General features: G+C 56.7%; 50 protein-coding genes and 1 pseudogene (2 of these 51 cut by a window edge). 29 read left to right on the forward strand and 22 right to left on the reverse strand.

Annotated features, from left to right (window positions below; translation table 11 throughout):
- Together Tel_15795 and Tel_15800 are read right to left on the reverse strand one after the other, a co-directional pair.
- A protein-coding gene (locus Tel_15795) for a hypothetical protein (protein ID ALP54493.1) crosses the window boundary here: on the reverse strand, positions 1-2,178 show its 5' portion. 288 nt of this gene lie to the left of the window's left edge; the window shows 2,178 of its 2,466 coding nt (coding positions 1-2,178); the start codon lies at positions 2,176-2,178; the stop codon falls past the left edge of the window.
- An 83-nt stretch (positions 2,179-2,261) separates the two neighbouring features.
- A complete protein-coding gene (locus tag Tel_15800) occupies positions 2,262-2,975 on the reverse strand; it encodes a two-component system response regulator (GenBank protein ID ALP54494.1) in 714 nt (237 codons plus the stop codon).
- A 305-nt stretch (positions 2,976-3,280) separates the two neighbouring features.
- Between Tel_15800 and Tel_15805 the strand changes: the two genes are divergently transcribed.
- Positions 3,281-3,913, forward strand: coding sequence for a hypothetical protein (locus tag Tel_15805; GenBank protein ID ALP54495.1), 633 nt, complete (start codon positions 3,281-3,283; stop codon positions 3,911-3,913).
- On the opposite strand, the gene Tel_15810 is transcribed toward Tel_15805, so the two are convergent.
- Both Tel_15810 and Tel_15815 read right to left on the reverse strand, forming a co-directional pair.
- Positions 3,910-4,887 carry a choline kinase gene (locus Tel_15810; GenBank protein ID ALP54496.1) on the reverse strand — a complete coding sequence of 326 codons (978 nt, stop codon included), beginning with the start codon at positions 4,885-4,887 and terminating at the stop codon, positions 3,910-3,912. The two genes, Tel_15805 and Tel_15810, sit on opposite strands and share 4 nt — an antisense overlap.
- Positions 4,888-4,927: 40 nt before the next feature.
- Positions 4,928-6,034, reverse strand: a complete 1,107-nt coding sequence (locus Tel_15815; GenBank protein ID ALP54497.1) for a glucose dehydrogenase — start codon at positions 6,032-6,034, stop codon at positions 4,928-4,930.
- An 88-nt stretch (positions 6,035-6,122) separates the two neighbouring features.
- On the opposite strand from Tel_15815, the gene Tel_15820 reads away from it, so the two are divergent.
- Complete coding sequence (locus tag Tel_15820; GenBank protein ALP54498.1) at positions 6,123-6,797, forward strand: hypothetical protein; 675 nt, start codon at positions 6,123-6,125, stop codon at positions 6,795-6,797.
- Here the strand turns inward: Tel_15820 and Tel_15825 are convergent.
- Positions 6,782-7,885 carry a type IV pili twitching motility protein PilT gene (locus Tel_15825; GenBank protein ALP54499.1) on the reverse strand — a complete coding sequence of 368 codons (1,104 nt, stop codon included), beginning with the start codon at positions 7,883-7,885 and terminating at the stop codon, positions 6,782-6,784. The genes Tel_15820 and Tel_15825 overlap by 16 nt on opposite strands.
- A gap of 150 nt (positions 7,886-8,035) precedes the next feature.
- Here Tel_15825 and Tel_15830 point away from each other — a divergent pair, with 150 nt between their 5' ends.
- Positions 8,036-8,938: a LysR family transcriptional regulator gene (locus Tel_15830; GenBank protein ID ALP54500.1), complete on the forward strand. Its 903-nt coding sequence runs from the start codon at positions 8,036-8,038 to the stop codon at positions 8,936-8,938.
- 245 nt (positions 8,939-9,183) lie between these two features.
- Here Tel_15830 and Tel_15835 read toward each other — a convergent pair whose 3' ends face one another.
- Positions 9,184-9,621, reverse strand: a complete 438-nt coding sequence (locus tag Tel_15835) for a hypothetical protein (protein ALP54501.1) — start codon at positions 9,619-9,621, stop codon at positions 9,184-9,186.
- Between the two features lie 137 nt (positions 9,622-9,758).
- Here Tel_15835 and Tel_15840 point away from each other — a divergent pair, with 137 nt between their 5' ends.
- From Tel_15840 to Tel_15860, 5 genes are all read left to right on the forward strand, one after another.
- Positions 9,759-11,570: a hypothetical protein gene (locus Tel_15840; GenBank protein ID ALP54502.1), complete on the forward strand. Its 1,812-nt coding sequence runs from the start codon at positions 9,759-9,761 to the stop codon at positions 11,568-11,570.
- Positions 11,570-12,541 (forward strand): hypothetical protein, encoded by a 972-nt coding sequence (locus tag Tel_15845; protein ALP54503.1) that lies wholly within the window; start codon positions 11,570-11,572, stop codon positions 12,539-12,541. Before Tel_15840 ends, Tel_15845 begins: the two co-directional genes overlap by 1 nt.
- 13 nt (positions 12,542-12,554) lie before the next feature.
- Positions 12,555-13,106: a hypothetical protein gene (locus Tel_15850; protein ID ALP54504.1), complete on the forward strand. Its 552-nt coding sequence runs from the start codon at positions 12,555-12,557 to the stop codon at positions 13,104-13,106.
- Positions 13,107-13,291: 185 nt separating this feature from the next.
- Positions 13,292-13,546, forward strand: coding sequence for a hypothetical protein (locus tag Tel_15855; protein ALP54505.1), 255 nt, complete (start codon positions 13,292-13,294; stop codon positions 13,544-13,546).
- A complete protein-coding gene (locus Tel_15860; protein ALP54506.1) occupies positions 13,543-14,040 on the forward strand; it encodes a hypothetical protein in 498 nt (165 codons plus the stop codon). Before Tel_15855 ends, Tel_15860 begins: the two co-directional genes overlap by 4 nt.
- Positions 14,041-14,118: 78 nt before the next feature.
- On the opposite strand, the gene Tel_15865 is transcribed toward Tel_15860, so the two are convergent.
- The 3 genes from Tel_15865 to Tel_15875 form a co-directional block, all read right to left on the reverse strand.
- A complete protein-coding gene (locus Tel_15865) occupies positions 14,119-14,745 on the reverse strand; it encodes a hypothetical protein (protein ID ALP54507.1) in 627 nt (208 codons plus the stop codon).
- 490 nt (positions 14,746-15,235) lie between these two features.
- Positions 15,236-16,447 (reverse strand): hypothetical protein, encoded by a 1,212-nt coding sequence (locus Tel_15870; GenBank protein ALP54508.1) that lies wholly within the window; start codon positions 16,445-16,447, stop codon positions 15,236-15,238.
- A 359-nt stretch (positions 16,448-16,806) separates the two neighbouring features.
- Positions 16,807-19,233: a hypothetical protein gene (locus Tel_15875; protein ALP54509.1), complete on the reverse strand. Its 2,427-nt coding sequence runs from the start codon at positions 19,231-19,233 to the stop codon at positions 16,807-16,809.
- Between the two features lie 350 nt (positions 19,234-19,583).
- Here Tel_15875 and Tel_15880 point away from each other — a divergent pair.
- Together Tel_15880 and Tel_15885 are read left to right on the forward strand one after the other, a co-directional pair.
- Positions 19,584-19,836 (forward strand): annotated as a pseudogene (locus Tel_15880) (hypothetical protein).
- A gap of 250 nt (positions 19,837-20,086) precedes the next feature.
- Positions 20,087-20,350, forward strand: a complete 264-nt coding sequence (locus tag Tel_15885) for a hypothetical protein (protein ALP54510.1) — start codon at positions 20,087-20,089, stop codon at positions 20,348-20,350.
- A 41-nt stretch (positions 20,351-20,391) separates the two neighbouring features.
- On the opposite strand, the gene Tel_15890 is transcribed toward Tel_15885, so the two are convergent.
- Positions 20,392-22,437 carry a hypothetical protein gene (locus tag Tel_15890; protein ALP54511.1) on the reverse strand — a complete coding sequence of 682 codons (2,046 nt, stop codon included), beginning with the start codon at positions 22,435-22,437 and terminating at the stop codon, positions 20,392-20,394.
- Positions 22,438-23,193: 756 nt separating this feature from the next.
- Between Tel_15890 and Tel_15895 the strand changes: the two genes are divergently transcribed.
- Together Tel_15895 and Tel_15900 are read left to right on the forward strand one after the other, a co-directional pair.
- Positions 23,194-23,859 carry a glutamine amidotransferase gene (locus Tel_15895; GenBank protein ID ALP54512.1) on the forward strand — a complete coding sequence of 222 codons (666 nt, stop codon included), beginning with the start codon at positions 23,194-23,196 and terminating at the stop codon, positions 23,857-23,859.
- A gap of 57 nt (positions 23,860-23,916) precedes the next feature.
- Complete coding sequence (locus tag Tel_15900) at positions 23,917-24,441, forward strand: hypothetical protein (protein ALP54513.1); 525 nt, start codon at positions 23,917-23,919, stop codon at positions 24,439-24,441.
- A 54-nt stretch (positions 24,442-24,495) separates the two neighbouring features.
- Here Tel_15900 and Tel_15905 read toward each other — a convergent pair whose 3' ends face one another.
- Positions 24,496-25,008, reverse strand: a complete 513-nt coding sequence (locus Tel_15905) for a GCN5 family acetyltransferase (GenBank protein ID ALP54514.1) — start codon at positions 25,006-25,008, stop codon at positions 24,496-24,498.
- 340 nt (positions 25,009-25,348) lie between these two features.
- Between Tel_15905 and Tel_15910 the strand changes: the two genes are divergently transcribed.
- The 6 genes from Tel_15910 to Tel_15935 all read left to right on the forward strand — a co-directional run bounded on the left by Tel_15910 (position 25,349) and on the right by Tel_15935 (position 33,584).
- Positions 25,349-26,599: a mechanosensitive ion channel protein MscS gene (locus tag Tel_15910; GenBank protein ALP54899.1), complete on the forward strand. Its 1,251-nt coding sequence runs from the start codon at positions 25,349-25,351 to the stop codon at positions 26,597-26,599.
- Positions 26,600-26,973: 374 nt separating this feature from the next.
- Positions 26,974-28,284, forward strand: a complete 1,311-nt coding sequence (locus Tel_15915) for a hypothetical protein (GenBank protein ALP54515.1) — start codon at positions 26,974-26,976, stop codon at positions 28,282-28,284.
- Positions 28,285-29,439, forward strand: a complete 1,155-nt coding sequence (locus Tel_15920) for a cytochrome C peroxidase (protein ID ALP54516.1) — start codon at positions 28,285-28,287, stop codon at positions 29,437-29,439.
- 11 nt (positions 29,440-29,450) lie between these two features.
- The gene (locus Tel_15925) at positions 29,451-30,164 is read left to right on the forward strand and encodes a hypothetical protein (protein ALP54517.1); all 714 of its coding nucleotides are present in this window, start codon (positions 29,451-29,453) and stop codon (positions 30,162-30,164) included.
- Between the two features lie 357 nt (positions 30,165-30,521).
- On the forward strand, positions 30,522-31,907 hold the full coding sequence (locus tag Tel_15930; protein ALP54518.1) for a transposase: 1,386 nt from the start codon (positions 30,522-30,524) through the stop codon (positions 31,905-31,907).
- A 525-nt stretch (positions 31,908-32,432) separates the two neighbouring features.
- Positions 32,433-33,584, forward strand: coding sequence for a transposase (locus Tel_15935; protein ALP54519.1), 1,152 nt, complete (start codon positions 32,433-32,435; stop codon positions 33,582-33,584).
- Positions 33,585-33,865: 281 nt separating this feature from the next.
- On the opposite strand, the gene Tel_15940 is transcribed toward Tel_15935, so the two are convergent.
- The gene (locus Tel_15940) at positions 33,866-35,596 is read right to left on the reverse strand and encodes a hypothetical protein (protein ALP54520.1); all 1,731 of its coding nucleotides are present in this window, start codon (positions 35,594-35,596) and stop codon (positions 33,866-33,868) included.
- 240 nt (positions 35,597-35,836) lie between these two features.
- Here Tel_15940 and Tel_15945 point away from each other — a divergent pair, with 240 nt between their 5' ends.
- Positions 35,837-37,222, forward strand: a complete 1,386-nt coding sequence (locus Tel_15945; GenBank protein ALP54521.1) for a transposase — start codon at positions 35,837-35,839, stop codon at positions 37,220-37,222.
- Between the two features lie 120 nt (positions 37,223-37,342).
- A complete protein-coding gene (locus tag Tel_15950) occupies positions 37,343-38,494 on the forward strand; it encodes a transposase (GenBank protein ID ALP54522.1) in 1,152 nt (383 codons plus the stop codon).
- 107 nt (positions 38,495-38,601) lie between these two features.
- On the opposite strand, the gene Tel_15955 is transcribed toward Tel_15950, so the two are convergent.
- From Tel_15955 to Tel_15985, 7 genes are all read right to left on the reverse strand, one after another.
- On the reverse strand, positions 38,602-39,165 hold the full coding sequence (locus Tel_15955; protein ID ALP54523.1) for a hypothetical protein: 564 nt from the start codon (positions 39,163-39,165) through the stop codon (positions 38,602-38,604).
- Entirely contained in the window at positions 39,162-39,794 is a 633-nt protein-coding gene (locus Tel_15960; GenBank protein ID ALP54524.1) for a hypothetical protein, read from the reverse strand. Before Tel_15960 ends, Tel_15955 begins: the two co-directional genes overlap by 4 nt.
- 324 nt (positions 39,795-40,118) lie before the next feature.
- A complete protein-coding gene (locus Tel_15965; protein ID ALP54525.1) occupies positions 40,119-41,279 on the reverse strand; it encodes a transposase in 1,161 nt (386 codons plus the stop codon).
- Positions 41,272-42,120: an integrase gene (locus Tel_15970; GenBank protein ID ALP54526.1), complete on the reverse strand. Its 849-nt coding sequence runs from the start codon at positions 42,118-42,120 to the stop codon at positions 41,272-41,274. The genes Tel_15965 and Tel_15970 overlap by 8 nt, the downstream gene beginning before the upstream one ends.
- 400 nt (positions 42,121-42,520) lie before the next feature.
- On the reverse strand, positions 42,521-42,745 hold the full coding sequence (locus Tel_15975; GenBank protein ALP54527.1) for a hypothetical protein: 225 nt from the start codon (positions 42,743-42,745) through the stop codon (positions 42,521-42,523).
- An 80-nt stretch (positions 42,746-42,825) separates the two neighbouring features.
- Positions 42,826-43,530: an NrdJb gene (locus Tel_15980; GenBank protein ID ALP54528.1), complete on the reverse strand. Its 705-nt coding sequence runs from the start codon at positions 43,528-43,530 to the stop codon at positions 42,826-42,828.
- A gap of 27 nt (positions 43,531-43,557) precedes the next feature.
- Positions 43,558-46,842 carry a ribonucleoside-diphosphate reductase gene (locus tag Tel_15985; protein ALP54529.1) on the reverse strand — a complete coding sequence of 1,095 codons (3,285 nt, stop codon included), beginning with the start codon at positions 46,840-46,842 and terminating at the stop codon, positions 43,558-43,560.
- Positions 46,843-47,044: 202 nt separating this feature from the next.
- Here Tel_15985 and Tel_15990 point away from each other — a divergent pair, with 202 nt between their 5' ends.
- Complete coding sequence (locus Tel_15990; protein ID ALP54530.1) at positions 47,045-47,314, forward strand: hypothetical protein; 270 nt, start codon at positions 47,045-47,047, stop codon at positions 47,312-47,314.
- A complete protein-coding gene (locus tag Tel_15995) occupies positions 47,314-48,687 on the forward strand; it encodes a serine endoprotease DegQ (protein ID ALP54531.1) in 1,374 nt (457 codons plus the stop codon). Before Tel_15990 ends, Tel_15995 begins: the two co-directional genes overlap by 1 nt.
- A 55-nt stretch (positions 48,688-48,742) precedes the next feature.
- Here the strand turns inward: Tel_15995 and Tel_16000 are convergent, their stop codons facing one another.
- The gene (locus Tel_16000; protein ID ALP54532.1) at positions 48,743-49,312 is read right to left on the reverse strand and encodes a 30S ribosomal protein S30; all 570 of its coding nucleotides are present in this window, start codon (positions 49,310-49,312) and stop codon (positions 48,743-48,745) included.
- A 164-nt stretch (positions 49,313-49,476) separates the two neighbouring features.
- On the opposite strand from Tel_16000, the gene Tel_16005 reads away from it, so the two are divergent.
- From Tel_16005 to Tel_16020, 4 genes are all read left to right on the forward strand, one after another.
- A complete protein-coding gene (locus tag Tel_16005) occupies positions 49,477-50,310 on the forward strand; it encodes a hypothetical protein (protein ALP54900.1) in 834 nt (277 codons plus the stop codon).
- Positions 50,294-50,485, forward strand: a complete 192-nt coding sequence (locus Tel_16010; GenBank protein ALP54533.1) for a hypothetical protein — start codon at positions 50,294-50,296, stop codon at positions 50,483-50,485. Before Tel_16005 ends, Tel_16010 begins: the two co-directional genes overlap by 17 nt.
- Positions 50,486-50,887: 402 nt before the next feature.
- The gene (locus Tel_16015) at positions 50,888-51,139 is read left to right on the forward strand and encodes a hypothetical protein (GenBank protein ALP54534.1); all 252 of its coding nucleotides are present in this window, start codon (positions 50,888-50,890) and stop codon (positions 51,137-51,139) included.
- A gap of 26 nt (positions 51,140-51,165) precedes the next feature.
- Positions 51,166-52,113 (forward strand): hypothetical protein, encoded by a 948-nt coding sequence (locus Tel_16020; GenBank protein ID ALP54535.1) that lies wholly within the window; start codon positions 51,166-51,168, stop codon positions 52,111-52,113.
- Here the strand turns inward: Tel_16020 and Tel_16025 are convergent.
- On the reverse strand, positions 52,110-53,057 hold the full coding sequence (locus Tel_16025) for a histone deacetylase (GenBank protein ALP54901.1): 948 nt from the start codon (positions 53,055-53,057) through the stop codon (positions 52,110-52,112). The genes Tel_16020 and Tel_16025 overlap by 4 nt on opposite strands.
- An 87-nt stretch (positions 53,058-53,144) precedes the next feature.
- Complete coding sequence (gene sat, locus Tel_16030) at positions 53,145-54,362, reverse strand: sulfate adenylyltransferase (GenBank protein ALP54536.1); 1,218 nt, start codon at positions 54,360-54,362, stop codon at positions 53,145-53,147.
- 430 nt (positions 54,363-54,792) lie between these two features.
- Between sat and Tel_16035 the strand changes: the two genes are divergently transcribed.
- The 3 genes from Tel_16035 to hslU all read left to right on the forward strand — a co-directional run.
- Entirely contained in the window at positions 54,793-56,418 is a 1,626-nt protein-coding gene (locus Tel_16035; protein ALP54537.1) for a hypothetical protein, read from the forward strand.
- 86 nt (positions 56,419-56,504) lie between these two features.
- Positions 56,505-57,053 carry an ATP-dependent protease subunit HslV gene (locus Tel_16040; protein ID ALP54538.1) on the forward strand — a complete coding sequence of 183 codons (549 nt, stop codon included), beginning with the start codon at positions 56,505-56,507 and terminating at the stop codon, positions 57,051-57,053.
- A 15-nt stretch (positions 57,054-57,068) separates the two neighbouring features.
- Positions 57,069-57,671, forward strand: partial view of an ATP-dependent protease ATP-binding subunit HslU gene (gene hslU, locus Tel_16045; protein ALP54539.1) — the 5' portion only. 726 nt of this gene lie beyond the right edge of the window; the window shows 603 of its 1,329 coding nt (coding positions 1-603); its start codon is at positions 57,069-57,071; its stop codon lies beyond the right edge, outside the window.

Below are 57,671 nucleotides of genomic sequence, written 5' to 3' on the forward strand. Positions count from 1 at the left end.
ACTGGTCACGTCTAGGCCCCAGGTCTCCAGGCGGTCGCGCATGAATTCGCGTACCGTGGTGTCGTCATCCACCAGCAAGACCCTGCCCGCCATGGGCTGCGCGTGCACCACAGACTGAACGGGGTTGGGCTCATCCGCGCAGGCGGCCGCGTCGTCGTTGATGGGAAACAGCAGTCGAAAGCTGGCCCCTTCGCCCGGCACCGACGCAACCATGATATGGCCGCCGTACTCATGCACAATGCCGTGGGTGGTGGACAGCCCCATGCCGCTGCCCTTGCCGGTCTCCTTGGTGCTGAAGAAGGGCTCGAAGATGCGGTTGAGCTGGGCGGGATCGATACCGCAACCGCTATCGCTGACGCTGAGCTCGACGAACGGGCCGCGGATGCCTTTCTGGCAGGCACTGCAGACGCTGTCGCGGTGGCTGCGTTGTTGCAGGCGAATGGCGATGCGGCCGCTGCCTTGGCCGATGGCGTCGCGGGCATTGATGCAGAGATTCATGATCACCTGTTCGATCTGCACCGGATCGGCCCACACCGGCGCGATGTTGCGCGCAAGTTCGGTATGGATCTCGATGCTGGCGGGCAGCATGGGCTCCAACAGCCGCATGCTCTCCTTGATCAAGGGTTCGAGGCGCAGCTGCTGCGGCTCGCCGCGCTGACCGCGGCTGAAGGTGAGCATTTGCTGGATCAGGTCGCGGGCGCGCTGGCCGGCACGGCTGGCGCGCTCCAAATAGGTGAGCATGCGCGCGTCGCCCAGTGCCTCGGCCTTTTCCGTGGCCATGACCAGATAGCCCATGACGCCGGTGAGGATGTTGTTGAAGTCGTGGGCGATGCCGCCGCTGAGGTGGCCGATGGCCTCCATCTTCTGGGCCTGAATCAACTGGGCCTGCAACCGTTGGCGCTCGATCTCCGATTGTTTGGCCTCGGTGATGTCGCGCAGGTAGGTGATGAAGATCTGACCTTGCTCGCCCTCGGTGACGTCAATGGTCAGCTCCGCCGGGAACTCGCTGCCGTCGGCGCGCAGGCCGGTGACCTCGAAACGCTTGCGTAAAAAGTAGGGATCGCCGTCGTCGAGATAGCGTTTCATCCCCTGCAGGTGGCGCTGGCGTTTGTCGGCGGGGATGAGGTGCTCGGCCAGAGGCTTGCCCACGATCGCTTGGCGCCGGTAGCCGAAACAGCGCTCCGCGGCGGGATTGAATTCGATGATATTGCCTTGGGCATCCATGCTGATGATACAGTCCAGCGCCGCCTCCACCGTGGCGCGCAGCCGGTCTTCGCTCTGGCGCAGGGCCGCTTCGTGACGCCGATCCTCGGTGATGTCGCGCAGGATCATCAGGGCATGGGGTGTGCCCTGATAATTCACCGGCTCGCCACGGATCTCCAGCGTGGTTACGCCCGCTGCCGATTCAAGGTCTTGTTCGGCGCTGAAGGGGCGGCCCTGGGCGACGCTGGCCAACAGCGCCTGGAGGGTGTCGGCGCAGCTGACAGGGAACAGCGTAGCGGGGTCGGCGGCCAGGATCGCCTCCCGATCACCGGTCTGCTTGTGACACCCCAGTTGGCAAAAGGCCGGATTGACATCCACCAGGCGGCCGTCCAGGGACCAGAAGGCCAATGCATCCCGGGTGCCATGAAAGATGGCGCGATAGAGTTCGCCCTTCTCTTGGGCGGCGCGGTCGGCGGCCAGGCGTTCCAATTCACTGGCGGCGCGGACCGAGAAGATACGCAGCAGTTGCTCCACCAGCGCCGCTTGTTGCAGCGGCTGGGTGTGCATCACCGCCATCAGGCCGATCACCTCGCCGTGGGAACTGTACAGGGGGATGGCCGCATAGCCTTCCACCGCCAGTTCTTTTAAATGGGAGTCATCGAAGATTCGCTGCGCGTCCCGGGGGTAGTAACGATAGTGTTGGTTGATCACGTCGCGGCAGGGTGTGCCGGCCAGACTGTAGCTGAACAGCGGCGCCGGTCGGCCGGAAAAATGGGCGGCGATGGCGTGGATGGTGTCCTTGCCCTCGGGCGCCAGCTGCCCGATAAAGGCGTATTCCACCGCCAGGGCCTCGGCGATCTGACGCACCAACTCAGCAAAGATCGCGTCTGATTTGGCGGAGACGGCGCGGGCGGCATTGGCGAGGATGGCGCCCAGGTCAACGGGGTACGGCTGACGGCGTGCATCTTGGTTCATGGTGTCAGTCTAGCACCTGGGTCGGCGCACCAGCGCGGCCGCTACAGCGACGAAACAATTGAAACAAACTGAAACAAAAACGGCTAGTCGGGAATGAACATATAGCCGACACCGCGCACCGTCTTGATCACGCGCGGGTTCTCCGGGTCGGGCTCCACTTTCTTGCGCAGCCGGGCGATGCGGATGTCGATGCTGCGGTCATAGGGCGACCAGTCGCGGTTCTGGGTCAGGCCCAGGATCTGGTCGCGGCTGAGGGGGCGGTTGGGGTGTTCGACGAAGGTGCGTAACAGCTCGAACTCCATGGTGGTCATGGGGATCTCCTGGCCCTGGCCGTCGAACAGTTGATAGCGCGTCATGTCCAAGCTGCAGTGCCCGATTCGCACGCGCCCGTTGGTATCGGCAGTGGCGACCTCGCCGTCACCGCCGCGGCCTTGATAGCGCCGCAACACGGTCTTGATGCGCGCCACCAGTTCACGGGGATCGAAGGGCTTGGTGATGTAGTCGTCGGCGCCGACCTCCAGGCCCAGGATGCGGTCGATGGCCTCGCCCGCGCCGGAGACCATGATCACGGCGATGTCCAGATGCTCGCGGGCGTAACGGGCCAGGCTCAGGCCGTCTTCCCCCGGCAGTCCCACATCCAACAGGATCAGGTCGGGCGTCGCTTGCTGCAAGCGGCTGCGCATGTCCGTGCCCGAGTGGGCGACGCTGACGATATAGCCCTTGTCGCTGAGATAGTCCCGGATCAGATCGCACACATCAGGATCATCGTCGACCACCAAGACCTGGTAACGCGTCACGGATAGTCGCCTCCCCCTTATTATGATGGAGAGATCATAGTCGAGTTGGGTTTTTCCAACAACGTGGGGCGCTGAAATCGTCTGAAACGAGCGGCCCTAAAGGCACATGCGGCCCTGCAGCGGGGCAACCGGTCTTCGCGCAAACGGGGCGGGATGTTGGTAGCCACATCCTGCGGTTGGGGATAGATCGTCTGCATGACAGTCGCTCCCGTACTTGATGTCGCTATATACGTCTCTGCCCAGATGATAGGCTTGTTTAAGGGCTTGAAAAGTTGGATACCTTGGATGGGATACATGTGCACATTATGAGCTACCAAATCATTCCGGTGACCGCCTATCAGCAGAATTGCTCTCTGATTTGGTGTCAGGCGACGCATAAGGCCGCACTCATCGATCCGGGCGGTGATGTGGATGTGTTGTTGCGTCATATTGAAGCGCGCAAAGTGAATATGGAGAAGATCCTGCTTACCCACGGCCACCTCGATCACGTGGGCGCAGCGAAGCATCTCGCGCAGCACTTCAGCATTCCCATCATCGGGCCGCATCAGGACGACGCCTTTTGGTTGCAGATGCTGCCCCGGCAGGCGGAGATGTTCGGCTTTGAACCCTTGGATCCGTTTGTGCCAGATCAGTGGTTAAGCGCCGGCATGACGGTCAATGTCGGCGAGCTGCGGCTGCAGGTGTTGCACTGTCCCGGCCATACGCCGGGTCATGTGGTCTTTTATAACGCCGGGCAACGCCTGGCCTTCGTCGGCGATGTGTTATTCAAGGGCTCCATCGGCCGTACCGATTTTCCGCGCGGCGATTACGCTACCTTGATCAACAGCATTGAAAACAACTTGTTGCCCTTGGGGGATGATGTGACCTTTGTGCCGGGGCACGGCCCCCTATCCACGCTGGGCGAGGAACGCCTGACCAATCCCTTTTTGCAAAACTAACACTTCAGCTCGGTGAGTACCTGTGCGGCGAGTTGCTCACTGTAGGCATTGACCTTCCAGTGGTCCGGGGCCCAGCCGAGCAGGAAGCGATGAAAGTCTGTCCAGGCATAGGGGAAGAGGCTGCGCCATTCTTGTTCCAGTGCCGAAAAATCCGGCGCGCGATCGAGCTGTTTGCAGGCGCCTTGCAGTTGGGCGAAATAATAATCCAGCAATCTGTCTTGGTGCCGTGCGCACTCGGCCGCGCTCAGGCAGCTGCCGAGAAAATAGGCCACATCCTTCATGCCGCAGCCGCCGCCCACGTATTGAAAATCCACCGCCGCCACGGCGCCGCCGTCGGGCGCGAAACAGAAGTTGGCCACTTTGGCGTCGCCGTGCAGCAGGGTTTGAAACTGGCATTGATTCAAGCGTGCATCAATCAATTCGGCCGCCTGTTTCAACTCACCGTCGGCCATGGCGGCCCATTCATCGGGGCGGGTGGCCAGATGCCAATAGGTCCCCACCGGCCACAGATCACTGGGCGTCTCACCTAGAAAGCGGGCATGGAAGCTGGCCAGCCATTTCAGGCAGACCTGGACCTCATGTAGGGTCAGGTGGGACTTGCGCAGGGGAAACCCCGCCGCGTCCAGATCTTCCAAGACAATGATATGTTCACCCGCACCGGCGCTGGCGGCGAAACAGCGGGCCACGCGGCAGTCGGCATGGCAACGTTCAGCCCAGTCGCGATACCAGTGCATTTCCACCTTGTAAGAATGCAGCTTGCGCGCGTGTGAGCGCTTGCTGTTCCAGCCGCGCGGGTGTCTGATGGCGTCCGGCACGACAATGTGTTTCAAAATCACCGAGCCGATCGCGGCCCCGGCAAGCGTCAGCCTGAGGATTTCGCCATAGCCGCTCCACAAGGTTTGGATACGGTCTTGGGAGGTAATGGCTTCGGCACCGCTGGCCGTTAAGACCAGGTCCTGGACATGCGGGTTCATGCGGGTGATTTATGGGGTTCTGAATTCAAAGCGCTTACGCTTAGTCAGGGGTCAGGCGCACCAGTTTGCCGTCGTCCGCATCGGTGAGTAGATACAGATAGCCGTCGGGGCCGGTTTGCACGTCACGGATACGGCCCAGCGTGCCTTTTAGCAAGCGCTCTTCCTTGAGCACCTTGCGGCCGTCCAGTGGCAAACGCACCAACAACTCGAACTTGAGAGCGCCGATGAACAGATCGCCCTGCCACTTGGGAAATTTGTCGCCGCTGTAGAAGTCCATGCCGGACGGGGCGATGGATGGGTCCCAGTAATAGAGCGGCTGTTCCATACCTTGCTTGTGTGTGCCTTCACCGATCTTGGTGCCGGTGACGTAATTGACGCCGTAGGTGATCACCGGCCAGCCGTAGTTGACACCCTTCTTGATCAGGTTCAGTTCGTCGCCGCCCTGGGGGCCGTGTTCATGCTCCCATACCGCGCCGGTATGCGGGTGCAGGGTCAGGCCCTGGGCGTTGCGATGACCGTAGCTGTAGATTTCGGGCTTGGCGTCCTGGCGCCCGACAAAGGGGTTGTCCTCGGGCACGCGGCCGTCGTCGTGCAGACGGATGATGGAGCCCGCATGGTCGTCCAGTTGTTGCGCCCGCTCCCGCTCGCCGCGGTCACCGAGACTGATATACAAATAGTTGTCCTTGTCGATCACCAGACGCGAGCCGAAGTGGCGTCCACCGTTGCTCTTGGGCTGCATGCGGAACAGCACCTGAACGTCTTGGAGTTCCATGCCCTCCAGCTTCGCCCGCGCCACTTCGGTGCCGATACCGCCGTCGCCGGCGGCCACATAGGAGAAATACAGCCAGCCGTTGCGGGCGTAATCCGGGTGCAGAATGATGTCCAATAGACCGCCCTGACCCACGGCGGTGATTTCAGGCAGACCCTTGATGGGGGTTGGCTTGAGGCGGCCGTTTTCGATCACACGCAGGCGCCCGGGTCGTTCCGTCACCAGGATGCGGCCGTCGGGCATAAAGGCCATGCTCCAGGGGTGTTCCAGTCCGGAGACCACGGTTTGGGGGGTGACGGATTCAGCGGCGCTTGCCGGCAGCGCCGTCAGCAGGCCGATGAAGGCGAAACAGGTCAGCTGTTGTGTCAATCGATTCATGGGAATTGCGGGTAAGTTGGCTTGAACGGTAAGGCAAAGTGTAGACTAATCTTTATCACACTGCAGCGCGCGCCGATCCCGTTCAAGCATGCCACCCCGTCCTACCAAAAAGATTCTCGCCCTGCACGGTTATGCCATGAACCGCGATGGCTTGCGCGCATGGCTGCCGCCCTTGGAAACCGCGCTGCAAGACGGGGCGGAATTCGTCTATCCTCAGGCCGCCATCGAGGTCCCCGCGGCCGAGGTGCGCGCCATGCTCGACCGTTATCAAATGTCGCTGCCCGAGACCAAGATCGGCGCCGGGCAGAACTGGTGCTGGTATCGCGCCACGGACGAGAAACCGCCGCGCTATAGCGGATTGGCAGAAAGTTTGGATCAACTGCAGCGGTTCTGTGACAGTCGAGGCCCCTTCGACGGCGTGCTGGGTTGGAGTCAGGGCGCTGCGATGGCGGCCATGCTGGCGGCGGCGCAGCAGAACGGGGGCGGCTACGATTTCGGGCTGCGCTGGCTGGTGCTGTGTGGCGGTTTCATGCCCGGCGCGGCGCTGGTTAAACCTTGGTTCGAGACGCCTTTGGCCTTTCCCAGTCTCCATGTCGTAGGGAAAAAGGAATCGGAATTCATGCGCCGGCGCGCCGTGCAGCTGCGCCATGCCTTTGTCGACAGTGCGTGGCTGGAGACGCCGCTGGGTCACAGGATGCCGGTCAATCTACCGCGATATATGCAACGGATCGCCGCCTGGATGGCGCTTCAGCTCAAGGAATAGCCGTCCATATCATCCGCATCCACGCCGCCGTCCTTGCTCAGGCGGATGCGCAGACTGAGGTCGTTGCGCGAGTCGGCATGATTGAGCGCCTCGTCCACCGTGACCTTGCCGGCCTCATAGAGTTGGTACAGGGCCTGGTCGAAGGTCTGCATGCCGATGTTCGCGCCTTGCTCGACGGCGCTCATGATGTCGTTGATCTTGCCCTTTTGGATGAGGTCGGCGATATGGGGCGTATTGAGCATCACCTCCACCGCCGGCAGGCGTTTCCTGTCCACGCCCGCCACCAGACGCTGGGACACAATGGCGCGCAGGTTCAGGGACAAATCCATATAGAGTTGGCGCTGGGCGTTTTCGGGGAAAAAGTTGATGATGCGTTCCAGGGTCTGCGTGGCGTTGGTGGCGTGCAGGGTGGACAGGCACAGATGGCCCGTGTCGGCATAGGCCAGGGCCTGCTGCATGGTCTCCTGATCGCGGATCTCGCCGATCATGATTACGTCCGGCGCCTCGCGCATGGCGCGCTTCAGGGCATGGGCATAACTCAAGGTGTCCAGACCCACCTCGCGTTGATTGACGATGGCCTGGCGGTGTTGATGCAGGTATTCGATGGGATCTTCGATGGTGAGGATATGGCCGGTCTTGTGACGGTTGCGATGCTCGATCATGGCGGCCAGGGTGGTGGACTTGCCCGAGCCGGTGGTGCCCACCACCAGCACCAGGCCGCGCGCGGCCATCACCAGTTCCTCGAGGATGGGCGGCAGGTTCAAGCTCTGCACCGAAGCGATGTCGGCCTTGATATAGCGCGCCACCATGGCGACCTCGCCGCGCTGGCGGAACACGTTGATGCGAAAGCGGCCGATATCCTTGGCCGAAATGGCCATGTCCATCTCCATGGTCTGTTCGAATTCTTTGATCTGTTCATCGGTCATGATGGAATAGGCCAGTTTTTGCACCGCCCCGGGCGGCAGTGGGTTGTGACCCAGATGGGCGGTAACCCCCTCGATTTTGATGCACGGCACGGCATTGGTGGTGAAATAGAGATCGGAGGCGTTTTTGTCCATCATGATCTTCAGGAAGGGCAGGATATCCATGGCACTGTCTCGCTGACTGAATGGCTTTGAGGTTATCGTCCGGCGTGTCGCGAAGGTTAAAGGCGCGCCGCGCTGTGGCGCTTGGGCACGTCGGGTGATAGCATCGTTAGAACGGCTTAATCATTAATTATCGATCGGGAATTACGATTTATGCACTTGCCCTCCATGCGCCAGCTGCAATATTTCCTAGCGGTGTTCGAGTCGTGCCACTTCGGTCAGGCGGCGGAGAGCTGTTTCGTCACCCAGTCCACCCTCAGCGCCGGCATTCAAGAGCTGGAATCGCTGCTGGGTGTGCAGCTGTTCGAGCGCAACAAGCGCAAGGTCATGGCCACGCCCATGGGCCTGGCCCTGGCCGAGAAGGCGCGTGAGATCATCGATCTGGGCGGCGAGATGGTGCAGCTGGCCGAGGGCGGTAAAGGCACCCTGGTGGGGCCGTTGCGCATGGGTGTGATCCCCACCATCGGCCCCTTTTTGTTGCCGCGCGTGCTGCCGGGTATCCGTCACCGCTATCCCGAGTTGCAGTTATTGCTGGTGGAGGAACAGACCGCGCGTCTGGTGGAACGGCTCAACAACGGCAAGCTGGATTGCGCCATCCTGGCCCTGCCTTACGACCTGCCCGGTCTGGAATACCAGGTCTTTTTCGATGAGCTGTTTCACATCGCCTTTCCCAAGGGCCACCCCTTAAGCAAGGGCGGGCCCATCCCGTCCACCGATCTGCCCGCCAATGAAATCATGTTGCTGGAAGAAGGCCACTGCCTGCGCGAGCACGCCCTGGGCGCCTGTCACACCAAGGGTCTGAAGCGCAACACGGCGGTGCAGGGCACCAGTCTCTACACCATGATCGAGATGGTCGCCGGCGGCCAGGGCATCACCTTCATCCCCGCGCTGGCGGTGGACTCCGCCCTGGTCAAACAAAGCGACATCAGCCTCAGGCCGCTGGCCGAAAAGGGGCCGCATCGGCAGATCGGCCTGGTGTGGCGCCCCACCTTCCCGCGCCAGGACGACCTGCAGCTGCTGGCCGATGAGATGGGCAAGGCGCTGAAGGCAAAATAAGTCGCCTAACCCACCCGGGTTTCATCGCGAAGATATCCATCCGTCACCCCCGACTTCCTTGTGCGGAGCAAGACCTGATGCCCGGGACGGTCTGGTGTGGGAACAGATCAAGGGGGCTGGCCGTCACCGCCGCGGGTGACGCCCTGGTAGTGAACGCCAACGACGGTGTCGACGATTCCATGCCGACTGTTTGGCCGGCCCGGGCCTTTTCAGGGTGCTGTACTTAGCCCGGTGAGCAATGCGGCTTAGCGCCGTTTGATGAGGCTGCGTATCCGTTCGCGATAGGCGGCATGACAGGCGCTGCAGCTCTCGGCCAGCGCGGCGAACTTTTCGATGACCGCTTCCGGGTCGCGCGCGCTGGCCGCCTTCTGCAGGCGTAGCGCGTTCTGCCGGATGCGGTCTTCGTGGAGGGTGAATGACTTGGCATCCATGCCGAGTTTTTTCAACAGCGCCATCTGCCGGCCCATGTCCGGCTCGGGGTGAAAGGCGATGGCCTCGGCAAGCACGGCCACTTGGTCGTAGTCCTCCACCATGATGCCGAACACGATGTCCTGCATATTGCCCACCATCTCCTGCATGATCTCGGTGTAACCGCTTTCCACCAGCACATCCTCCGCCTGGGCGGCGGGGCCGGTCAGTAACAGCACGGCGCAGGCCAGGGCCTTCATCGGTTTGCTCAGCATGGTGTGTAACTCCCGTTTTCAGTTGCTTCTGTAATTGGCGTCGCGCCACTGCGACATTATGCCGCATTCCCTCACCTGAAACAGGGCCATACCATAAGCGTTATCACAAAAACTAATTAATTCGGCAGGAGTTAACCATGCAGTTCAAACCCTTCGTTCCGGCCGCCCTGGCCGCCCTGGCCGCCATGACGCTCGTCGCCTTGACCGGCTGCGGCGCCAACAGCAGTGCTGGCGGCGCCAATGCCAGCGCCACAACCCGCATCAGCGGCAGCGCCATCGCCGGCGCCGTTGACGGCACCGTGGTGATCAGCGATGCCGACGGCGATAGCATCGCCAGCGCCGCGGTGAACAACGGCGGCTTTTCCGTGAGCCTGCCCAATGCGGCCCTGGACGCGATGCTGAGCTTCACCGTGACCGGCAGTTATGTGGATGAAGTCTCCGGCGATACGGTGACCCTGAGCAGCGCTGCCCCCCTGGCCCTGACCTTGGCCGCCGGCCACTTTAACGCCGGTCAAGCGGGGCATGCACCGGTGACGCCGGACAGCACCGTCATTCATCATCTGGTGCGCACCCATGCCATGAGCCTGACACAGGCCCGCAACGCCTTTCAGAACGCCTTCGGCTACCTGCCGGATCTAGAGGCGGTGCCCTTCGACCCGTCCGCCACCGACAGCGCTAGCGCCGCCGCCCGGCCCCAGGCCGATCGCGATGCCGCCTTTCGCGCCGGGGTGTTCAGCCAGCTGGCCAGCGACCTCGGTCTGAGCCAGGACGACATCGCCGCCCTGCTGACGGCCCTGGCCGCCGACCTGAGCGACGGTGATCTGGACGGCAATGACGGCGTGGGCGCGGTGAACATTGGCGCCGCCGGCGTCGATCTGCAGGCCCTGCACCAGGGCAACCCGCTGGCGGCGCGGCTGCTGGCGGCCTATGGCGGCTTTGCCGGTCACGGCAATAACACGGCCGCTGTGACGGCGCCGAGCAGCGGCCTGCCGAGCATGGCGTATGACGCCCCGGGCGCCAGCAAGACCATTACCAGCGCCTCCGGGCGCCTGCTCACGGTCACCCTGGATGCGCCCGCCAACGACCCCATCGGCGCGGGCTTTTGGACCGCCCGCGTCAAGCATCAAATCACCCTCACCGATGCGGCGACGCAACAACCCATCGATCTGGCCAGCGACCCCAACTTCAAGGGCGTCAGTCATCATCCCTACATGCACATGCTGAGTGGCCACGACCACAGTACGCCCCATGGCCACGCTGCCGTGGCAGTCGGAGGTGGTGTCTACAATCTGGACGCCTATTACGTGATGGCCTCGCAGATGGGCATGGGGGCCGCCGCCGCGCCCATGGGGGTATGGGACTATCCGGTCAATATCAGTGAAGACGTGGATGCCGACGGCACGGCCGATGTCACCACCACGGTGATGTTCCATCCCCAGGTGCGTATGCCCATGGACGGCAGCCTCTTTTTTGCCGGCGTGAATAACGCCAATCATCGCTGGACCACCATGATGGGCATGACCCAGCCGCGCCCGTATCGAGTCTGGCTGCACCAGATCAGCGCCAATAACGGCGGCGGTCACGACTTGACGGTGTTTGTCTCCACCCGTGATATCGGCAACATGGACATGGGCGGCGGCCACAGCATGATGCGTTTTCCCGCCGCCTATAGCGGGCAAACCTTGCACGGCCCCTTGGCCAACGGCAGCCGTCCGGACGTGACCCTGGCCAGCGTTGGCGTGGAGGTGTTTGACCTCGGCAGCCAACAGTGGCGCCCCATGACTGAGAGCGCCAACAGCGGCCTGTTCAGCATTACCGCTGTGAGCGGCCTGAGCGGTGTATCCGCCGACACCCTGAGTTTTCGTCTTACCATTAACGACGGCAGCGGCGACCACGTCATGACCACCGCCACCGGCGGCAATGCCGAACTCAGCTTCATTGCGCCATGATGAAGGCGGCGCGCTTCCAAGCGCTTGCGGCGGCCATGGCGGCGCTGGCGTGTAGCGGACAGACCTGGGCCGCCTCCTGCTGCGGCGGCGGCTCGTCCACCTCCCTGGTGTTGCCCAAGTTTTCCCAGGCCATGATCGATGTCAGCGTGGATTACGAGCGCTACGACGGGTTCTGGAACAGCAGGGGCGACTGGGTGGCCGATCCGCCCGGCGCCGATCTGAAGCAGTACCGCCTCAATCTGGGCTATGCCCGGCGCCTGGCGCCGCGCTGGCAGGCATCTGTTTCGCTGCCCTATGTCTGGAACCAGAATCAATACACCGGCTTCGAACGCAACACCCACGGCGTCGGCGATACCAAACTTTCCATCTGGTATGAACAGTTCGACAAGGTCGCCTGCGTCTGGAACGTCAACCGCTGGGAAGACCTGATCCCCGCGATCTACTGGGGCGGCACCCTCACCGTGCCCACCGGCACCTCGCCTTATGATGACGTGGCCGACAACTTCGACATCACCGGCCTGGGCATGTACCGCCTCGACGCCAACTTGCTGCTGGACAAGACCGTCTATCCCTGGAACGCCACCTTCAGCGCCAGTTACGGCACATATCTGGAACGGCCGGTGAACCGCGAATACGGCAACGATGTGGAACCCTATGACCGCCAGCGCGGCGATCGCGTCAACACCCTGCTGTCATTCGGCTATACCTATTTCACCGACCGCATGGAATCGCTCACCGCCACCGTGGGCTATGCCTATCTGAAAGAACGCGAGAGCACCATCGACGGCGTCATCGATCCCACCTCGGGGTTGCGCAAGCAATCGCTCTCCGCCACCTTGGCCTGGGCCACCGACGACCGCGACTGGGTGACCAAACTGACCTGGAGCCATGCCATCGACCAGGACGGCTGGGGGCGCAACTTTCCCACGACCGATATCATCAGCGTAGGAGTCAGCCATGTGTTGCGTTAAGTCATGCCTGGCCATGTTGGCGGCCGGTTTGCTGCTGGTCGGTTGCGGCGACCTGACCGACGACCTCAATCCCAGCGACAAGGATCAGCGCCCGGCGGTCACCGCCGGCAGCAGCGGTTACATGCCGGGGCAACTGGCACCGGACTTCGCCCTGCAGACCAGCGTCGCGGGCGAATTCCAACTGTCCGATTATTTGAGCGGTGGCAGTCAGGCGTCCGACGCCGTGGTGCTCTACTTCACCATGTGGTGCCCCATCTGCCTGGCGCACAGCGATCACATGTACAATGAGGTCATCCCTCAATTCCGCGGCCGCGGCAGCGTGGTCTACGCCCTGGTGGACTACGTCTCCGGCAGCGTCGCCGTGGCGCGCGCCGCCGAAACCGCCAACGGTTACGCGGGGTCTGAATTCGTCACCCTGGTGGACGCTGGTCAGGCGGTGATGGATCAGTTCAACGCCGCCATGGGCACGGTGGTGGTCATCGCGCCCGACGCCACCATCGTCATCAACGAGGACTACCGCAACGGTGAAGCACTGACGGAATCATTGGACGGCTTGTTGCCATGAAACGTAAACTAATGGGCATCTCTAATTATATTGAGTGCATCAGATTGGACATTCACCTGTGTGCCATCAAGGCATCGATGCCCGATAGGGTGCAAAGCGGGGCTGTTGCGAAATCTTGCAAGGCCGAGCGCGCGCGGGTGAGCGTGCAAGCGGCATGCTCACCAATATCTAGAGGCGTCCTGATCATGTTGGCCGCACTGTTGAGTGTCCTGCCGCCCGCCTTGCGGGCCGACGCGGCCGATGTGCAGGCGGGCGCGGAAATCTTCGAGCAGCGCTGCGCCGGCCTGTGTCATCAGGCCCCGGCGGCCCGGCAGTTGAAGCCGCAGCAATGGCGCATCGTGCTCAACACCATGCAGACGCGCATGGAGCACGCGGGCATGACGCCCCTGAGCGAACAGGAACTGGAACAGGTGTTCCGCTACTTAACGGCATCGAGATGAACATAAAGCACATCAAACACGCCCTGGCCATCGTCTTGTTGGCGTGCTGCAGCCTGGCCCAAGCCGAGATCGATGCGGGCGACAATCAGCCGCTGCCCGACTTGCGTTGGTCCGACGGGAAAACCGAACATAGCCTCTACGCCATCGACGGCAAGCCCAAAATACTGCACTTCTGGGCCGCCTGGTGCATTCCCTGTCGCGAAGAGATGCCGGAAGTGATTGAATGGCGCAAACAACATCCCGACATCGAGGTGCTGGCCTTGTCGCTGGATGAACGCATCGCGCAGACTGAACACTTCATCAAGAAATTCGGCCTCGATATGCCGCCCTTACTGCTGCATGAGCAAGACAGCCGCGCCCTCGGGGTGCCCGTGGTGCCGTACACCCTCTTCGTATCCGAAGATAATCGCTTCGTCGGGTCCTATCTCGGTGTTGCGCCGTGGGGCGATCCCGGCTACACCGAGCAAGTGCGTGAGTTACTGCTTGGCGAATGATCCGGGCATCGAACCGCTATGCGCGCCAACATCGTGAACATTCGCTCTCGCCCGCCCCCGATCCTCGCTACAACCCCGCTATATCAGACCGTCTTTTTCCAATTGCTCGGTGATTATCTCTGATAGCTCTTCGATGATCTGATTGGCGCTATTCGGGTTGAAAGATTTCGACGTCAGTGACCAGATCAAGGTGTCCTTCCGGGTCTCGTACACGTTGGTTTCCAGTGAGACGATGGTGTCATCCACCAGATAGGCCGGTGAATACACGATCGGGCGCGTGCGCAAATGATAATCGTAGAAGTTGTAATAATAGTCATGCGGCGGGGGGTAATAAAACGGTGAGCTGACGACGTGCCCCGGCACGTATCGGGTGTCCTTTTCCACATCGACCAGGCGTGTTACCAGCATGGCGTCGAACGATTCTCTTTCGAGCACGGGTTCGAGAACGTCTTGGCTCAATTCCTGGTCCGCGGCGAAGAGGGTGGCGGATGACACCGCCGTGACGCCTTTTTGCTCCAACTTTTGCACCAAGGTGTCTTCATATATACGCCGCCGCGTCTGGTCCTTGGACATGCCGATGACCAGCATCTTGTCTATGCTCTGGGTGTATGTCCTGTCTTTCCATTTGCCGGTGATCTCGGTCGAGGCGCAGGCCGCGATAAAAAGGGGAATGACGATCAAGGTCAGTCTGAGTCGCTTATTCATCGATACTCCTTCGGTGATGGAAATGGGGTATGTCACCAGAATTGTACGTCAATACGGTCGCCACGGCGTGGATATAAAAAGTCCGCCGGTTCTACCAGAGACAACCTCATCTCAGTTTTGTTTTACGTGAATCCGGCAATGGTTTTCGATTCGCCGCCCAGAAAGCGCCTGGGATCAGGTCTTGCCCTTTGCCGTAGCCACACTCCGGCTGACGCTTGAATAGCGTAACCCAACATAATCGCCTATCGCCTTCAGACTAGATGCGCCGCTTTGACACGCCAGAGCGCTCGCGTGATCTCGATCTTTATTCTTTTTAGCGGGGTACTCAAGTGATTGCAGAACCTGGGGAAGGTTTAACCTGACCCTGTTACCGTGTGTTTAATGATTCTCTCGTTGTTATTTGAGATGAGCGTTACCTCGCTGGGTTTTAATATCAGTTAGCACTTCCATCAAAACAGGTAACCCTGACTTTTTCCAGTCAGGTGCCAGATCAAGTCGAGACTAACTCACCTAAACCACCATTGGCTTGATTTTGGATTGTCTGCGTTATTGTCTCTGATGACACTGGATTACTAAAGAAATAGCCTTGGGCACTATCACAATTGAGCTGTCGCAATAGGTTGAGCTGCGCCTGACTTTCCACCCCTTCAGCCACCACTTGCATATTGAGTTCATGGCCTAGCAGGATGCAAGTCTTGACGATAGCCCTGGCCTCGGTGTCCTCGACCATATTGGCGACAAAGCTCTGATCTATCTTAAGCTCTGTGAATGGAACACGATGTAACTGTGACAGTGACGAGTAACCTGTTCCGAAATCATCAATCGACAGGCGAATGCCTTTCAAACGCAAACGAGTGAGAATATCCAGAGAAGTCACCAGCTCCCCCATCAATGCGCTCTCAGTCACCTCGAGCACCAGCATGTTTGGGTTCAGTCTTTTATCCGCTAATAGTTCAGCAAGATGCTCCGGCAAAGTGAGACTGGTAATATTTTCAGCCGACACATTCACTGCGACCGGCAGCTGTAACCCGGCGTCTTGCCACTGCTGCTCCTGAACGACGGCTTTCTCAATCACCTGGTGTGTAAACTCGCCGATTAAACCATTCTTTTCAGCAACAGCGATAAAGCGATTCGGGTAGATCAAGCCCTGAGTGGGATGCTGCCAACGTGCCAGCGCCTCTACACCGCAAACAGCACCGCTGCCAATATCGAGCTTAGGCTGATAATGTAATGTCAGCTGATCGTTTTCTATCGCATCACGCAATTCCGCCGCAGTCACTTCAAACTCCGGCGCGGCCAAATCAATAGGCTTGTCTGTGATAACAAATGCCTTGAGCAGCTGCTGAAGCTGTTCCAGGGAAACGGGTTTGGGTAACGACCCTACTATCTCAAGCTGATGCGCCCTGGCCAGCTTTTCGGCTGCGTGTAATACACCGGAGTCTTGGCCGCTGATTAGTATCAAAGCAGGAGTGTGTGCCATTGAGGCCATCCGTCGCATCACCTCAATGCCATCCATTTCCGGCATCTGAAGGTCCAGCAACAGAATAGAATTCGGTTCAACCACCTGTGTCTGTTCGAAGAACCGACTTGCCAAGGTATAGCCCTGGGCTTCGAAGCCGAACAAGTTCACTGCCTGACTGAGCAGTTCTACCAACGCTGGCTCGTCATCAATCACATAGACGGTCATCTCGCTCAAGACCACCCCCCTGATTCAGGACCTTCATCTGCTTCTATCAGCGCCCTTTCAATCAATGCTTCCTTACCTCTGCAGCTTGAAGCGTAATCTAAATCCATACTCTGAATATGTTCTAGCAACCAGTTGCGTAAAAAATACAATACTTCATCGCTGGCAACCCCTCCTTGCTGAAATTGTTGTTTTATATCTTCGAGCTGCCTGATTAACAGTCGATGCACTTGGCGATGATTTTCGAGTTGAGGGTATTTGCAGGCAGTCATCATCGCTTCTTCACGACAAAAATGAGTCTCAGTGCAATACTGAAGTTCCTCGATAACGGCCTCGACATTTTCAAGCTTCAGGTGATCCGCCTCGCCTGCTTTTATTCAGTGATTGAAAATTGCCAGTAACGCCTTGTGATCCTCGTCCATTGGCTCAATACCCGTGCTGAATTCTTCTGACCATATGATCGACGATAAATCTGGCTTTAGCTCAGCTCCAGATGACTGTCCAGGCTGATTATCTCCCATGATAGTTTGAATCTGTTGTGCCAACTCTGTCTGTGTATAGGGTTTTCTGAGCAAGTTAGCTTTAGAGCGTACCTGACCATCCGCCCCGACGACCTTCTCTGTGTAGCCGGAGGTTAGCAATACCTTAAGGCCTGGGTGGCTGCGAGTCGCCTGTTCAGCCAACTCATAACCATTCATGCTGCCTGGCATCACGACGTCACTGACTAACATCGCAACATCCGCTTCTGTCTTCAAACACGTCAACGCCTGATCTGCATTGTTTGCAGTAATAACTCGATAACCCAGTGAGCGCAATGAGATCTCCGCCAGTTTCAACAGGCTTTCTTCATCATCGACCACCAGAACGGTCCCGTGGCCACGAGGCAGCTTACTTGGCTGCTCGTTATTTAGTACCGGCTTCTGGACTTGACCAATGGCACGCGGCAAATAGAGATGAATGGTAGTGCCGATACCCACCTCTGAATCAACCTTAATATAGCCTCCGGAACGTTTTACAAACCCAAATGCCATTGCCAGACCCAGGCCGGTGCCCTTGCCGTAAGGCTTGGTGGTAAAAAATGGCTCAAATACCTGATCCAGCTGCTCTGGAGGGATGCCGGTACCACTGTCGCTCACTGCCAGCTCTACATATTCCCCTGCTGTGGCACCTGCATTGATTGAGCAGTAATCCTCGTCGAGGATTCGATTGCAGGTTTCCAAAGTGAGTCGACCGCCCCGCGGCATCGCATCTCGGGCATTGATGATCAGGTTGAGCAGAGTATCTTCGAGGTCGCCGGAATCAATATTGCAAAGCCACAAATCTTCCGCCAAGTGAGACTCCACAATTACTTTCGGGGTCAATGAATGTGTAATTAGGCTATCCATTCCCTTTACAACACTGTTCATGTCGGTGATAGCCGATTTATCAGACCGGCGGCGCGAGAAACCCAGTAAATTTTTGGTAAGCTCAGTCGCCCGCAATGCCGCTTTACGAGCCTCATCGATATGCCCCTGCGCCGCTTTATTATCCGTTATCGTCAAATTGAGTAAATCCAGGTTCCCTATAATGATGCCCAGAATATTATTAAAATCGTGAGCGATACCGCCCGTAAGTTGACCAATGGCGTCCATCTTTTGCGCGCGGCGTAAAGCATTCTCAGCCTGTTTTCGTTCCGTGATATTTTCGACCACCACCAAAATTTGTTGAATCGTGCCATCCCCAGATTGCAAAGGAACAGTCCGGTAAAAATGATATTGGTTATTATGAAAAAATTCGAAAGCGCATCCCTTGCCGTTAAAGGTCTCTTCATAATGGGAGCGAATGATCGCGGCATCTTCGCCATATATCTCATCCAGACTAAGACCTACAAAATCTTCTGGATCAAGTTGCTGATTCTTGAATTCCTGTCCGGATAAAAAACTAACTGTAAAATCGTGTTCTATGATCGCGACATAGGAGTTCGGATAATTTTCAGCGATAGTGTTTAGAAGTTTCTCGCTTTTTCGCAGATCTTCTTCAGCTTGCTTGCGTTCAGTAATATCCATTACTGCACCGATTGCATAGAGCAATTGGCCATCTGCATCTCGAATCATCCGGCCGCGGTCATAAACCCACAGGGTCTCGCCATCTTTACGAATCAGCCGATGTTCCACTGAATACAGCCCCGTTTCCAGCCCTTTTTCCCAGGCCAATTTCATTGGCTCAGCATCGTCCGGATGTACATAGGTAAACCAGTCACTTAATGGCTGCGTGGTCGGCTCAGCGGGCAACCCAAGCAAACGGTTTAGAGAAGCATCACGCGTATCATTGCCTGTGCTCATGTCAACACGCCAGGTGCCGGCATGGCTGGCCTCAAGCGCCCCCTGTAGCCGTTCGTTCGTCTCTAATACAATTTCCTGCAGATGATATTTTTCAGTAACATCTCTAAACACCAACACCACTCCGGCAATATTGCCGTTGGTGTCTCGGATCGGTGCGGCGGAATCGGCTATTTGGTATTCAGCACCGTCTTTAGCTATCAACATGGTGTGGTTAGCAAGGCCCACCGTTTTACCCAGCTCAAGCACTTTAGTAACTGGGTTTACCACAACCTCTTTTGTTTTTGCATTGACAATATTAAATACCTCGGTCAATGGCCTGCCTTGGGCGCTTTCAAAAGTCCAGCCGGTCAGCTTCTGGGCGGCTGGGTTAATTTGAGTCACATTGCCGTCGGTATCGGTCGCAATAACCCCGTCGCCAATCGAGTCGAGCGTAATGCGGAGGTTTTCTTCTTCCATCTTCAGCCCTTCATAAGTGTGAGCCATTAAACATAACATTCAGCTCAGACTGCTGGGCGTTGGTTTGAAGATGAAACGTAGTGAAGTAATTCATCTTTGATTCTCTTTTGTTTCGAACAAAATAAACGTAATAACTCGCGACTCAGAATCAGGCTTACCCACCTTTAAGTAAGGGCTTGTCAAGCGTGCCTGCAGTGGCTGATACGATCCGGGCCGGATTAAGACTAGCTATATAAATGAAAATATTCCCTTGAAATAATATAAAAAAGTTATCTAAATTAGTTTCGACTTGATCTGACACCTGAGTTGAAAAAGTGTGGGTTGCCGGTTTTGATGGAGCTGCTAACTGACTATAAAAGGCCAGAAAGGTAACCCTTATGTCAAATAGTAACGAGAGAATCATTAAACACAAGGTCGGCCTGTTGAATTTGGCCGAAGAGTGGGTCAACGTGTCGCAAGCCTGCACGGTGATGGGGCCGCCGCGCGGCACCTTGTATCGCTACAAAGCGGCCGTCGAACACGGTGGCGTTGATGCGCTGCCGGAAAACACCCGCCGCAAGCCCAATCTCACGGGCCGGACGGATGAGGCAACCGAGGCGGTATGCTATTGATTTTCCTGCTCATGGTTAGGTGCGCACCAGAAACGAGCTGAGGAAACAGCGTTTTTGTTTTCCCCGCCGGTGTGCGCGGGGCCTGGTTGAGCCATGGGCCGGCCTGCTTCCGGGATCGCCTGAAGGCGCTGGAACGGAAGGTTGCCGAGGAAGGCACTGTCCTGACCGAGGCGCGGGTCGCTGCCCTGGAGCGCAAAAAGATTGAATGAGATGCTGGGAATGCTACAGCGTCGAAGTGCCAAGCTTTCCGTTAACCAAGGGGGGCACCGTTGAAAATTGCCAAATTCTTTAATACATCAAAGAAGAACTATTTGCCTTCCTCCTATTGCGCTCTAACGCTCGCGGTGAGCGGCAGGGCGGAGCAGCGCACGGCCTGCGCCAAGATGAGCGAAGCGAACGCGAAAGCCTGGGATCAGGCCTTGCCCTTTGTCTTTGCCTTCGCCACGCTCCGGCTGACCCTGGTTCGGGGTAGGCAAAGGGCAAGGCCTGATCCTGTTGCGTGTGCTATCAATAAAAATTCCGGGCCAGCATAAAGCTGACCCGAATTCTGTTTACCTAAGAAGTTTTAAAAAAACTAAACCTTGAACTGACCTACCAAGCCTCGCAATTGCTCACTAAGTCTTGCCAGCTCATTACTGGAAATAGAGATCTGCTGAGATCCAGTTGAGGTCTGTTCAGAGATGCTCTGGATATTCACCACACTACGATTTATCTCCTCGGCAACCGCTGTCTGCTCCTCTGAAGCCGTCGCAATCTGAGTATTCATTTTCAGGATAGTATCCACCGCAGTGGTAATAGAGTTCAACGATGCGCCCGCCTCCTGTGCTTTCGACACAGTCTCACTGGCACGCCCTTTACTCTGCTCCATCGAATACACAGCATTCTCTGCACCATTTTGTAGTGCGGCAATCAGCGTTTCAATCTCCTGAGTGGACTCCTGAGTACGTTGTGCCAACGTTCTGACTTCATCAGCTACGACCGCAAAGCCTCGTCCCATTTCACCCGCACGCGCTGCCTCGATCGCCGCGTTCAGTGCCAACAAGTTTGTCTGGTCTGCGATATCTTTGATAACATCCAGCACAGTGCCAATATTTTCACTGTCATCTTTAAGTTGACTGATCACACCTGCAGAGCTTTCAACCTCTTTAGCCAATAACTCAATAGCAGAGACGGTACTGCTAACCACCTGGTTACCCGCTTGTGCCTCATTATTTGCCTCACCCGCAGCGGTAGACGCCTGTTCCGCACTTTGTGCAACCTCCTGCGCCGTTGCCGTCATCTCAGTAATCGCAGAGGCCACCTGTGTAGTCATCATCTTCTGATTCTCTACACCGGTAGAGGTTTGTTCAGTCGTTGCGGCCATCTCTTCGGAAGCCGATGCCAACTGAACGGTTGCGCCACTGATCTCGCGAATGAGTCCTTGCAACTTATCGAGAAACTGATTGAAGTTGTTTCCCATATCACCAATCTCATCCTGAGTATTCACGGGAATGCGTTTGGTTAGATCACCCTCACCTTCCGCAATATCCTTCAGCATCTTGTTGGTTGCATTCAATGGACCATAAATGCCCCGTATTACAATCGTTGCGACAACCAGGCCAACCACGATGGCCAAAACAGTTCCAATCACCGTCACGCTGGTCGCGAACATGGAGGTTTCTTCCTGGTCCTGGGTACGCACACCAATCAGCACCTCTTCAGCATCGATAAGATCCTGCAATTTAACCCGTAATCCATCCATGATGGTTTTTCCCTTGCCGGTTTTCATCATGTGCGCAATATCTTCAATGCTGGCGTCATGCTGATTCATTGCACGGCGCGCTTCGATCTCAGGATCAGCCGCCTTTTCCATCCACGCATCGACTCTGTCTTCAACACGTTGAACATCAGCATCTGTAACTGCCGTACCACGTACGGCACGACGTAAATCCGCTAGATGAGCCTTGAAGGATTTATTCCCTTTGATATAAGGCTCCAAAGACTCTTCCTTGCCAGACAACAAAAAGCCACGCTGCCCCGTTTCCATATTCACTAGATCAAGCGTTGTCACCGCCACCAGAAACTGACCGCGCTCACTGTCACCAAACTTTCTTTCCAGCACACCAAGCGCTTCACGAATACTGTCAAAAATCTCTTTACCCACAGTGCGGGAGGAAATCTCTTTAAAGTGAGCCCTCGCCTCAACCCCCTCAGTGACTTCACGACGGGCGGCTATCTCAGGTTCAGCCACCTCGGCCAACCAGCGCCCCTTCATCGCTGCGACTTCTTTCCAACGAGCCACCTGTGCAGGGTTATCACTAGTCAGCTCCTGGCCTTTTATAATAAGTTCGTCAAACACCTTTTGCCCAGCGTGATAGGGCTCCAGGTATTCATGCTCGCCTGTAATCATAAAACCGCGCAGGCCAGTCTCCATGTCTACCATGGCCGCACCCACGGACTCAGCATTACGTATCACTTCATAGGTGTGATTCACCCACTTGGATGACTTAACCAAAGAATTAACACTGACAAATACCACTGAAGAGACAACGGCCATTAACAACAGAATGACAGCAAAACCACCACCTAATTTAATGCTAAGCTTCATTCGATTCAGAACGTTCATGAATACCTCACACATCCATATTTATGAATTACGGGACCGTCTATTCATTCGGCTGAATCAGGCTTTTATTTAACAGATAAAAAATGAGCGTTTTGTTGAAAAACAATAATATACAGACGGTTTTGTACGGCAATTAACCCAAGCTACTGAATCTTAATAAGTAAACAAAGTGATACGGGATAGACCAAAACAAATAATAAAGGTCGGGTAATCAGGGGCAGACCACGATGGGTAATCAGCAGGTAATCAGAACAATGCCGAGGGGAAGAGCAATGCTCTAATCACTCCGCATGAACAATATCTGCGATTAGACAAACCATCGCTGAAACGGCGCAAAGCCTACCGTGATCTATTCAAGGCATATATTGATGGTGAGATTGATAATCAAATAAGGTCGGCCACCAATGGCAGTTATGTGCTTGGCAATGATAAGTTTCAGGAACAGATAGCAAGCATGTTGGGGTGTCGAGTAACAAAAGGCAAAGCAGGGCGGCCGAAATTAAGGGAGACAGACTAATAATCGTCGTCTGTCCCTTATATGGTCTGCTTATTAAAGCTGGGGCGACTAAATCCATGATCGTGTCGGCAAGCTCAATGCCCCCCAGGTCGATACCTCGGGTGCCGGGCGGGTTATCCAAGTGTAACAATAAGGTATACAGCCTATCCGAAAAGCCGGCACAGCCCGGCTGGAACGCTCAGACCAAAACGGGCTGCCAGGCGCGAAATATTGTCTATGCTGTAGGGAAGACATCACGACACAAGGAGGGCGTTATGGCTAAGTCGATTCTGATAATCGTAACCAGTCACGGCCGGATTGACGCGCAGCATCGTACCGGCCTCTGGTTCGAGGAGTTCGCAGCGCCCTACACCCTGTTCAAGCAAGCGGGCTACCAGGTGACGGTGGCTAGTCCCGCCGGTGGGGATACCCCCATCGATCCGCGCAGCCTGGAGGGCTATGAGGCCACGCCTGAAAACGAAGCGGCGCAATCGGCGTTACAGCAACGCCCGCACCTCGATGAGGGATTCACGGCCGATGATTATGACGCCGTATTCTTTCCCGGCGGCCACGGCACCATGTTCGATCTGCCGGATAGTCCTCAGGTGCAACGCCTGGTCAAGGAGTTTTTCGTGCGCAACAAGGTCATCGCCGCTGTCTGTCACGGGCCCGCCTGTCTGGTCAACGTGGTGCGGAAAGACGGCGAGCCACTGGTGCGCGGCAAGCGGATCGCGGCCTTTACCGACAGCGAAGAGCGCGCCGTGGAGCTGGATCAAGCTATGCCCTTTTTGTTGGAAAGCAAGCTGCGCGAGCAGGGCGCGCACGTGGTGGCGGCGGAAGACTGGCAGGATAACGTGGTGGTGGACGGCAATCTCGTGACCGGCCAAAATCCCCAGTCCAGCGCCAGCGCGGCCAGGGCGGTAATTGAGCTGTTGTCTTAAGCTCTCGCAATCACGGCGATCGCACCTTATTTATTCAGCAAGGAGGCGGATATGGCAATGTCCTTAGTGTTTGGCGAGCGCTCCCTCAGCAAAGTGGCCGCGCTATTCAGTGAAAAGCAAGGTGCCCAGGCGGCGGCGGAGCAAGTGATTCATGATGTGGGTATACGATCGGATCAAGTGAAGGTGGTGCATCCCGGCGACACGGCGCTGGGCCCCAAACTGGAGCCGGAAAGCCAGGGCATCTATCACACAATCATCAGGGCCCATGCAGCGTTGGGCTTGGCCGGTCTGGTCGCAGGGCTTCTCATCGGTGGCGCCTTGCTGTTGGCCGAACTGCCCTTGGCGGCAGCCAGCCCTTACCTTACCGTGGTGCTTACCACAATCTTTGGCGGTGTGGTCGGCCTTATGGTCGGAGGGTTGGTGGCGATCCGGCCCGATCATGACAAAATGATCGTTAAGGTGGAAGAGGGGGTGCACAGCGGCCGCTCAGCGGTCATAGTCCATGCCGATGATCATGAGCAGGAACGGCGGGCCCAGGAGGTCCTGCAGCACTCCGGTGGCGATGTAGTGAAAACGCTTTAAGTGAGGGGGCTTGAGCAAACGGGACGGAGGTTTACTCCGTTCCCTTTGCTTGATTTAACCATTTGCCGTGAAGGCCTCATGAAAAGTGACCACCCCGTGCGGAATGTGCCCGTCGAAAGACAAGGCGAAGAATACCTCCGGCGGCACTCCCTCGCACACAAGTTCTGGGACATTCCGAAACCCGAATTTTCTGTAGTAATCCGGATGTCCAACCAGACAACATCCTCCCGCATGCAGTTCTCGAAGCCGTGACAAGCCTTCATTTATCAGCGCCTTGCCCACACCCTGCCGTTGGAACTCGGGTAATACTGATACAGGCCCGAGCGCGTACCACCCTCGCGTGCCATCCGAAATCGTGAGCGGCGAAAAGGCGATATGCCCAATCACGCGCCCATCTACTTCTGCCACCAGCGAGATAGAGAGAGCGTTTGCGGCACGCAGGGCCTCGATAATAAAGTGCTCAGTCTGGTTGCTAATCTTAAGAGACTTAAAGGCCGCGACCGTCACATCGGTTATCGCTGTGACATCAGCAACGGTTTCGCTTCTTATAGTAAGCTTCAGGTTCATGAGTATCTCGCCGGGCTAATAATACGGTGCCTTCATCTTTATCCTAGCATTGCCGCCTTTGCTCAGGACAGCACCATCGCGCAGCGCGTGTGGAGGCATAGCGCGCCGGCTTGAGGTCGTGCAAGCCTGGGATCACCAAAGCTTGGGGGAGGTTTACGCTGACCCCATTGATGGGTCGGGCCTTCCATGTATAGGGCTGTTCAATCCCGGTTGCGCGACACGCGCTCCCCCCTTCCTGTGTTACCTTAGGCGCGACACATCTTTTCACGAGAATCAGTGGCTTGCCGTGGTCGTTGCCGGCGCGCGCCAAGGCATGGCCAGCGCCCACACCGCAGGAGGAATAATGTCGTTACCGGATTGGCTCATCCACTGGGCCGATGAGCAGCCATGGGCCTATACCGTGATGGCCCTCGCCGTGCTGCTGGGCGCGGTCTGGCTCACCAACCTGATCACTAAACACGTGCTGATGCAGTTGGTGCGCCGCATGCTGGCCGCCACCGCGCTCGGCAAAGATCCCACCATCGGCCTGGAAAAGGTGATCACCCGGCTGGCCCATATCGTGCCCGCCCTGGTGTTGTGGGTGGGCATCGGTGCGGTGCCCGACCTGCCGGAGAGCGCGATCATTGTGGTGCGCAATGTCAGCAACGCCTATATCGTTCTGACAGTGGCGCTGGCGCTCAGCGCACTGCTGTACACCATCAATGTCATTTACAGTCGCCGACCCGAAGCCAATGACCGGCCCATCAAGGGCTATCTGCAGGTCATCCAGATCATCGTGTTCGCAGTCGCGACCATCCTGATCATTGCCTCGTTGCTGGATCGCTCGCCGCTCATCCTGCTGTCCGGTCTCGGCGCCATGGCGGCGGTGTTGATGCTGATCTTCCAGGACACGCTGCTGTCACTGGCCGCCAGCGTGCAGATCTCATCCAATGATATGGTGCGGGTGGGCGACTGGATCGAGATGCCCCTGCTCAATGCCGATGGCACCGTCATCGACATCGCCCTGCACACCGTAAAGGTGCAGAACTGGGACCGCACCATCACCACCATTCCCACCAAACGCTTGATCGCCGATTCGTTCAAGAACTGGCGCGGCATGGAGGAGAGCGGCGGACGCCGCATCAAGCGCGCCCTCCATATCGACCAGAACAGCCTTTGCTTTCTTTCCGAGGAAGAACAAGCCAAGCTGCGACGCTTTGCAGTACTGGGCGACTACCTGGACGAAAAGCACGCCGAGCTGCAGGAGTGGAATGCCAAACTGATCGCCCAGGGGCAGGACCCCATCAACAATCGCCAGGTGACCAATCTCGGCACATTCCGCGCCTATATCGTAGGCTACCTGCGGAAGCATGCCGGCGTACATCAGGAGATGACGCTGATGGCTCGACAGCTCAGCCCCGGTCCACAAGGGCTGCCGATCGAAGTCTATTGCTTTACCCGGTCCACGGCCTGGGTAATCCACGAAGGCGTGCAGTCAGACATCTTCGATCACCTGTTGACGGTACTGCCAGAGTTCGGACTGCGGGTCTTCCAGCAACCCAGCGGACCCGATGTGCGCATGGCGCTGGCGCGCATCGATATGGGCAACTAAAAAGGGCTGCGCGCCCTTTAAGGATAACGGGGTACGGGATCAATAGCGGATCAATGCGGATCACTAGCGGATCGGATCAATAAGATGGATCAATAGGGCCGGATTGACCCCATTGATCATTGATCCGAGTAAAGCAGAGAAATCCGGACTGAAGCCGCCATTTTAACCCAAAAATTGAGCCGTTAAGCACGATTTTGGGGCCCGGTTTCAGGATCAATATTCGATGAATCATATGGTTACGGCGGTCCGACCCTGGGCGGCTGCCCCCGGGGTGATAAACACCGTTCAATCGACGCTGTCTATTGTCAAATAGGTGGACTATCCTGACTGTCCGTCCGCAAATAATGCACAAAAACTGGCTTTGGAGATGAATTATGAAACGATTCGGAATTTGGGTTTTGGCTGCATTATTCGGCGGCCAATTGGTTGGAATCTCACAAAATGCCTTGGCCCAGGCCAATGACCGGGAAGAGAGCCAAGGCATTGTTCTTCTGCGTTCTCTGCCGACGCTTAGCGACCATCACAGCGTCGCGATCATAGAACTCGATCCCGAAGCCGAGACTTTTGGCGACATCATTCATGAGCATGAAATCGAAATCGAAGGGATGAAAGAACCGCTCCACCATCTCTACTACAGCCCGCAAGGGCGTCTATATGCGACCGGTCTCGACGCCGCATGTAGTCTCGCGGAAATCGGTCTCCACCGGGGGGCGACCGGTTCGCCGAAGATCACGGGAGTGGACTGCATCGACACCAAAGGCATGACGGTCGGCGAAGACATCATGTGGCATATGTCCAAGGGGACCGAGTACATGTTCGTCACCTTCATGGGCGGCACCGGCGGCGATGACGGCGGGGCACTGGGTGTCTTCGATGCGCAGACCAACGAGGTCGTCAAGATCATCGAGGCCCGCAAATCGCAAGTTGGCGATGGCAAGCCTTATATCATGTATCCGCATGGCATCTCGGCCTATCAGGATCGCATGGTGATCTCCTCCACGATTCATCCGGATCTGGCCACCGGGGTCGGCAATACGATCACCATCATTGACTTGAATACCCTCGAGCCCATCCAAACAATCACGGTGGAGGACGCGAAGCCGGTTGGCTTCCCGTCGTCGCCGGTCGAGGTGCTCTTTGTGCGTCCGTCTATCCATCCGGAGGCTGAACCGGCGGTTCTGGTCAACACGATGTTCGGCTTCGAGACCTGGAAGATTCCCTACGACGCCGATTCCAAAGAGTTCGGAACGCCTGTGGTCGTCTACAGCGGGGTTGAGAACAACACCGGTGTACCGCTGGAGTTCTATGGCAACAAAACCGATCTGTTCATCAGCCATGCCTTGCCCGGGGTCGTGAAGCGCTATGATCTGTCGAAGCTCCCAGATTTGGTGCCGAGCGGCCCCGATATCGTCGCTGATCCTGGCGCGCATCATCTGATCTTCTATACGTCGAAATCGGGGCGTAATCTGATCGCCGTGCAGAACAATCTGTTGAATCTGGGGAACGCCGCGGACAAAGATCCGACCGACATAGACTTTATCGCTTCGGTGAACGCACACACGATCAGCGTTCACGATCTCGAAACCGGCAAACGTCTTGCAACGGTGAATTTCAAGCAGCGTTATAAAAAAGGTGTGGAGTACGTCGATGCCTTGTTCGGTTCGGGTTTCGTCCACCATCACTAGGTGATTTCAAAGATTCGTCTTAACGTTTCGACAAGAGTAAAGGCGCTTTTCATCGGCGGTATCGGCCTTGTGGCTGCTGCCGCCGCTGGCGTGTATTTCTTACAGTCTCCTCCGGAGCCGACGCCGGTGGCCGATTTTTCGGCGCCCTTTGTGTTCGGGAAATTTTCGATTCCGAAGGATAATCCGCTGACCGAGGAAGGCTTCGAACTCGGTCGCCGGCTTTTTTACGATCCGCGCCTGTCAGGGCCAAACACCACCTCTTGCGCCAGTTGTCATCTCCAAAAGCTCGCATTTACCGATGGGCTCGCGAACTCCGTCGGGGTGCACGGTGGCCAGACGGCGTTCAGTTCAATGAGCCTGGTAAACCTGTTATGGGGCCCTCAGCAGTTCTTTTGGAACGGCCGCGCGCAGAGTCTGGAAGACCAAGTTCTGCGTCCGATTCAGGATCCGATCGAAATGGACCAGGACCTCGAACGCCTCGTCGAGGAGCTCCGCGAAGACGAGGTTTATCAACAGCTTTTTCGTGTTGCCTATGGCGGGGTTTCAGCCGACGCCATAGCTAAGGCCCTGTCGACTTTCATGAGGATGCTGATTTCATCGAACTCGAAGTATGATCAGTTCCTGCGCGGGGAGCTCAGGCTGAGTGAACAGGAGGAGCTGGGCCGGAAGTTGTTCGTTGCGCATCCCGACGTCTCCGCATCCTTGCGCGGCGGCAATTGCGTCGACTGTCATGCGCAGTTCCATACCGCAGGGTTCTCCGACGGTCTCGACGGCTTCAGCAACAATGGATTGGACGTGGATGAAGACCTGCGGCCGGGGTTGATGACGGTGACCGGAAACTCTTCGGACCGTGGCAAGTTCAAGGTGCCGAGCCTTCGAAATATTGCGGTCACAGCGCCGTATATGCATGATGGCCGTTTCGCGACGCTGGAGGAGGTCATGGAACACTACAATCGAAGGATTCAACATAGCGAAACGGTCAGTCCATTGATCCTGCAGGCCGACAACCAGAAGATCGACCCCGATGCGGCACAGGGATTGAATCTGGGGCCCGACGAGGTCGAGGCGATTATCGCGTTTCTCCATACCCTCACCGATGAACACTTTCTGTCGGATTCGAGATTCTCGGATCCGTTCGCCGGGGAACGCGAATGAAAAAGTCATTTATGCTTGGCTGGGGTGTCGGCATGTTGGCCGCCGCCGCTGTTGCGGCGAGCGTTTACTGGTGGAGCCGCCCGACACAACTATCCCTGGTGTTTGCCGTAGAATTGGATGGTGCGCCGCTGGCCTTTGACGAGTATCGATACGACAACCCCGGCGGCGAGGGGACGTTCAAGATCAACGACTTCCGGTTCCTCGTTTCGAACCTGGTATTGGAGGGCAGTGGCGGTCGGTATGCTGTGCCCGACAGCTATCATCTTGCCCGTTTCGATAATGCCGCCCGGACTTATGAAATTCGAATAGCCGAGATTCCTCTTCGACAGGTGGAAACGGTTCGGTTCTCGATCGGGGTCGACGAGAAGGCAAACACCTCGATCATGAGCGTGGGCGACCTGGACCCGAATAGCCGAATGGCCTGGAATTGGGAGATCGGGTACAAATTCATCCTGCTCGAAGGGGCGTTGAAAACTGCCCGGGAAAGCATCCCCCTGGCCTATCACGTCGGCTTTAGTGAAAACCGCCGCGACTTCGTTTTCAAAGCATCCGAACTTCAAACGCATGCCGGAGACGAACGCCTGTTTCTCAATGTCGACGTTATGAAGCTGTTCGTCGGCGATAAAAGGATCGATCTTTCGCAGATGCCATCCGTGATTATGAACAAAGAGGATGCCCGAACGGTCGCGGATAATTACTCGGCATTGATCGCCCCCGTGGAATAGCGAGCGCCTCTATAGTTTCCGGTTAGAGTAATAGGGGACCAAAATGGCACTACTTAAGCGGATTGAATTGCCAATTCAATAAGTTATCGACGGGTGCCTAGTAATTTCTTTTTACCCAATCTTATCTACGGTCAGTGAGTTGTGGGGGGGTTAGTCAAATTGCCGTTCGAAACCGGCACCGTCACTCACGTCATAACACAATGTATTTATTATATATTTCTTTAAGTAAGTGCCATTAGTATCTGACCCGAATGGCACTTACTTAAGCCCAAGCACTTGATTATCAAATAGAAAGACCGGCACCATGGTAGGGTGTAAATCGCCAAACCCACAACCTACCAAAAGGAACCGGTCTCGATGAAGCTTAGCCATACTGCCAAAAAACATCAACATACTCGAGTTGAGGCATACCGTGGAAACAGCAACAGCTATCGTTTCTTCAATCTTCTCACCAGCGACACGCTGCTGGACAAAGTGGAAGCGCTCTTGCCCGAGCACCGGGAACGCCTCTATCCACCTACGGAAACCTTATCCATGTTCCTGGCCCAAGCCATGAGCGCCGATCGTTCCTGTCAGAGCATTGTTAACCAGGCAGCAGTCCAGCGACTCGCCGGCGGGTTTAGCGCCCGAAGCACATACACGGGTGGCTATTGTCGTGCCAGGCAACGGTTGCCTTTGACGATGGTCGCAGAACTGACCCAACATCTGGGCGACCAGCTTGACGAACGAGCGCCTGATGAATGGCAATGGCAGGGTCGACACATCAGGATTATCGACGGCACCACCGTCACGATGCCCGACACGGCTGCCAACCAAGCCGTATTCCCACAACAACGCGGTCAACAGCCTGGTTTAGGGTTTCCCATTTGTCGCATCGTCGGCATCACCAGTCTGGCCAGCGGTGCGCTATTGAATGCAGCGATCGGCCGTTTCAACGGCAAGGGGGGTGACGAACAAACCCTGTTGCGCGCCATACAGAACACCTTGCAGCCCGGCGATATCGCGCTCGGCGATGCCTTCTTTGCCACCTATTTCTTTATTGCCGCCATGCAGGCCGACGGGATCGATATTCTAATGGAGCAGAACGGTTCCAGAAAGCGCGTGACAGATTTTCGTCTCGGTCAAAGGCTGGGAGAACGCGATCATCTGATCCTGATCGACAAGCCCAAGCGACGACCGGAGTGGATGAGTGAAGAGGACTATAACGCGGCGCCAGAAAGACTCACGGTCAGGGAATTCCAGGCCGGCGGCAAAACAATGATCACGACTTTGGACGATCACAACAACTACCCGAAAGAGAAGCTAAAAGCCCTGTACAAAATGCGCTGGCATATCGAGCTGGACCTGCGCAACATCAAAGACACTATGGGCATGAATGTGCTCAGTTGCAAAACGCCCGAGATGGCGATCAAGGAAATATGGATCCATCTACTTGCCTATAACCTGATCCGCCTCATGATGGCACAATCCGCCTTGCTGGCGGATATCAGCCCAAGACGTATAAGTTTCAAGCACTGCTTGCAGATATGGCTGATCTATCTACAAAACGCGCAGTATTTGGATGATGAATATATCGGTTATTTATTCCGCATGATGGTGCAGAAAAAGGTGGGGAATCGTCCCGGCCGAATCGAACCGAGAGCGGTGAAGCGAAGACCGAAAGCCTATCCCTTATTGACGAGAACACGGCATGAAGCAAGAGCGGAAGTGATGAAAAATGGTCACCCTAAGAAGCTTAAGTAAGTGCCATTCGTATCTGACCCTGTTTTCGCTCCCTTCACGTTAGGTGTGGATGAAAAACACATGAATTTAGTAAATTGGAAAATAATATTTAATATTTGGGGAGTTATTTTCGTTCTCACAATTATTTCTAATTTATCTGAAGGAACAATTGATATTTTTAATACCGTGATATTAGCAATTGGCTTAACTGGGTTATATGGTTTGGCTTATGAAAAAGCAATTTGGTCACAAAGATTCTGGAAAATATTCTTTATAGCCTTATTGGCATTAACTGGCATTATTTTTGTAATGGTAGGTCTGTCCGTGGTTGTTGACTTATCTAGCCCTAGTGAAGAGGTTCAGTCATCTGGTATATCTGTATGGCAAGTTTTAATTGGGGGTATATATTTAGTTTTTTATTTCCTCCAAATTTATGGGTTGTACTCACTGCTGTCCCATAAACATGGAATAAAAAAGGCTTAAATCCCAACAAGTTGTTACAATGAAAGTGCGACCAAACACTGTAATAACAGAGAGATTTAAGCCATGGCACATCATAATACTATTTTCGCACAATTGCTAAAATTCGTACCGAGACATGAATTTGAAAGCCTCTCAAAAACGCATCATGAAGGTAGACAGTTGCGGAAAACAAGCCGCTGGTCCCAGTTTGTCGCGTTGTCTCTGGGGCAATTGGCAGGCCGCCATAGCCTAAGGGATATTGAGAGCAATATGAGCGCACAATCCAGTCGTCTTTATCACTTAGGAGCCAAACCCATTGCACGCTCAAGCCTGGCCAGATTAAATGAAAAGCAACCTGCTAAGTTATATGAGGCCTTGTTTGCAAAGCTTTATGCCAACTGTCAGAAGCTGACGTCCGGCCACCGGTTCCGTTTCAAGAACAAGCTCTATTCATTAGACGCCTCCTTGATTGACTTATCACTAAAAATATTTCCCTGGGCCCACTATGCCTTGGGAAAATCAGCAATGAAACTCCACCTGAGTTTAGATCATGATGGATACATCCCGAATTTCGCAGCTATTACCGAAGGTAAAGCATCCGATATAGAAATAGGGAGAACACTCCACTATAGCAAAGGCAGCATCGTCGTCTTTGACAAAGGATATACGGACTATGAATGGTTTAAGGCCCTTAATAACAAGGGTATTTTCTTTGTTACCCGGATCAGGAAGAATGCCATATGGAAGATTGAAGAGCGAAGAGCCGTCGATAAATCCAAAGGACTGACATCGGATCAAACAATCGTTTTAACAGGTGTTAAGCCAAAAAAGATCGGCATGCCAAAGCTACGACGAATTGGCTATCGAGATCCTGAGAGCGGAAAAGCCTATGAGTTCCTGACAAATAATTTCGCTTTAAGTGCACAGACCATCGCAGAGATTTATAAAGAACGGTGGCAAGTAGAATTATTCTTCAAATGGATCAAACAAAATCTAAAGATCAAGGCCTTCGTGGGCAATAGCAAGAATGCCATTATGACGCAGATATGGATCGCGCTCTGTACCTATTTGATACTGGCCTATTTGAAATTCAGTGCCAAGCTAGGATGGTCCTTACAAAGTATGTTGCGATTATTGCATCTGAATTTGTTTCTACGAAGAGACCTGATGGCATTACTTCGTGGTGATCCGCCAAAACAAAATGCTCTGGAAATACGGCAGCTATGCTTGGTGTAAAAGTTTATGGGACAGCAGTGGGTTGTACTTGTATTCGTATAAACGCGATTCTATCTGGGCGAATACACCTAACCATACCAATTAGTTCGGACAGTCTTCCGCGGTGCTCGTTTGTGGCCGAATGCTACAAGGAGGGTGTTCAAAACTCTGTGTCAACCAACGCTCAAAGCGCCAGATGGTCATCCAAGCGCCCCCAAAATAATCTTTAAAACGTCAATCCGCACCATTACAAGGCACACGCCGTTGCCTTAACTTACGCGAGTCAGACCCCGCCCAGGTCTTCATGACGAGCAGCTCATATGCGACACCCCACCGAGCTCCTTGAATTCAGGGGGTTTCGGTCGATAGTATTTCTCTTCCACCTCTGGCGATTGCTCGGCGTAAGGTTGCGTCATCACGTCTTGCAGTTCTCTGATTAGCGCGTAGTCACCCAGGGCCGCTTGCTGATATGCGGGGGCAAGCAACCATTCTCGCAAACTGTATTTTGGATTAACGCGTTTCATCTGTGCTGAAATGTCTTCCAGCGTGCGCGGTGTATCGGTAACGAGCGACTTCCATTTTGTCAGCCATTCAGACCAGTGCTTTTCCATCTCTGCATTCAAATGACTGTAGAAGCTCTTTTTAAGTGGGCCAATATCACCCGGTATCGACGAGAGTTCGCGAAAGAAGATGGTATAATCGACAGACGTTTTCATCATGAGTTTGACGAGTTCACCGAACAACTCTGTGTCAAACGCATCCAGTCCCAGCTTGTCCGCAAACACCTTTTCAATTTCCGTTTGCATCACTGCGGCAAAGCCATTTCGCAGCTCGTCAAGCTGTTGCAACATTTCAGAATGCTTTTCCAGTAACGGCATCAACGCCGTACAGAACATCTCGAAGTTGCGTTCCGCTGCCACGGGTTGATTCCAGAACGCGAAGTGCTCCCCGCCGCCCGTCCAGGGCTGGTAATAGGGATCAAAGACTTCCATGAAGCCGAACGGGCCGTAATCCAGGGTAAAGCCACCGGCGGCGCAGTTGTCGCTGTTGAAATTGCCCTGGCAATAACCGACACGGATCCAGTTCGCCACCAGTGAGGTCAGGCGGCTGCGAAATTCCCGCGCCAGCGACACCACTTTCTCGGGGGTGCTCAGATTCCGGTCGATGACATCCGGGTACTCACGGTCAATCAGGTGCAGCACCAGCTTTTCCAGCTCCTCTATCGCAGCGGGGTGTTCCTGCTTACGCGCACGGCGACCAAACAGCTCGAGCTGACCCACCCGAATGAATGACGGTGCCACGCGCGTCGCGATCGCCACCGCTTCAGAGACCATTCTGTCGGGATCGCGTGAGCGCGAGCCCTCCGAATACCAGGGCCGCTGCACCTGCTCCGTTTTCGATACATACAGGCTCAAAGACCGGGATGTCGGTACCCCCAGGGCGTGCATGTGCTCCTGTGCCAGGAACTCCCGGACACTCGAGCGCAACACCGCGCGGCCGTCTCCGCCGCGGCAGTAGGGCGTGCGACCGCCCCCTTTGAGTTGCATCTCCCAGCGTCGACCCCTGTTCCGATCCCCGTTCCGATCAGGCATCACCGCTTCAAGCACAGACACGGCACGGCCATCACCATAGCCATTCCCAGTCTGAAACGGACACTGCCGGACGTATTCAGTGCCGAAAATAGAGAGGGCGTAACCCGTCGCCCAGCCCACGTTGCGCATCGGTTCCGGAACCTGCGAAAGGTCGCCGCTGAACACACGCATAAACCCGTCGGACTCTGCCAGGCTGTCGGCAAAGCCCAGTTCCTGAAAAAAGTGCTTGCTATGCGCGACGTACTCGGGGTTATCGAGGGGCGTGGGTTTAACCGGGACATAATGTCCCGAGAACACCTGACGCGGTGCGTGATCAGCGCCGCTTTCATTCGCCTCAGGATCGCTATTGAGCGTGTCCATGAAGGAATAGTCGGCGAGTTTAGCGAGGTCTTCTAACGTCGAGACGCTAGGGGCAGATTCCTGGAATAGTTGATTTTTCATAGGGCAATTTAGACGCTTTTAAATCCAAGCTTAAATATGACATGCAAACAAATGCGTTGCGAATAAGACTATAGATCAACGCAGGCGTTCAAAAGGACATGGTGCCAGACAAGGGTCAATGGGGTCAGATACGAATGGCACTTACTTAAGCCCAAGCACTTGATTATCAAATAGAAAGACCGGCACCATGGTAGGGTGTAAATCGCCAAACCCACAACCTACCAAAAGGAACCGGTCTCGATGAAGCTTAGCCATACTGCCAAAAAACATCAACATACTCGAGTTGAGGCATACCGTGGAAACAGCAACAGCTATCGTTTCTTCAATCTTCTCACCAGCGACACGCTGCTGGACAAAGTGGAAGCGCTCTTGCCCGAGCACCGGGAACGCCTCTATCCACCTACGGAAACCTTATCCATGTTCCTGGCCCAAGCCATGAGCGCCGATCGTTCCTGTCAGAGCATTGTTAACCAGGCAGCAGTCCAGCGACTCGCCGGCGGGTTTAGCGCCCGAAGCACATACACGGGTGGCTATTGTCGTGCCAGGCAACGGTTGCCTTTGACGATGGTCGCAGAACTGACCCAACATCTGGGCGACCAGCTTGACGAACGAGCGCCTGATGAATGGCAATGGCAGGGTCGACACATCAGGATTATCGACGGCACCACCGTCACGATGCCCGACACGGCTGCCAACCAAGCCGTATTCCCACAACAACGCGGTCAACAGCCTGGTTTAGGGTTTCCCATTTGTCGCATCGTCGGCATCACCAGTCTGGCCAGCGGTGCGCTATTGAATGCAGCGATCGGCCGTTTCAACGGCAAGGGGGGTGACGAACAAACCCTGTTGCGCGCCATACAGAACACCTTGCAGCCCGGTGATATCGCGCTCGGCGATGCCTTCTTTGCCACCTATTTCTTTATTGCCGCCATGCAGGCCGACGGGATCGATATTCTAATGGAGCAGAACGGTTCCAGAAAGCGCGTGACAGATTTTCGTCTCGGTCAAAGGCTGGGAGAACGCGATCATCTGATCGTGATCGACAAGCCCAAGCGACGACCGGAGTGGATGAGTGAAGAGGACTATAACACGGCGCCAGAAAGACTCACGGTCAGGGAATTCCAGGCCGGCGGCAAAACAATGATCACGACTTTGGACGATCACAACAACTACCCGAAAGAGAAGCTAAAAGCCCTGTACAAAATGCGCTGGCATATCGAGCTGGACCTGCGCAACATCAAAGACACTATGGGCATGAATGTGCTCAGTTGCAAAACGCCCGAGATGGCGATCAAGGAAATATGGATCCATCTACTTGCCTATAACCTGATCCGCCTCATGATGGCACAATCCGCCTTGCTGGCGGATATCAGCCCAAGACGTATAAGTTTCAAGCACTGCTTGCAGATATGGCTGATCTATCTACAAAACGCGCAGTATTTGGATGATGAATATATCGGTTATTTATTCCGCATGATGGTGCAGAAAAAGGTGGGGAATCGTCCCGGCCGAATCGAACCGAGAGCGGTGAAGCGAAGACCGAAAGCCTATCCCTTATTGACGAGAACACGGCATGAAGCAAGAGCGGAAGTGATGAAAAATGGTCACCCTAAGAAGCTTAAGTAAGTGCCATTCGACTCTGACCCACTGCTGTCCCATAAACATGGAATAAAAAAGGCTTAAATCCCAACAAGTTGTTACAATGAAAGTGCGACCAAACACTGTAATAACAGAGAGATTTAAGCCATGGCACATCATAATACTATTTTCGCACAATTGCTAAAATTCGTACCGAGACATGAATTTGAAAGCCTCTCAAAAACGCATCATGAAGGTAGACAGTTGCGGAAAACAAGCCGCTGGTCCCAGTTTGTCGCGTTGTCTCTGGGGCAATTGGCAGGCCGCCATAGCCTAAGGGATATTGAGAGCAATATGAGCGCACAATCCAGTCGTCTTTATCACTTAGGAGCCAAACCCATTGCACGCTCAAGCCTGGCCAGATTAAATGAAAAGCAACCTGCTAAGTTATATGAGGCCTTGTTTGCAAAGCTTTATGCCAACTGTCAGAAGCTGACGTCCGGCCACCGGTTCCGTTTCAAGAACAAGCTCTATTCATTAGACGCCTCCTTGATTGACTTATCACTAAAAATATTTCCCTGGGCCCACTATGCCTTGGGAAAATCAGCAATGAAACTCCACCTGAGTTTAGATCATGATGGATACATCCCGAATTTCGCAGCTATTACCGAAGGTAAAGCATCCGATATAGAAATAGGGAGAACACTCCACTATAGCAAAGGCAGCATCGTCGTCTTTGACAAAGGATATACGGACTATGAATGGTTTAAGGCCCTTAATAACAAGGGTATTTTCTTTGTTACCCGGATCAGGAAGAATGCCATATGGAAGATTGAAGAGCGAAGAGCCGTCGATAAATCCAAAGGACTGACATCGGATCAAACAATCGTTTTAACAGGTGTTAAGCCAAAAAAGATCGGCATGCCAAAGCTACGACGAATTGGCTATCGAGATCCTGAGAGCGGAAAAGCCTATGAGTTCCTGACAAATAATTTCGCTTTAAGTGCACAGACCATCGCAGAGATTTATAAAGAACGGTGGCAAGTAGAATTATTCTTCAAATGGATCAAACAAAATCTAAAGATCAAGGCCTTCGTGGGCAATAGCAAGAATGCCATTATGACGCAGATATGGATCGCGCTCTGTACCTATTTGATACTGGCCTATTTGAAATTCAGTGCCAAGCTAGGATGGTCCTTACAAAGTATGTTGCGATTATTGCATCTGAATTTGTTTCTACGAAGAGACCTGATGGCATTACTTCGTGGTGATCCGCCAAAACAAAATGCTCTGGAAATACGGCAGCTATGCTTGGTGTAAAAGTTTATGGGACAGCAGTGACTCTGACCCTATTGATCCCTTGTCATTTGAACACTCCTTGCCCAGCATTGTCGCTGATTTAAAGTGTCCGTTAAACTTTAGCCATATTATGGTGATACTACCCTGAACCAATCTCGCATCACCTGCTTTGTTCTTTCCATTTCTTCATCACTAATTTCTGTCATGTGGCATATGGTGTTGCGTAGGTGGGCAATTAAACGTGCTTCTTGGACCAAAGCTTTATCTCGCACTATATCTTTGAAATAATCTTTCCAGCAATGATCGATAACTCTTAAAAGCTGCGGATATGTCATTAACGCTGATTTATCTCTAGATCCGAGCGACATCCAGCCCTTTATTTCTTCATTTTCTTCGAGTTTGTCAATCTCCTGCTGGACATCTGGGGGCACTTTTTCCCACCATGTTTCCGTTCCATTTTTTGTTATAGTTTCAACAATAAATTCTCTTAGATATTTCTCAAAAACAAAGAATAATCGATAGGCTTCAGATGCTCTATTGGCTGATTTTACGGCATCAGGAAGTGATGTGGTTAGATCATAATGATCGGAAATCATTAATGGCTTTCCATCTGCGACTTCAGGGATTTCTCCAGTAATTTTTGTCGCAGTTTGTCCAAGCATTAAGAAAAGCGCGAGATTGCCATCATTCATTGTTTAAATACCTTCCGTATGGCATTGAAGATATTCATGTATGTTTCTTCTGTTCCATTGGATGGCAGATGAACTTGGAGATTATAATGAAACTCTGGCTTAAGTCCTTGGCCAATGCCATCTGGACTGACGCCAGGTATAGTGACCGATTCTAATTCCTCTACACCGGTATCCTTTTTCTTATCATCTTCCCTAAGTGTTTCGTCAGATTCAAAGTCTGATAAAGCAATTAGCGCTTTAAATGTGCCAACTATTTTTGTCGTAGTGCCTGTATCTGCACCTGAGACCTGTGCAACCAAACCCTTTAGTTCCGATTGTTGAAGTGAATATGCATTTTCATTTGCATCGAAAAGCGGTTGAAACGCTTCCCTTACTCCTCTTGCGATTTCAATCCCAGCAATATTATCATTCTTTAGTGCAGCATAACGTGACGTGGGTTTTCCACCATTGTCTAAAAACCCGAGTTGCTTGAGAAGATTTATTAAGGGTCTGTCGCCTACTCCTTTTAATCCTATCGTGTGGTAGAGATACTTATGTGTGAATGTTTCCGGTATCTTAGCGGCTTTTATTTTTTCGAATAACTTCCCCACATTCTTGTATGAGGGTAAATACGGTAATTCTTTCGCCATGGCTTATCTTCCTTTTCGAATGGCTAACATCTAAGCATTTATACGCCGTGCCGCGCATGGCGTATAAATGTCTGTTGGACTAAGCCGCGGCGCCACGACTGTCATATATAGGGGATTGTATTTTGTCGGGCCATGGAAACCAAGCCCATTATGTGGTTTTGTTGGGACTCTTTTCAGCTCGATATCGAATTGGCAAGGTAATTTTTCATACGCGACTCGGTCTTCTGGTGATTGAAATGCCGTCTGTTTTGGGTGTTGACGCGTGCAGCCCCAGGGGGCTCTGCCCTGTATAAACATCAGCCGGCTGTAATATTGGGTTTAGGGTTAATCGGTCCCCTCTCGTCGTCGTTGGGGCAACAGCGTTGCAATGATGACAAGTCTTCCGTTTTTGCAGCGTGGGCAGCGACAGACCGTTGCCGCGGGTGGAATAGGCGCCGGGCTGTGAGGACTGTCTTGATCGCGCGTATCTACATCGAGTTCAGCCGTGACGGCCAGGGCGTGCTTGATGGAGTCGGTTCGCTGTTGCCGACAGCGGTTGGCGAGAATGCCGTAATGGCGGATGCGCATGAAGCCGTCGGGCAGGATATGTTGCAGGAAGCGGCGGATGAATTCGCCATGCTCGAGCTGCATGATTTTGTGCTTGTCGTGGTCGCGGTAGTCTTTGTAGCGGAAGCGTACATGCTGGTCATCGCTGTCGATGAGACGGTGGTTATCCATCGCGATCTTGTGAGTGTAGCGGGCGAGGTAGTTGATGATGGTCTCGGGACGCTGGATGTTGGCTTGGGTGTAGACCACCCAGTCGGTCTGCATGAGTTGTTTCAGGGTATCGTTGAAGTGTTTGTCATCCGTGAGGCGATGCAGCGCCTGCGCTTGACGTGATTTCCTCAAGGCATTGACCATCGCGCCTCTAAATTTTCGTGACAGGGCGCGCACCGGGAAGAGGTAGCTGCTCTTGGCCGGGTGCCATTGCTGTGTCTCTTCGTTCCAGGCGCCGCCGGGGATCAGGCAGTGGAGATGGATATGGCGGCTGAGGTTTTGGCCCCAGGTATGGAGGACGGCGATCATGCCGAGGTCGCCGTCGAGCCGTTTGGGGTCGTTGGCGAACGTCTTGAGGGTCGACCAGACGCATTGAAACAGCAGGCGGTAGATCACCTCGGGGTGCAGGTCGACCCAAGGGTTGAGCTGATGCGGCAAGGTGAACACCAGGTGAAAATAGGGCACCGGCAGTAGTTGGGCGGTGCGTTGCCGGCTCCAGGTTTCACTGGCATTGCGCTGACATTGCGGGCAGTGGCGGTTGCGACAGGAGTGGTAGCGGTATTGTTCGAAGTCGCATTGGCTGCAGCGGACCTGTTCGCCGCCCAAGGCGGCGCTACGGCACAACCCGATGCGATGACAGGCCCGGGCCTGTTGTGGGGTAAGCGTATGATGTTGGCGATAGTGGTCCAGATGGGTGGCGAGGATGGATTGCATTGAGACATTACTCATGACCCACCTCCAATCCTTGAATCAGGTCCGTCCCATGAGCTTTGGTGTATTGCGGTACCCAGTGGAGATAGCGCATGGTCGAGTGCAGGTCGCCGTGTCCCAGCATTGCTTTCAGTTGCGGTAGCGGCATGCCCGCCGCCAGCTGATGGGTGGCATAGGCGTGACGCAGGCTGTGGATGCCGCCGACCTTTTCTATTCCCGCCCTTTGCTTGGCTGCCTGAAACACCTTCTGCGCCGTGGTGATACTCAGGCGCGTCAACGGACTGCGGCCATAGAAGAGCCACGTCGTAGGATGGAAAACAGACCAGTAACGGCGCAACAGATGCAGCAACGATTGGGAAAGCAGCACCTGTCGGTCTTTGCCGCCCTTGCCTTGGGTCACGCGCAACAAAGCGCGTTCGCCATCGATGTCACTGACCCGCAGCGCCACTAACTCGCTGACCCGCAGACCACAGCCGTAACAGGTGGTCAACATCATGCGGTGTTTGCGGTTCTCCACCACTGCCAGCAGCCGCGCCACCTCGTCGCAGCTCAACAAGTCGGGGATGCGTTGCTTGCGTTTGGGCGTATTGATCTCCAACGCCATCTCGTCCCAGCCCACCACCTTGAGGTAGAGAAAGCGGATCGCATTCAAATACAACCGGCAGGTCGCCGGTGATAGTTGCCGTTCCTTCGCCAGATAGAGAAAATAGTCCTGCAATTGCGCTGTCGTTAACTGCTCGGGTGAACAGCGGTAATACTTCACCAGCTGAATCACGGCATCCAGATAACTGCGTTGTGTCCGCACCGCAAAACCACGCACCAGCATGGCATCGATCATTTTTTGACGTAGTGGGGTCATGACTTATCTCCTGGGTTAACCCCCGGGATGGGGTGGAGATAAGTATGGAAATTATGGTGCGGTAAATCGAAGGGAAAAAGCCCCGCGTAAGCGGTTTAGTTCAACGTATATTAGACAGAATTAGTAAGTATTGTGCTAGACAGAATCTACCTAGTCCCCCATATCCAAGTGCTATACAGAAAAACCCGCTCTTCAAGCCCACGTGATAAATAATTATGGGAGAGGTTGGAAAGGAATATGATTCCCCCGCAAGATTCTGCGCGAGAAAAAGATTAGAGATGGCGGCTACACACCAATGCCGCGCCCGACCTTGCATAAGTTGACCCCCTCAACCGTTTACTTGGTCATTGCGTTCCATATTCCCAATAGTTGGCCTAAGCGAGATTGCCGCCCTGATGGTTCAGGACAGCACCATCCCGCTGCGCGCTTCGCGTGTGGCGGCATAGCGTACGGGCTTGAGGTCGCGCCATCGCGTCAGGCTGATGTAATAGCGGCCCCCGTTGAGTGGCTGGATGACTACTCCGTTGAGCCGGCCGTATTCGTAGACGCAGCCCCAGGCCCGGATGAAGTGGCCGTCCATGTTGATGTACCAGTCACCGATGACCGGCTCTGAATAAGTCGCCAATTGGAGCCCCTCCTTTGTTGTTGGACCTTGCCGGGACGGCCGCGTCCCGCCCGTTGATTTACCGTTCTAGCCATGGCGTCTTAACCACATTTGGAGTCGCCGCAATTCAGGCAGGTCATGCAGCCGTCCATCTTGATCATGGCCTTGGTGTTGCACTTCATGCAGAGTTGGGCGCCGTCGGGGAATGAGCTGGCGGACTCCTCTTCGGCGTTTTTGACTGAGTCGTCGAACTGCTTGCGCTTTTCCTCCACCAGTTTTTTCTGGTGTTCGTCCAGACCGTCGTCTTTCAGCAGGCCGATCATACGCAGATGCGATTCGATGGCGTCGCCGATCTCGGCCACCAGCGAGGGCATGAACTTGCCGCCCTTTTTGAAGTAGCCGCCGCGCGGATCGAACACCGAGCGCATTTCATCCACCAGAAAGGTAACATCGCCGCCCTTGCGGAACACTGCGGAGATGATGCGCGTCAGGGCTACGATCCACTGGAAGTGGTCCATGTTCTTGGAGTTGATAAAGATCTCGAAGGGGCGGCGCAGTTCGTGCTCGGTGCCCGGATTCAAAATGATGTCATTGATGGTGACATAGAGTGAATGCTCGGACAGCGGTGTCTTGATCTTGTAGGTCGAGCCGATCAACATCTCCGGGCGTTCGACCTTTTCGTGCATCTGGACCACATTGGACTCGGCCGCGATGAGTTCCTGTTGCTTGCTTTCTTCCGCCGGCACCTCTTCCTCGGGCTTGATGACGTTGAAGCCGGTAATTTTCTTGCTGATTTTGATAGCCATGTGTGTTGCTCCGTAAAATGCGTCTGACTAGAACTTGCCGTAATAGCCTTCTTTGAGGGCGTCGTAGAGATTGGCGGCGCTGTGAACTTCACCGTCGTATTCGATCTCTTCATTGCCCTTGAGTTCGACCACCGAGCCGTCGTCCAGGGTGAAGCGGTAGGTGGTGTTGGCCAGATCCTGTTCCTTCACCAGCACGCCCTGGAAGGCCTCCGGGTTGAAGCGGAAGGTGGTGCAGCCCTTCAGGCCTTGTTCGTAGGCATAGAGATAGATGTCCTTGAACTGCTCGTAGGGAAAGTCTGTCGGTACGTTGGCGGTCTTGGAGATGGAGGAATCGATCCATTTCTGCGCCGCCGCCTGGATGTCGACGTGGGCCTTGGGCGAGATGTCGTCGGCGGTGATGAAGTAGTCCGGCAACAGACTGTCGGCGTCTTCGGTATAGGGTGAGGCCTTTTTGTTGATCAGCTCGCGGTAGGCCAGCAGTTCGAAGGAGAACACGTCCACCTTTTCCTTGCTCTTCTTGCCTTCGCGGATGACGTTGCGCGAATACTGATGGGCGAAACTGGGCTCGATGCCGTTGCTGGCGTTGTTGGCCAGGCTCAGCGAGATGGTGCCGGTGGGGGCGATGGAGCTGTGGTGGGTAAAGCGCGCGCCCACTTCGCTCAGCTCGGCCACCAGGTCGGGTTCGGCCTCGGCGACGCGCTGCATATAACGACTGTACTTGGCGTGTAATACCTTGCCTTTGACCGTGTCGCCGACTTTATAGCCGTCGCGCTTCATCTCGGGACGCTTGCGCAGCATCTCGGCGCTGACCTCGAATTCACGCTCCATGATCGGCGCCGGGCCTTTCTCCTTGGCCAGGTCCAGGGCCGTGCGCCAGCCTTCCAGGGCCAGTTCACGGGTGACGCGCTCGGTGAATTTCAGTGATAAGTTGTCGCCGTATTGCATGCGCAGCATGGTGAGGGTGGAACCCAGGCCCAGATAGCCCATGCCGTGGCGGCGCTTGCTCATGATCTCGTCGCGCTGGCCCTCCAGCGGCAGGCCGTTGATCTCCACCACGTTGTCGAGCATGCGGGTGAAGATGCCGACGGTCTGGCGGAATTCGTCCCAGTCGAAATGGGCCTTGTCGGTGAACGGGTCGCGCACGAACTTGGTCAGGTTGACCGAGCCCAGCAGGCAGGAGCCGTAGGGCGGCAGCGGTTGTTCGCCGCAGTTGTGGGCATGCAGGCCGTTGGCATCGAAGGTGTTGATGCCGGGCACCTGCACGTCATACACATCCTCCACGCCGTCGGCCTCGATGCCGGTGACGCGGGCGACGAAACGCTCGCGATTGAGGCGGCGTTGATAATGCGCCAGGCTCGTCTCCAGGCGTTGCGCCTTGTCGCTGTCGGCAAAGCCCACCTGCTCGGCGAAGCTGATCAGGTTTTCACCGCTGACGACCAGTTCGTGCTGGGCTTGGGTGGCGTATGTCGCCATGCCGCCTTTGCCGTCCGGCAACAGTTGCTCGCCTGCGCTGCGACGGTCGCGATAAATGGTGGCGCGCACGCCGAGGCGCAGCAGCATGCGCTGCACCGCTTCCAGGCAGGCCAGGCTGGACTGGGCCAGGCGCACACTGACGCCTTTCTGTTGCGATCCCTGAACCGAGCCGTCGGCATCGAACAGGCCGCGCAGGAAGCCGCGGTGGAAGTCGCTGGAACTCTTTTCCATGGTGGGCGTGATGCGCTTGTCGCCGGGGGACATGCCCAGGTCGGTGGCGAGGCTCTTCAGCGCGCCCAGCGAGAGGCGGTATTCGTTGCGACCGGGCACTGCGTGCCAGCCGCTGAAGTCGCTGCGATGGGGCAGTGTGCGGGCGGCCTGTTCGGCTGTTTCCATGAGCGCGTGGATGCCGTCGCCGAGCCGGGCGGCGGCGCCGTTGGCCACGGCGGCCGGCTGCCAGACCGACAGCACGGCCTTGTCCGCCTTGAGGGTGCCGTCCCCGATCAGCAGTCCGGTGAGGTAGCCCTCTTCAAAGGTATGGGCGCCGTCCCAGCGGGCGTTGTCGCGATGGTCGTTGAGCAATACCCGGTCGCCCGTCCGGAGTTCGCCGGCGGCACACCATTCGGTGTCGCTGCTGTGGCGGGTGAAACGGCTTATGCGGCGCACGCGGTGGTCGGCGGTCAGGCGCAGGGCATAGCCTTCCGCCGTCTGCAGGCGTACCACCGCTTTGGTGGCGGTTTTGAAAAAGCCGGCGGCGCCGCTGGCATGATCCTGGCCGTCGATGCGCGCCACAAAGGGGGTGCCGATGAGGTCGCTGACCTGGCGTGGACCCTGGGCGGTTTGTACCCAGGTATCGGCGGTCACACAGGGATTGGTGGCGCGAATATCCTCGCAGAACCAGTTGTTGTTCTGCTCGTTGACCTTGTCGATGAGGATGAAGCCCGGCTCGGCATAATCATAGGTGGAGGCCATGATCACGTCCCACAGGCGCCGCGCGCGAATGGATTTGTAGACCTTGCAGGCCACCAGGCCTTCCTCGTTGGAGACGTAGTTGTGCTTGGTGGGCCAGTCGCGCCAGACGATCTGGCTGGGGTCGTTGAGATCGAGCTTGTCCAGTTCCACCTCTTTCTCGGTGACCGGGAAGGAGAGGGGCCAGTGATCATCGTGTTTGACCGCCTCCATGAATTCCTGGGTGATCAGCAATGACAGGTTGAACTGGCGTAGGCGGCCCGATTCGCGCTTGGCGCGGATAAAGTCCATGACATCCGGATGGCTGCAGTCGAAAGTGGCCATTTGGGCGCCGCGGCGGCCGCCGGCGCTGGATACGGTAAAGCACATCTTGTCGTAGATATCCATGAACGACAGCGGCCCCGAGGTATAGGCGCCGGCACCGGAGACATAGGCGCCGCGCGGGCGCAGGGTGGAGAATTCATAGCCGATGCCGCAGCCGGCCTTCAGGGTCAGGCCGGCCTCGTGGACCTTCTGCAGGATATCGTCCATGGAGTCGGTGACCGTGCCGGAGACCGTGCAGTTGATGGTGGAGGTGGCGGGTTTGTGCTCCAGTGCGCCGGCATTGGAGGTGATGCGGCCGGCCGGGATGGCGCCGTGGCGCAGGGCCCACAGAAATTTGTCGTACCACTCGTCCTGCTTTTCATTATCGGTTTCCACGTCGGCCAGGGCGCGGGCGACGCGCTGGTAGGTGCCGTCGATGTCTTGATCCACGGCAGCCCCGTCCTTGGCCTTGAGGCGATACTTTTTATCCCAGATATCCGCGGAGGCGGCCTGGAATGCGATTTCGGTAGGATTGATGGCAACGGCTTTCAAGTGAGCGCCTTTCATGCAGTGATGTCCCCTATAGTTATGGTTGTTTCAACTAAAATTCCAACCCACCGTGGCGATGGGGGAGATGTTCGGATGCCCTGCTGACCTTCTGAGGGGGTGACCACAAGATGTTGTGGTATCCAAGAAATTTATGCGCTGCTCGACCTATTGTCAACTGCTTTGCTGAATTTTATTTTAAATACAATTAAAACATTATGTTATGTATATTTTTCTGTTTCCGAAAGCGGTGGACAGGGTTCTGGATAGGCTGTGGATAAAATATGCCAAACACAATATATTGTGTTTCTATATTTGGATAATTTCAGCCAATCAAGGGCTTAGGCACGCCATCCGGCTGGCGGCCCTGTGGATAAGCGGATGTTTTATGATGCCAATGTCCGGCGCATGGCATGCGACGTGCGGCGCGAACGAAACCCCATATCTTGTGTCTTTTAGCGCGTATCGCGCTTCACCGACAAAGGAGGAATAGTGAAACAGCTCGCGATGAAAGGGACCCTGGTGCCGCTGCTTGCCATCCTGTGTGTGTCTCTGGTCCAGGCCGCCCTGCCGGCGCAGGACAGTCAGGGCCGGCCCCTGCCCACCCTGGCGCCGCTGCTCAAGCAGGTCACCCCCGCAGTGGTCAATATCTCCACCCAGAGCTATGTGGCCGAGCGCGACAACCCCTTGCTGCAGGACCCCTTTTTTCGCCGTTTCTTCGGCCTGCCGGAGCGCCAGCCGCGCCAGCGCCGCAGTCAGAGCCTGGGCTCCGGTGTGATCGTCGACGCCGAGAACGGTTACGTGCTCACCAACAACCACGTGGTGGGCAAGGCGAGCGAGATCAGTGTGCAATTGCTCGACGGGCGGGTGCTGGCGGCGGAGTTGGTGGGGGCTGATCCCGAGGCCGACGTGGCCGTGGTGCAGATTCCCGCCGAGGGGCTCACCGCCCTGCCCATGGCCGATTCCGATGTGCTGCAGGTGGGCGACTTCGTGGTCGCCATCGGCAATCCCTTCGGCCTGGGCCAGACCGTCACCTCGGGCATCGTCAGTGCGCTGGGGCGCAGCGGGCTGGGTATCGAAGGTTACGAGGACTTCATCCAGACCGACGCCTCCATCAATCCCGGTAACTCGGGCGGCGCCTTGATCAACCTGCGCGGCGAACTGGTGGGCATCAATACCGCCATCGTCGCCCCGGGCGGCGGCAATGTGGGCATCGGCTTTGCCATTCCCGCCAACATGGCGCGCGCCCTGATGGAACAGCTGGTGGCCTTCGGCGAGATCCGCCGCGGCCGCCTCGGGGTGTCGGGTCAGACCCTCAACAGCGCCCTGGCCAAGGCCTTCGATCTCGATATCAGCAAGGGCGTGTTGATCTCCAGTGTGGAGCCGGGCGCCGCCGCCGATCGCGCCGGCCTCAAGGTGGGCGACGTGGTGGTCGGCATCGACGGCCGTGAGGTGGAAGACACCGCCGACCTGCGCAACGCCCTGGGGGTGCTGCGGGCCGGCGCCGAGGTGGAGTTGGAGGTAATGCGCGCCGGCCGGCTCGAGCGCGTGCGCGCCAAGATCGACGCCCCGGCCCAGCAACAGTTCGAGGGACGGCAGCTGAGCCCGCGCCTGGAGGGTTTGCTGTTGGGCGATATCGGCGAGGATTCACCGCTCTATGGCAAGGTCGACGGCCTGTTGGTGTTGGACGTGGCGCCGGGCAGTTACACCTGGCGCGCCGGTCTGCGCAAGGGCGATGTCATTGTCTCGGTCAACCGCCGGCAGGTGACCAGTCGTGAGGCCATGATTCAGGCCCTGCAGCAATCGCCCAACCGGGTGCTGCTCAATATCCGCCGCGCCAACCGCGCCTTGTTCGTGTTGCTCTAGCCCGACGAAAAAAAAGCCCGCGCGCAGCGGGCTTGGCGGGCCGGATTGACAAGGCTCAGCCGACGATATGGTGTTTGCCGATCAGGCTGACGCTGGTGGCCTTGGGGCCCATTTCGCCGTCTTCTTCGTTGAAGCGGACTTCGGTACCGATCTCCAGCTTGTCGAACTCGCCGTTGACCAGGCTGTTGCGGTGAAAATAGATATCGCGTCCCAGCGGGGTCTCGATACGGCCGTAATCCTCTTCCGGCACCAATTGGCTGACGCGGCCGTGGGGCGGCACTTCGTGCGTCTTGACCTTGCCCTTCTGGCGACGATGGTGCGCCTCCAGTTGGCGCCGCATGGCGTCGAAGGCGTCGCGCACCGCCACGTAGGCATCTTCATGGGCCTGGTGCAGGTCGGACTCACGGCTCACCACCAGCTCCTTGCTCGGCGGCGTGGTGAGATCGATGCGGATCTGAAACAGATTGCCCTTGTGTTTGTTTTGATGCTTGGGTTCGACCACCACACGGCAGCTCATGATCTTGTCGTGAAACTGGTCCAGCTGCTCCGCACGCTTGCGGATGGCGGCCTCCATGGCCTCGGATTTTTCCATGTGACGAAAGGTGATTTGCAAAGGCAGTTGCATGGGGTTCTCTCTCTGTTACTGGGTGGGTTTTATTATTCTTGCTTTTACCTAATGATAGGACTTCGTTGCAAGCGCCGCCAGTGTTTGCGCTATAGGGTATCGGGTTGCGAAAGGCGGACTTTAAAAGCCGGGAGACAAGGATGGAAACCATGACTATGTCCGGGATATGGCGTAGCGCCGGCAATTTGGTGTTCGTGCTGCTGAGCGCCTATGCGCTCATGTGCTTGTATCTCTATTTCAACCAGAGCGGCATGTTGTACCTGCCCGGTTACGGTGGCGCAAACAAGCAGGCTACGCCGGCCGACGCCGGGCTTGTGTACGAGGAACTGCAACTGGTCACGGACGATGCGCTGCAATTGCACGCCTGGTATGTGCCGGCGCGGCAAGCGCGCGGCGTCATCTTGTTTTGTCATGGTAATGCCGGCACCATCGCCGATCGTCTTGCCACGCTTGAACTATTAAACGAATTGGGCTTCGCCGTGTTGATCTTCGATTATCGCGGTTATGGCCGCAGTGACGGCGAGCCTTCCGAACAAGGCACATATCATGACGCCGAGGCCGCCTGGCAATATCTGCGCGCGCGGGACTATGCAGCGGACGAGATTGTCATCATGGGGCGTTCACTGGGGGCGGCGGTGGCGGCCCAGTTGGCCGATCGCCATACGCCCGCGGCGCTGGTGCTGGAGTCCAGCTTTACCTCGGTGCCCGACGTGGCCGCCCAACTCTATCCGCTGTTGCCGGTGCGGCTTCTCAGCCGTTTTAGTTACAATACCCTTGAGCGTCTGCCAAGGATTCAGGCGCCGCTGTTGATCGTGCACAGTCGTGACGATGAAATCATTCCCTACAGTCACGGGCGGCGACTGTTCCAGGCCGCCAATGAGCCCAAGCAGTTTTTGCCGCTCAAGGGCGGTCATAACGACGCTATTTATGTCAGCGGGATCGATTATTATCGACGTGGGCTGGATGAGTTTTTCCAGCGCTATGTCGACGGCGTTTAATGATCCAGGCGTAGAGCGCGACATTGATGATCAGCACGCCAAGCCCCAGCGCGATCTGCAGGGTGCCGGTGAGATGGGCGGGATAGATGACGGCCGCGAGATAATGTTCGATAAAGCTCTCTTCATACTCGGCCGCCCCGCCCATGCGCCGCAGCCGGTTTTCCAGGGGTGTTAACGGACACACGCCGCCGTAAAATTCGATGGCCGCCGCCCACATCACCGCCGGTAGATGCAACCACGCCAGTCGCGGCCGGCGCGCCACCCACAGCGCTCCCAAGACCGCAAACAGAATAAAGCCGAAGTGCAGCAGCATGACCAGGTGGGCGAGTAGATAATAAAGCATGACATGTCCCCGAGCGCGTGTCGCATTATAGCGCGCGCATATGAGCTATGCAGGCGTGCACCGTGGTGCAGCCTGTGTTGTCCGCTGAATATGCCGTCACGTCATTCTCGGTGAGCAGGTGTGCCGTTTTTTTGCGGCGGCCTGGTAACTGTCGTCGAGCGTTCTATAGTTACTTCGTCGACAGCAGGATCTTGGCTGTCGATTTCGTGACATCTAAACTAAGGAGAACAAACGATGAACAACATGCAAATCAGAATAACCAATCGGGGACTGTTTTTCGTCGTGATCTTCACCGTCTTGGCGCTGGGCGGGTGCAGCAATGGCCGTAACGGGAATGACGGCCAGATGATGGCCGACAGCGGTCAATGCTGGTCGCAAAAGGGCGGGGTCGGAAATCTGCTCAAAAATTCGTCTACCAAGGCAGAGTGTGAGGAACTGGGCGGCAAGTCATGGTGCCCGGTGGGCGGCGGCTGCGAGAATCTATAAGCGGCAGCCCGGCAGGGGAGGGGAACATGGCACAAGCGAATCGATCCATCAGCAATGACTGGCCCGAACTGCCCTTCGCGGCCTGGCGCGATACCTGCGCCACGCTGCATTTGTGGACCCAAATCGTCGGTAAGATCCGCTTGGCGCAAACGCCGTGGATCAACCACTCCTGGCATGTGCCGCTGTATGTCAGCGGGCGCGGCTTGAGCACGTCGCCGATTCCCTATGGCGGTTCGGCGTTTCAGATCGACTTCGATTTCATCGATCACGCGCTGCTCATCCACAGCAGCGATTGTTTGAGCCGGCGTGTGCCGCTGCGGCCGCAATCGGTGGCGGACTTTTACCGAGCGCTGATGGCGACGCTGGGCGAGCTGGGCTTGGACATCCGCATCAATCCCATGCCTAACGAAATACCCGATGCCATCCGCTTCGATCAGGATACGACGCATGATCACTACGATGCTGAGTCCGTGACGCGCTTCTGGCGCGCCCTGGTACAGGTGGATCGGGTGTTTAAGGAATTTCGCGCGCGCTTCTTGGGCAAGTGCAGCCCGGTGCATTTTTTCTGGGGCAGTTTCGATCTGGCAGTGACGCGCTTCTCCGGCCGCCCGGCGCCGCCCCATCCCGGCGGTTTTCCCAATATGCCCGACTGGGTGGCGCGCGAGGCCTATTCCCATGAGGTCAGCAGCGCCGGTTTCTGGCCCGGTGGGGGCGGCATCGATCACGCGGCGTTTTACAGCTATGCCTATCCCACGCCAAACGGCTTTGCCGAGGCGCCGGTGCGCCCGTCGGCGGCTTACTTTTCCAAGCAGCTGGGCGAATTTATCCTGCCCTACGACGACGTGCGCCAGGCCGCCTCGCCGGACGAGTTGTTGCTCGGTTTTTTGCAAAGCAGCTACGCGGCGGCGGCCGACCTCGCGCAATGGGACCGGGACGCGCTGGAGCGCGACATGGTCGACGTGGCCACGCCCTAAACCGGGTCCAGCAGACCCTCGACCAGCGCCGTCCAGCCGGCCTGGATATTGGCCTTTTCATAGCCCCCGCCGCCCACCGCCAGCAGACGGCCCGGGGCGAATCGTTGCGCCAAGCTGTTAAGACGCCGGGCCGCGTGTCGGTGACACTGAGGTGAAAACTGCAAATGGGTCAGCGGGTCGCCGGCCAGGCTGTCGACGCCGCATTGCAGCAGAATGAATTCCGGTTCGGCGGCCGTGATGAAGGACTCGACTTGGCCCCAGGCCTCGAAAAAAGCAGTCGCGCCGGCATTGGGCGGCAAGGGCAGGTTGAGCTTGGTTTTTTCGGCCGCCCCTGTGCCCGTTTCGTCGCTGCGGCCCGTGCCGGGATAGAGATAATGGCCGTCTTCGTGGATGTCGGCGATGATCACGCGTGGCTCATGCTCGAAACCGTAGTAGACGCCGTCGCCGTGGTGGGCGTCGATGTCCACGTAGGCGATTTTCGCCAGACCGTATTGCTGCAACAGGGTCTCGATTACCACGCCGCAATCATTGAAGACGCAAAAGCCGGCGGCGCGGTCGCGGCGGGCATGATGTAAACCGGCGATGGGCACGAAGGCCGGGCCGCATGCGCCACGCATGATCTGTGCGACGGCATCCAGGCAGCTGCCCACCACCGTGGCCGCGGCCTCGTAGACACCGGGGAAGGCGGGCGTGTCGCCGTCGTCCAGATAGCCCGTTCCGGACGCGGATTGTCGTTTCACCTGTTCCACATAGGCATGGTCGTGGAAGCGTTCAATCTCGCTTTGGCTTGCCGGGGTCGGCGTACGCAATGTGATCTTGGGCCCCAGGCCCGCTTGATCCAGCGCCTCGCTAAATGCCTGCATGCGCCAGGGACCGAAGGGGTGGCCGTTGGGAAAGCCATAGTCCCCGAGTGTTTCGCCCAGATAGACACAGAGTTTGGACATGGTCATCAAGCTTAGGTGATTATGGCAAAAGTGCAAAAAGGAAAGGCCCGCAGTTGCGGGCCTGTCTTGTTACCACGGCTGTGAAGCTTACTTGGCCGAATGACCGCTCAGCTTGACCTCGACCTTTTCATCGTCGGCGATGCCTTCGTAGTACTCGCGCAGGATGGCCAGCACCTCGGGACGGGAGAACTCGGCCGGGACCTCGTCGCCCTCGGAGAGCAGCTTGCGCAGCTTGGAGCCGGACAGCAGCAGGCGGTCGCCGGCCTCATGCGGACAGGTCTTCATGGAGGCCATGCCGCCGCACTTGTAGCAGAAGAAGGTCCAGTCGATCTTGAGCGGCTGGGTCTCCAGGGCGCCTTCGGGCAGTTCGTCGAAGATGTGATGGGCGTCGAAGGGGCCGTAGTAGTCACCCACGCCGGCGTGGTCGCGGCCCACGATCAGGTGCGAGCAGCCGTAGTTCTGGCGGAACAGGGCGTGCAGCAGGGCCTCGCGCGGACCGGCGTAGCGCATGTCCAGCGGATAACCGGATTGCAATACGGTGTCCTTGACGAAATAGTTTTCCACCAGCGAGTTGATGGCCTTGACGCGTACGTCGGAGGGGATGTCGCCGGGCTTGAGCTTGCCCAGCAGGGAATGGATCATGACGCCGTCGCAGATCTCGATGGCGATCTTCACCAGGTATTCGTGCGAGCGGTGCAGCGGGTTGCGGGTCTGGAAGGCCACCACGGTGCTCCAGCCCTTTTCCTCAAAGTGTTTGCGGGTCTCGGCCGGGGTCATGTAGATGTCACCGAAATCGGTGGGGAAGCGGCCCTGGGACAGCACCTTGACGGGGCCGGCCAGGTTGACCTCGCCCTGCTCCATGACCATCTTTACGCCGGGATGCTCGATGTCGGTGGTCTTGTAGACCATCATGCACTCGTGCTCTTTATCGATGGCGTATTTCTCGGTGACGGTCATGGTGGCCATGATCTCGCCGCTTTCGGCGTCGACCAGGGCGATGTCCTCGCCCAGCTTGAGGGTGTCGGCCTCGGCCTGAGGGGTGGACAGGGTGATGGGGATGGGCCAGAACAGGCCGCTGGCCATCTTCATACCGTCGCAGACGCCCTCCCAGTCGGCGCGGGTCATGAAACCGTCCAAGGGGGTGAAGCCGCCGATGCCCAGCATGATGATGTCACCGACTTCGCGCGAGCTGACGTTGAGCTTGGGCAGGGTCTCGGCGCGCGCCAGCTCGGCCGTCAGGGCCTCGCCTTCCAGCAGTAGCGGCTTTAATTCACCGCCGCCATGGGGATTTACCAGTTTGGACATAAGTTGAACTCCTTCGAGGTATGAATGAAATCATCGGCCCACCGGCCACTTGGGTCGCAATTATAGCGCGAAGCCAACAGGGGCATAAGGATCGCCGCTACACTCTATAAACGATGCTCTAATCTATACGCCCCGATGGCCCTTATGCCCCCGCTTTTGTGCGCATCCATGGGCGCGTTCAGGTGCTTGTGCCAAGAGCCCGCGATTGTTTATAAGTCTTTGTAAAAAGGCCGTTAATCGGGTGCGGCCGTGGGCGCGGGCTGCGCCAAGGGAGGCGTTTGTCCGGACCCTTGAAGTGTCGCGCCATGCACGGCAGTGAGTACTCCGCTTAAGCCAGCGTGTCACTAGGATGGTGAACAACTAGGTTTCTATAATCCTGACTGAGCCGGCCGATAGGGTTTGAAAGACGATTCAACCGGGAAACCTGCCTATGGTGGACAACAAGCAACTCCAGGCCCAATTGGAGGCCTTGCGCGAGAACTTTATCGCCAAACTGCCGGAGCGCCTGGCGGCCCTGGAGGCGGGGCTGGAAACGTGGCGTGCCAGCGGTGATGAGGCGGCCTTGTCCGAATTTCACCGCATCGCCCATTCGCTTACGGGCGCGGGCGCGACCTTCGGCTGCGAGCTGCTGAGCACGGCGGCGCGCGCCCTGGAGCGGCAGTTGGTAGGCGTCGACTCGGCCCGTGATTTCGCGGCGCTGGAGGCCTTGCTGGAGGCGGTACGGCGCGCTGTCGACGAGGCCAAGCGCGAAGACTATGTGAAGCCGGAGCCGGTCGTGGCCCTGCCCTTGGTCAAGCACGAGGCGCGCGTGGTGTACATCCTCGAGGAAGAGGCGGCCGAGCGCGCGGGTCTGGCGCGGCAACTGGAACACTTCGGTTACACCGCCCAGGTCTTCGCGACGCCGCTGGCCCTTAAAGATGCGGTGGCCGTGCAGCGACCGGCGGCCATGATTGCGGAGATCACCCTGACGGCCGGCGGTCTGGCCGGTATCGAGGTGGTGAGGACTATCAACGCGGAGTTGGAGGCGCCCATCCCGGCCATTTTCGTTTCCTCCCATGGGGATTTCGAGGCGCGCCTGGAGGCGATGCGCGCCGGCGGCCGGGCCTATTTCACCAAGCCGTTGTCCATCGAGGCGTTGGTGGACATGGTCGATGAGCTGACCTCGGTGGAGCAGAAACAGCCGTATCATGTGCTCATTGTCGACGACTCGCCGGTCCAGGCCGAGTTTTACGCCAAGGTGCTGGAGCAGGCGGGCATGGCCACCGACGTGGTCTGCGATTCCATGGAGGTCTCGGATGCGCTGCGCGACACCGCCCCCGAGTTGGTGCTGATGGATATGTACATGCCCTACTGCAGCGGCGTGGAGCTGGCTGCGGTGATCCGCCAGCAGCCCGCCTATCTGGGCCTGCCCATCGTATTCCTGTCCGCCGAGACCGACCGCCATGCCCAGCTCGAGGCCCTGCGCCTGGGCGGCGATGATTTTCTCACCAAGCCGATTCAGCCCGCGGAACTTGTCGCCTCGGTCGGCGTGCGCGCCGAGCGTTATCGTCTGCTGCGCTCGCGCATGTCGCAGGACAGCCTCACCGGCCTGCTCAATCATCGCCGCTTGATGGAGAGTCTCGACAAGGAGATGGCCAGAGTGCAGCGCCACGGCGGCGCACTGGCCTTCGTCATGCTCGATATCGATCATTTCAAGCAGGTCAACGACAGCTACGGCCATGCCGTCGGCGACCGGGTGATCATGAGTCTGGCGCGGCTGTTGAAACAACGTCTGCGCAACACCGATATCATCGGCCGTTACGGCGGCGAGGAATTCGCCGTGATCCTGCCCGAATGCCCGCTGCCGACGGCTACCCAGCTGATGGACGAGATCCGGCAGCACTTCGCCGGGCTGGAGCACTGCGCCGGCGAGCGGCGCTTCAACGTCACCCTGAGCGGCGGCATCGCCGCCTGTCCGGCCTTCACCGAGGTGGGCGAGCTGCGCGCAGCCGCCGACCGCATGCTCTACCGCGCCAAGCACAGCGGCCGCAACCGCATCCTCGCCTATACGCCATAATCCCGGCGCCCGCCGGTCTCCGGGGCGCTTGCCATTTGCTGTACAATGGCACTCTTTTTCCAAGAGTCATTACAAGGAGTGCTGGCGTGGAGCAATATCGAGGAACCACCATCCTGTCGGTGCGCCGCAAGGGCAAGGTGGTGATCGGCGGCGACGGCCAGGTGTCATTGGGCGATACGGTGATGAAGGGCAACGCACGCAAGGTGCGCCGGCTCTATAACGAGCGCGTCATCGCCGGCTTCGCCGGCGGCACCGCCGACGCCTTTACCCTGTTTGAACGCTTCGAGGGCAAGCTGGAGAAACACTCCGGCCACCTGGTGCGTGCCGCCGTGGAGCTGGCCAAGGACTGGCGCACCGACCGCGCCCTGCGCCGCCTGGAGGCGCTGCTGCTGGTGGCCGATGCCAAGGCCTCGCTCATCATTACCGGCAACGGCGATGTGGTCGAGCCCGAGCATGAGGAAGACCTGATGGCCATCGGCTCCGGCGGCGCCTTCGCCCAGGCCGCCGCCCACGCCCTGTTGGACAACACCGAGCTGGACGCCCGCAGCATCGTCGAGAAGGGGCTGAACATCGCCGCCAACATCTGTGTCTACACCAACGGCAACCTCACCATCGAAGAATTAACCACTGAATAAAGGTTCAATAACGCTATGTCAGCAATGACACCCAGAGAGATCGTCCAGGAGCTGGACAAGCATATCATTGGCCAGTCGGCCGCCAAGCGCGCCGTGGCCATCGCCCTGCGTAATCGCTGGCGCCGCAGTCAGGTGGACGCCGAGCTGCGCAACGAGATCACCCCCAAGAATATCCTCATGATCGGTCCCACCGGGGTGGGCAAGACCGAGATCGCCCGGCGCTTGGCTAAGCTGGCCAAGGCCCCCTTCATCAAGGTGGAGGCCACCAAGTTTACCGAGGTGGGCTATGTGGGCCGCGATGTGGAATCCATTATCCGTGACCTGGTGGACGTGTCCATCAAGATGACCCGCGAGCAGGCCAAGAAAGAGGTGCGCTACCGCGCCGAAGAGGCCGCCGAAGAACGCATCCTGGATATCCTGTTGCCACCGCCCCGGGGCGGTTACGACGATGAGGGCCAGGACAAGAGTTCTTCGACACGCCAGGTGTTTCGTAAAAAGCTGCGCCAGGGCGAGCTGGACGAGCGCGAGATCGAGATCGAGGTGGCCGCCCCCGCTGCCAACGTGGAAATCATGGGGCCGCCGGGCATGGAAGACATGACCAGCCAGTTGCAGAATATC

Origin of the sequence: Candidatus Tenderia electrophaga (genome assembly GCA_001447805.1) — a bacterium.
GTDB classification, from domain to species: domain Bacteria; phylum Pseudomonadota; class Gammaproteobacteria; order Tenderiales; family Tenderiaceae; genus Tenderia; species Tenderia electrophaga.

Excerpts from the sequence above, each read along its gene's own strand:
- Tel_16035 (ALP54537.1), top strand. The coding sequence starts at position 54,793 with ATGGTGGACAACAAGCAACTCCAGGCCCAATTGGAGGCCTTGCGCGAG.
- Tel_15935 (ALP54519.1), top strand. The coding sequence starts at position 32,433 with ATGGCACATCATAATACTATTTTCGCACAATTGCTAAAATTCGTACCG.
- Tel_15830 (ALP54500.1), top strand. The coding sequence starts at position 8,036 with ATGCACTTGCCCTCCATGCGCCAGCTGCAATATTTCCTAGCGGTGTTC.
- Tel_16000 (ALP54532.1), bottom strand. The coding sequence starts at position 49,312 with ATGCAACTGCCTTTGCAAATCACCTTTCGTCACATGGAAAAATCCGAG.
- Tel_15970 (ALP54526.1), bottom strand. The coding sequence starts at position 42,120 with ATGACCCCACTACGTCAAAAAATGATCGATGCCATGCTGGTGCGTGGT.
- Tel_15835 (ALP54501.1), bottom strand. The coding sequence starts at position 9,621 with ATGCTGAGCAAACCGATGAAGGCCCTGGCCTGCGCCGTGCTGTTACTG.
- Tel_15940 (ALP54520.1), bottom strand. The coding sequence starts at position 35,596 with ATGAAAAATCAACTATTCCAGGAATCTGCCCCTAGCGTCTCGACGTTA.
- Tel_16010 (ALP54533.1), top strand. The coding sequence starts at position 50,294 with ATGTCGACGGCGTTTAATGATCCAGGCGTAGAGCGCGACATTGATGAT.
- Tel_15825 (ALP54499.1), bottom strand. The coding sequence starts at position 7,885 with ATGGATATCCTGCCCTTCCTGAAGATCATGATGGACAAAAACGCCTCC.
- Tel_15980 (ALP54528.1), bottom strand. The coding sequence starts at position 43,530 with ATGGCTATCAAAATCAGCAAGAAAATTACCGGCTTCAACGTCATCAAG.
- Tel_15855 (ALP54505.1), top strand. The coding sequence starts at position 13,292 with ATGTTGGCCGCACTGTTGAGTGTCCTGCCGCCCGCCTTGCGGGCCGAC.
- Tel_16020 (ALP54535.1), top strand. The coding sequence starts at position 51,166 with ATGGCACAAGCGAATCGATCCATCAGCAATGACTGGCCCGAACTGCCC.
- Tel_15915 (ALP54515.1), top strand. The coding sequence starts at position 26,974 with ATGAAACGATTCGGAATTTGGGTTTTGGCTGCATTATTCGGCGGCCAA.
- Tel_15845 (ALP54503.1), top strand. The coding sequence starts at position 11,570 with ATGAAGGCGGCGCGCTTCCAAGCGCTTGCGGCGGCCATGGCGGCGCTG.
- Tel_15930 (ALP54518.1), top strand. The coding sequence starts at position 30,522 with ATGAAGCTTAGCCATACTGCCAAAAAACATCAACATACTCGAGTTGAG.
- Tel_15960 (ALP54524.1), bottom strand. The coding sequence starts at position 39,794 with ATGGCGAAAGAATTACCGTATTTACCCTCATACAAGAATGTGGGGAAG.
- Tel_15990 (ALP54530.1), top strand. The coding sequence starts at position 47,045 with ATGTATATTTTTCTGTTTCCGAAAGCGGTGGACAGGGTTCTGGATAGG.
- sat (ALP54536.1), bottom strand. The coding sequence starts at position 54,362 with ATGTCCAAACTGGTAAATCCCCATGGCGGCGGTGAATTAAAGCCGCTA.
- Tel_15875 (ALP54509.1), bottom strand. The coding sequence starts at position 19,233 with ATGGCTCACACTTATGAAGGGCTGAAGATGGAAGAAGAAAACCTCCGC.
- Tel_15950 (ALP54522.1), top strand. The coding sequence starts at position 37,343 with ATGGCACATCATAATACTATTTTCGCACAATTGCTAAAATTCGTACCG.
- Tel_15865 (ALP54507.1), bottom strand. The coding sequence starts at position 14,745 with ATGAATAAGCGACTCAGACTGACCTTGATCGTCATTCCCCTTTTTATC.
- Tel_15895 (ALP54512.1), top strand. The coding sequence starts at position 23,194 with ATGGCTAAGTCGATTCTGATAATCGTAACCAGTCACGGCCGGATTGAC.
- Tel_15945 (ALP54521.1), top strand. The coding sequence starts at position 35,837 with ATGAAGCTTAGCCATACTGCCAAAAAACATCAACATACTCGAGTTGAG.
- Tel_15925 (ALP54517.1), top strand. The coding sequence starts at position 29,451 with ATGCTTGGCTGGGGTGTCGGCATGTTGGCCGCCGCCGCTGTTGCGGCG.
- Tel_15905 (ALP54514.1), bottom strand. The coding sequence starts at position 25,008 with ATGAACCTGAAGCTTACTATAAGAAGCGAAACCGTTGCTGATGTCACA.
- Tel_15965 (ALP54525.1), bottom strand. The coding sequence starts at position 41,279 with ATGAGTAATGTCTCAATGCAATCCATCCTCGCCACCCATCTGGACCAC.
- Tel_15805 (ALP54495.1), top strand. The coding sequence starts at position 3,281 with ATGAGCTACCAAATCATTCCGGTGACCGCCTATCAGCAGAATTGCTCT.
- Tel_15955 (ALP54523.1), bottom strand. The coding sequence starts at position 39,165 with ATGAATGATGGCAATCTCGCGCTTTTCTTAATGCTTGGACAAACTGCG.
- Tel_15890 (ALP54511.1), bottom strand. The coding sequence starts at position 22,437 with ATGTGTGAGGTATTCATGAACGTTCTGAATCGAATGAAGCTTAGCATT.
- Tel_15985 (ALP54529.1), bottom strand. The coding sequence starts at position 46,842 with ATGAAAGGCGCTCACTTGAAAGCCGTTGCCATCAATCCTACCGAAATC.
- Tel_15815 (ALP54497.1), bottom strand. The coding sequence starts at position 6,034 with ATGAATCGATTGACACAACAGCTGACCTGTTTCGCCTTCATCGGCCTG.
- Tel_15810 (ALP54496.1), bottom strand. The coding sequence starts at position 4,887 with ATGAACCCGCATGTCCAGGACCTGGTCTTAACGGCCAGCGGTGCCGAA.
- Tel_15850 (ALP54504.1), top strand. The coding sequence starts at position 12,555 with ATGTTGGCGGCCGGTTTGCTGCTGGTCGGTTGCGGCGACCTGACCGAC.
- Tel_16015 (ALP54534.1), top strand. The coding sequence starts at position 50,888 with ATGAACAACATGCAAATCAGAATAACCAATCGGGGACTGTTTTTCGTC.
- Tel_15820 (ALP54498.1), top strand. The coding sequence starts at position 6,123 with ATGCCACCCCGTCCTACCAAAAAGATTCTCGCCCTGCACGGTTATGCC.
- Tel_15900 (ALP54513.1), top strand. The coding sequence starts at position 23,917 with ATGTCCTTAGTGTTTGGCGAGCGCTCCCTCAGCAAAGTGGCCGCGCTA.
- Tel_15860 (ALP54506.1), top strand. The coding sequence starts at position 13,543 with ATGAACATAAAGCACATCAAACACGCCCTGGCCATCGTCTTGTTGGCG.
- Tel_16025 (ALP54901.1), bottom strand. The coding sequence starts at position 53,057 with ATGTCCAAACTCTGTGTCTATCTGGGCGAAACACTCGGGGACTATGGC.
- Tel_15840 (ALP54502.1), top strand. The coding sequence starts at position 9,759 with ATGCAGTTCAAACCCTTCGTTCCGGCCGCCCTGGCCGCCCTGGCCGCC.